This window comes from Brevibacterium renqingii (genome assembly GCF_017808095.1).
Classification (GTDB): Bacteria; Actinomycetota; Actinomycetes; order Actinomycetales; family Brevibacteriaceae; genus Brevibacterium; species Brevibacterium renqingii.
Genome location: NZ_JADBHG010000003.1, coordinates 1 through 57671 on the forward strand (window position 1 = coordinate 1; position 57671 = coordinate 57671).

Consider the following 57671-nt stretch of genomic DNA (forward strand, 5'->3'; position numbering starts at 1 on the left):
CGGTAGCTAAGCCCATTCGCGCTGATGGTACTGCAACTTGGTGGTTGTGGGAGAGTAGGTGACTGCCGCAATAATTTGTTGGAAGAGGGGGCATCCTGTTTGGGATGTCCCCTCTTTTTTTGCATTCACATTCGTGGCGTCCACATTCTGATCATTGACCCCACGTTCGTATGATCGCCGGCGTGGGTACCTGAATGGCACCAACCCCCGATTGCCGTGGATCAGCCCGCGGCGTCGCCGACCGCCTCGAGCGCGGCAGAGACGACGAGAGCGCCGAGCTCGGCGAACCTGCCATGCGGGATCCGCTCCTTAGGCCCCCAGATGCTGATGACCCCGATGGGGGAGCGCTGCCGGTCACGAATGGCCGCGGAGACGCCATGCACTCCCTGTTCGAGTTCGCCTGCGGCGATGCTGTAGCCGGATTCGCGGATCTCCTCGAGCTCGGCTTCGAGCTCATCCGTCTCCGTATGAGTGGCCTCGGTATGACCGGTCAGCGGTGCTGACAGCACCGAGCTGACCTCACTGTGCGGCAGCCACGCCAACATCGCCTTGCCCGCGGAAGTCGCATGGAGTGAGACCTTGCGTCCGATCCACCGGACGGTCATGAGACTGGGCGGGACCACCTCGTCGACGTAGGTGAGTCCGAGCTCTCGAGGAACGGCGAGACTGGCGGTCTCCCCGGTCTCCTGGCTCAAGCGCGTGAGGATCGGGTGACACCGATTGATGAGGCGATCGATGCCGGCGCTCCTCGCGAGTCGGTTGACGGCGAACCCGATTGTATAGCGGTTCGTGAAGGGATCCTTCTCCACGTAGTGACTGTGCTCAAGGGTCGCCAGCAGCCGCCATGCGGTCGCACGATTGATCCCGCAGGCATCGGCCGCCTCGGCGACGGTGGAGCCCTGTTCGGGGCCGGAGGCGATGGCCTCCATGAGCGCGATCGCCCGTTCCACGGACTGGATGCGGCCGGCAGATCCCGCGGCTTCGATGTCCGGTTGCTGAGCCATTCACACTCCCTCACGTCCAGGCGCGGCCCGCGCTCTAGCACCGTATCAGGGATGCGCTCGGACAGTGGGCATTGACAGCCCACACGGCTGCTTCGCATAATGTGTAGTCAGATTGCAGAGTGTGCGCATAGGAGAGCGAAACGTGACCGACGGTGCTGGGCGGATCAGAACCCCCTTCGAAGGAACCGGGAGCATGGAATGGCAGAGCGGACGTGAACTGCCTGCCCCGCTCGTGCTCTACCGGACAGACGTGCCCGGGTCCTGGGTCGACTACAACGACCACATGAGCGAATCGAGCTACCTTCTGGCATTCGGCCACAGCGCCGACGCGTTCTTCCGCTTCATCGGCATCGACGAGGACTACCGGGCTGCCGGCCATTCCCTCTTCACCGTCGAAACGCACATCCACAACATCGCGCAGGCCCGCCAAGGCGACCAGCTCGAACTCTCTTTGGCCGTCCTCGACCTCGACGGCAAACGCGTGCATATCCTGCACACCATGGACAACTGCGAAACCGGAGAGACCGTCGCCGCCGGAGAACAGCTGCTCGTCCACGTCGACACCGGAATCGGCCGCTCAGCCGCGATGCCCGACTGGCTGGAACGACGACTCGAGGAGCTGTCGAAAGCCCATGCTCACCTCGAGCGCCCCGCCTTCGTCGGCCGCCCCATGGGTATCCGCCGCCGCTGAACCTGCCTCCCCGACACCGACCAGGAGGACACCGGAATGGACTTCTCACTCGATATCGAACAGCAGGCGGTGGCCGACACCGTCCGACAGTTCGTCGAACGCGAACTCATGCCCTATGAAGACGAGGTCGAACGACTCGACGAACTGCCCGTAGGACTCGCCGAACAGATCCGCACCCGAGCGCTGGACGCCGGACTCTATGCCGCGAACATGCCCGAGGAGATCGGCGGCGGTGACCTCGACCCCATCAGCCTGACATTGGCCGAGCGCGAGTTCGGCAAGACGAGCTTCGCCCTGCAGATGCTCGTGGCCCGACCGAGCAATATCCTCGAAGCCTGCGAGGGCGAACAGCGCGAACGCTACCTGCTGCCGACGGTCCGCGGCGAACGCCATGACTGTCTGGCCATGACCGAACCGGGCGCGGGATCGGACGTGCGCTCGATGAGCACGCGCGCCGTCCGCGACGGCGATGACTACATCATCAACGGCACCAAGCACTTCATCAGCCACGCCGACGCCGCCGACTTCGTCATCCTCTTCGCCGCCACCGGCACCGAGGAGACCCCGCGAGGGACGCGCAACCTCATCACCGCGTTCCTCGTCGACATGGACACCCCCGGATTCGAAGTCACCCGTGGTTCGGCGAGCGTGTCCCATCGCGGGTACCACCAGTGCGAGCTCTCCTTCGTCGACTGCCGCATCCCGGCGACTCAGCGGCTCGGCGAGGAGGGGCACGGCTTCGACCTCATGGACGAATGGCTGGGAGCCAGTCGGCTCAGCGTCGCCGCCACCAGTGTCGGTCGCAGCCGGCGCGTGCTCGACATGGCCATCCGCTGGGCGGCCGAACGCGAACAGTTCGGCCAGTCGATCGGACGCTTCCAAGGTGTGGGATTCCAGCTGGCCGACATGGCCACCGACGTCGAAGCCGCAGAGCTGCTGACGCTGCAGGCCGCCAGCCGCCTCCAACACGGCCGCATGTCGAACCGCGACGCCGCCATGGCCAAGCTCTTCGCCTCCGAAGCCTTGGGCCGGATCACCGACCAGGCGGTGCAGATCTTCGGCGGCATGGGTCTGATGAGCGAACTGCCCATCGAACGCTTCTGGCGCGATGCGCGCGTCGAACGCATCTGGGACGGCACCAGTGAGATCCAGCGGCACATCATCTCCCGGTCCCTGCTGAGACCCCTGGGCGCATGATGGTCGACCGGACACGACTCGAACGCTGCCTCAAACCGCGCAGCATCGCCGTCATCGGCGGCGCAACCGCCGCCAAAGCGATCGAACAGAGCCTGCAGATCGGTTTCGACGGACCGATCTGGCCGGTCAACCCGGGCAGGCAGATCCTCAGCGGACTTCCCTGCTATCCGTCCGTGGCGGAACTGCCCGGCACCCCGGACGCCGCTCTGGTCGCCGTGCCCGCCTCGGCGGCCCCGGGAATCGTGGCCGAACTCGCCGAGGCCGGCGTCGGAGGCGCGATCTGCCACGCCTCCGGATTCGCCGAGGACGACGAGGCCGGCGCGCAGCTGCAGGCCGATCTCGTCGCCGCGGCGGGGGGCATGCCGCTGATCGGACCGAACTGCATCGGCATCATCGACTACCTCGACGGGGCCGCTCTGTGGCCGGACGAACACGGTGGACGCCGCGTCGAGACCGGGGTCGCCGTGATCACGCAGAGCGGCAACATCGCACAGAACATCAGCATGCAGCGACGGGGACTGCCGCTGGCATTCCTGGCCACCCTGGGCAACAGCGCGGCGCTGTCGGCGCCCGACCTGGCCGCAGGCCTACTCGCCGATGACCGGATCAGCGCCATCGGCCTGCACCTCGAAGCTCTGGGCGACATCCATGAACTCGAAGCACTGGCGATGCAGGCCCGTGAGCGCAATGTGCCGATCATCGCGCTCAAATCCGGCACCTCGGCCCTCGGCGAACAGGCGAACCTCAGCCACACGAACTCCTTCGGCAGCCCCGATGTGCTCGTCGATGCGCTCTTCGCCCGCCTCGGGATCGGTCGAGCCCCCGACCTGCCGAGCTTCATCGAAACCCTCATGCTCCTCCACGTCCACGGCCCCCTGAACGCACCGACGCTGACCTCGGCCAGCTGTTCAGGAGGGGAAGCGGCGCTGCTGGCCGATGCCGCCGAGGCCGCCGGAGTGAGCATGCCCGAACTGCCTGAGACCACCGCCCGGGGCCTGCGAGAGACTCTGGGACCGCGCGTGCACGTCCGCAACCCCTTGGACTACCAGACCTTCATCTGGGGCGACGAAGAAGCACAGCAGCGCTGCTTCGCCCACCTGCTCACCGCAGGCTCGGACCTGCACGCTCTGGCCGTGGACGTTCCCCGGCCCGACCGCGCCGACCCGCAGATCTGGCGCGGGACGCTGCGCGCGTTCATCGCCGCGCACGCTCAGCGCCCCGCACCCGCTGCCGTGATCACCTCGCTGCCCGAAGGTCTGCCGGACGAAGAGGCAGTCGAACTCATCGACCACCGCATCGCCCCCCTGCACGGCGTCCGGGAGGCCATGAGCGCCGTCCGCATCGCAACGGGCATCTCCGCCGCGCGTGCCAGACCCGTGCTGCCCTTGCTTCCTGCCCAACCGTCCGATGCCTCCACCGCCGAGGCGGCCCGCCAGTCGGCGCGACATGCTCAGACCGATGAGGACAGCGCGAAGCGGATGCTCGCCGAAGCCGGGGTGCCGGTTCCCGTCGGCCGAGTCGTCGACAGTGCGCGCGACGCCGCTGACGCAGCCGGCGCCCTCGGCTTCCCTGTCGCTGCGAAGGTCGTCCAGCCGGTCATGGCGCACAAATCCGACCACGGCGGCGTGCGCGTGGGCTTGATGAACGAAGACGAGGTCATCAAGGCGGTCACCGCGATGGAGGGCATCGGCACTCGGTTCCTCATCGAGCACATGGTCGCCGACGGGGTGGCCGAACTCGTCGTCGGGCTGCGCACGGACCCGATATTCGGTCCGGTGCTCACCCTCGGTGTGGGCGGCACTCTCGTCGAAGTGGTCCGCGACTTCGTCTCCCTGCTGCTGCCCGTGCGAGCAGAGGAGATCCATGCGGCCCTCCGCTCGCTGCGGCTGTGGCCCGTGCTCGACGGCGCCCGCGGCAGACCGCGAGCCGATGTCGATGCCGCCGTGCGCGCGATCACTGCCATCGTCGATTGGGCGCTGGCAGACGGCACGGTGTCCGAGCTCGAGATCAATCCGCTCATCCTCCGCGCCGCCCCGGCCGCGGACGGAGGCGACGAACGAGCCGAGGCCGTCGGCGCTGTCGCGTCCGGGACCACCGGCGACGGAGCGGTGGCCGTCGACGTGCTCCTGCGATATGCGGGAGCCGCACAGAGACCAACCGACGAACCAGTGAGGGAACTGAGATGACAGAAGCAGTGAACATGGAGACCATCGGCACGACGGCGCTCATCACGCTCGACCGGCCGAAGGCCAACGCCGTCGATGTGGCCACCAGCCGAGCGCTGTTTGCGGCCTTCTCCGAATTCGAATCCGATCCCGAGCTGCGAGTGGCAGTGCTCACCGGCGCCGGCGGCCGCTTCTTCAGCGCCGGCTGGGATCTCAAGGCCGCAGCCGAGGGCGAAGCCGTCGACGCCGACCACGGACCGGGAGGCTTCGCGGGACTCACCGAATACTTCGATCGGACGAAGCCGATCATCGCCGCGGTCAACGGTCTGGCACTCGGCGGCGGTTTCGAACTTGCCCTGGCCGCGGACCTGATCGTCGCCTCCGCGGAGGCGGAATTCGCTCTGCCCGAGGTGCAGCTGGGCATGATCGCCGACTCCGGGGGAGTCCTGCGCCTGCCCCAGCTGCTGCCGCAGGCCGTGGCCATGGAGATGCTCATGTCGGGACGCCGAATGACCGCCGCCGAGGCCGAACGCTGGGGCCTGACCAACCGGACGGTCGAGCCGGCGGAGGTCGTCAGCGCCGCTCTCGAGCTCGCCGAGCAGATCGGCCGCGGCGCGCCCCTGGCCCTGCGCGCGATCAAGGAAGTCGTATCGGCGACACAGACCCTCAGCGTCGCCGACGGCTTCGCCCTCATGCGCTCGGGCCGGCTGGACGGCTACCGGGCGATGCTGGAATCGGACGATTCGCTCGAAGGATCACGGGCCTTCGCGGAGAAGCGCGAGCCGATCTGGCAGGGGCGCTGAGGAAGCACCTCTGCTGGCCAGGCACCATGTTTCTTCGCAGAGATCGCACTAATCCGCGTTGCTCATGGGTATGGTGGGCGGAACATCACTACGGAAGGTTCCGCAAATGCTTGATCGACTGCACGATGCGCTGAGACTTCGCACGAACCCGGCCATCTTCTTCTCCTCCGCCGCCGTGATCGTCCTCTTCGTCCTCGGAACGATCTTCTTCACAGATGTGCTCGACGCCGGCGTCTCTGTGGCCTCGGACTGGCTGCTGACGAACCTCGGATGGTTCTACATCCTCGGCGTCACGGTGTTCCTCGGCTTCCTCATCTACATCGCGGCCTCCCGGTACGGCCGGGCGAAGCTCGGGCCCGACGACGAACCGCCGGAGCACTCGAACGGCGCCTGGTTCGCGATGCTCTTCGCCGCCGGCATCGGCTCGATCCTCATGTTCTGGGGCGTCGCCGAACCCGTCAGCCACTTCGGAGACCCACCGCGGGGCTCCCTCGGCATCGAGGCGGGCACCCCGGCCGCCGCGGTCGACGCCATGAACTTCACCTACTACCACTTCACCCTGCACACGTGGACGATCTTCACGCTGCCCGCCCTGTGCTTCGCCTACTTCATCCACAAGCGAAACCTGCCCCCGCGGGTGAGCTCGATCTTCCAGCCCATCCTCGGTGAGCGGATCCACGGCCCCATCGGAAAGTTCATCGACGTCGTCGCCATCATCGGCACCGTCTTCGGCATCGCCGTCTCCATCGGACTCGGCACCCTGCAGATCAACGGCGGTCTGGCCCAGGTGATCGGGATCCCGGAGAACGCGCTGTGGCAGCTGATCATCATCGGAGTCGTCTGCGGCCTGGCCACGATCTCGGTGTCGCTGGGACTGGACAAGGGCATCAAGGTGCTCTCGAACATCAACATCGTCATGGCGGTGCTGCTGCTCATCTTCATCGTCGTCTTCGGCCCCACCCTGTTCATGGCCAAGGGCGTCTTCGAATCGCTCGGCACCTACATCCAGCAGCTGCCCGAACTGGCGCTGTGGAACGACACCTTCGCCAACACGGGCTGGCAGAACACCTGGACGGTCTTCTACTGGGCCTGGACGATCACCTGGTCGCCGTTCGTCGGCATCTTCATCGCCCGCATCTCCCGCGGCAGGACCATCCGCCAGTTCGTCATCGGCGTCCTCGCGGTCCCCTCGGCGTTCTCGATCCTGTGGTTCGGCATCTTCGGATACGCCTCGTTCGACATCGAGCTCAACAAGGGCGGAGGACTGGTCGACCGCGTCGTCAAGGAAGGTGACATCCCGGGAGCGCTCTTCGCGTTCCTCGACCACTATCCTCTGGCAGGGCCGATGTCGGTGATCGCGATCGTCCTCGTCATCATCTTCTTCGTCACCTCGGTCGACTCCGCGGCACTGGTCGTCGACACGATGAACAACGGGCATGAGGACTTCAACCCGCTGCCGCAGAGGATCTTCTGGGCTCTGGCCGTCGCGGTCGTCACCGCCACGCTGCTGGTCTTCTCCGGAACCGGTGGACTCGAAGCGCTCCAGTCGACGATCATCCTCGTCGGTCTGCCGTTCTTCATCATCGCCTACTTCCAGATCTACGCGCTCATGCGAGCCCTGCGCGAAGATGCGGGCGTGCTGCCACGCGTGCGGATGCGCCGCTGGAAGAAGGTGCTCCCGCCCGAGGAGGTCGAGCGCCGCAGCGCCGACGATGACGACTTCAGCCACGAATACGACGAAGACGAGGAAGTCGTCACCCGTCCGCAGGCCGAGGAACCGGCGCCGGAGTTCCGCGACCCCTATATCGAGGTGCCCCGCCACCGGAGCAAGCGGCACGGCACGCTGGCCAGCCGCACCGGCAGCAGGAGCTACGCCGAGGACGACTCCGCCGGCTGACCGGCACAGAAACGCCGCAGGGGCTGATGCGAAACTCGCATCAGCCCCTGCGGCGTTTTCCAGGCGGCCGCCCCGAGGCGAAGCCGTCACTGACCGGACTTGATCATCTCCGCGCACTTCTCGCCCATCATCATCACGGTGATGTTCGGGTTGACGGTGGTGATCTCCGGCATCGCCGAGGCGTCGACGACGCGCAGACGGTTCACGCCCTTGACCTTGAGCTGCGGATCCAGCGGCGACATCTTGTCCTCGGGCGCACCCATGCGGGTCGTGCCCACCGGGTGGTAGACGGTGTTGTGGGTGCGCTTGACGTAGTCGGCGATCTGCTCATCGGACTGGACGTCCTTGCCGGGGAACAGCTCCTCACCGGCCCACTCGGACATCGCGTCCTGGGAGATGATCTCGCGGGCCTTCTTGATGCCGGCGACCATGACGCGGATGTCGTGGCCTTCGGGATCGGTGAAGTAGCGGGGATCGACCTTCGGCTTGTCGCGGAAGTCCTTCGAGCGCAGACGCACGGTGCCACGCGACTTCGCATGCGTGACGTTCGGGGTCAGGCAGAACGAGTTCTCGGAGGTCTTGTATCCCTGGCGCAGCGTGTGCATGTCGAAGGGCACCGAACCGTAGTGCATCATCAGGTCCGGGCGATCGAGTCCCTCCTCGGTGGGGGAGAAGATGCCGATCTCCCACCACTGGGTCGACTCCTCGACCATCGGCTTCTTGGCCTCCCAGGAGATCACGGCCTCCGGGTGGTCGCCGAGGTGCTCGCCGACTCCCGGCGAATCCACGCGAGTGTCGATGCCCACCTCGGCGAGGTGGTCGGCCGGGCCGATCCCTGAGAGCATGAGCAGCTGCGGGGTGTTGATGGCACCGGCGGAGACGATGACTTCCCGCTTCGCCTCGATGCGGGTGGTCTTGCCGAAGGCGTTGTTGACCACGTGCACGCCCGTGCAGTTGTCGTCCTCGTCGAACTCGAGCTCCTTGGCCTGAGTGTCGGTGAGGATGGTGAGGTTCTCACGGTCGAGGATCGGGTGCAGGTAGGACACCGAGGACGACGAACGGGTGCCGTCGTCCTTGCGGTTGACCTGGAAGAAGTTCGCACCGTTGATGACGGTCTCGCCCTCGTTGAACTGCACACGGGGGATGCCCGCCTGCTCACAGGCGTCGAGGAGCGCGATGCCGCAGGGGTCGACCGCGGGCACGTTCATCAGGCGCACCGGGCCGTCGTGGCCGTGGTGGTCGCCGGGCAGCTCGTTGTTCTCGAGCTTCTTGTACAGGCCGAAGGTGTCCTTCGAACCCCAGCCGGCGGCGCCGTGCTCGGTCTCCCACTCGTCGAGGTCCTCCTTCGGCGCCCAGAAGGCGATGCAGGAGTTGTGCGAGGAGCAGCCGCCGAGGACCTTGGCCCGCGCGTGGCGCATGAACGAGTTGCCCTGCTCCTGCTCCTCGATCGGGTAGTCCCAGTCGAATCCGGATTCGAGGAGCTCCATCCAGCGGTTGAGCCGGAGGATGACGTCCTCGCCAACATCGGTGGGTCCGGCTTCGAGCAGTCCGACGCTGACCTCGGGGTCCTCGCTCAGCCGTGCGGCCACTGCGGCTCCGGCGGAGCCGCCGCCCACGACGACGTAGTCAAAGCTGTGAGTGGTCTTCACTGTCATTTCTCCTTAATTCTCGATGTGCGTCTGCGGGATCCCTCTGTCACTTCGAGTGGTCGGGGAACCAGCCGGTGACGGCCGGTTCGAGGTTCTGGTAGATGTGCTTGGCCTCCTGGTACTCGGCCAGACCGGTGGGCCCGAGTTCGCGGCCGAATCCGGACTGCTTGTAGCCGCCCCATTCGGCCTGCGGCAGGTAGGGGTGGAAGTCGTTGATCCAGATGGTGCCGTGGCGCAGGCGCTGGGCGACCAGCTGCGACTTGCCCGCATCCTGGCTCCACACGGCGCCGGCGAGTCCGTAGTAGGTGTCGTTGGCGATCTCGACCGCCTCGTCGACGGTGGAGAAGGTCTCGACGGTGACGACGGGACCGAAGGCCTCGTCGGAGACCACGGACATGCCGCGCTTGACCTGGTCGAGCACGGTCGGCAGGTAGTAGAAGCCGTCGGCCAGATCGCCCTCACCGAATTTGCCGCCGCAGCGTACGCGTGCGCCTTCGGCCACGCCCTTCTCGACATAGGCGGCGACCTTCTCGCGGTGGGCCGCGGAGATGAGCGGACCGGTCTCGGCATTCTCATCGAAGGGACCGCCGAGGCGGATCTGCTCGGCGCGTTCGACGAGGCGGTCGACGAATTCCTCGGCGATCGATTCCTCGACGATGAGCCGGGCACCGGCGGAGCACACCTGTCCGGAATGGACGAAGGCGGCGTTGAGCGCGTTGTCGAGGGCGGCGTCGAAGTCGGCATCGGCGAAGACGACGTTGGGGTTCTTCCCGCCGAGCTCGAGGGCGATCTTCTTGATCGTCGCCGAGGCGTTCTTCGCCAGCAGGCGGCCGGTGACCAGACCGCCGGTGAAGGAGACCATGTCGATGTCCTCGTGCGTCGACAGGGGCGCACCCGCATCGGCACCGGCTCCGAGGATGAGGTTGCCGACTCCGGCGGGCAGACCGAGTTCCTCGAGCACCTGCATGGTCAGGATCGCGGTGTGCGGGGTGAGTTCGGCCGGTTTGAGGACGAAGGTGTTGCCTGCTGCGATGCAGGGCGCGATCTTCCACGCGGCCTGCAGCAGCGGGTAGTTCCACGGGGTGATGAGGGCGCAGACGCCGACCGGCTCGTGCACGATCTTCGAGGCGACGGTGTCGGTTCCGGCGTCGACGACTCGACCGGCGTCGTTTCCGGCGAGCTTGCCGAAGTAGTCGAAGCAGTTCGCGATGTCGTCCATGTCGATCTGCGATTCGACGAAGCGCTTGCCGGTGTCCAGGGATTCGGCCTTCGCGAATTCGTCCTTGCGCTCACGCAGGGTGGCGGCGAACTTCAGCAGCAGATCGCCGCGTTCGCTGGCGGGCACGGAGGACCAGACGCCGGAGTCGAAGGCGCGACGGGCCGCGGCGATCGCGAGTTCGGTGTCGGCAGGGCTGGCCTCGTCCACCTCGGCGACGAAGCTGCCGTCGGCCGGATTGTTGATCTTCCGGGTTCCGCCGTTGACGGCCGAGACCCACTGGCCGTCGATGAAGAGTGTGTTGGGCACGATATCTCCTATTCCTAGCTGGTGAACGTTCTGGTGATCTGAGTTCAGCGCTGTCTGGCCATCGGGCCGACGCGGCGATCACTGCAGCTTTCGCGCTGTCGGCGGTCGCAGGTGGGCGGAATCGGCGTGGAGAGCCGTGCCCACGAGCGCGAGCGAGCGGATCGGCGAGGCTGAAGCAGACCGTCGTGGCCTCCACAATATGCGAACGGCAGGCTCGAATGCTCAATCCGATGAGACTGGTCACAATCCCAGGTGAGGACAGTCTGCGCGGTGCAGGTGAGGGCAACGGGTGCGGAGGCGGGGTCCGCGGCCCTGGGGCCGGGAGCGGATGCGAGGGTGAGGGAAGCTGCAGATGCGGCTGTCGCAGCGGGCGTGGGGATCGGGAGGCGACTCGGCGCTGCACACGATGCTTCCACGTCAGTTCCCATTGATCCTCTGCTGCCTGAGGCGAAGCGACCCGATCGCTGTCGCCGAGCTGATGCAATATCCTGCTGGCCGTCTGTCCCGATTCGCCCTGATTCTAACAGAGCAGGCAGATCCTGGTCCGGGACGCCAGCGGAAGAATCATGGACAGTCGTGGTCTCGGCCACAGGGCATCGTCGATGTCAGTGCACTAGAATGGTGCGGAATCATTGAAAAGACTTCATAGGGAGAATCGTGGCCCAAGGGGATTCGCGAGGCAGCCAGGACAACCGCCGCGCAGAAGGCGGTCGCCGCTCAGATCGCGACAATAATCGCAACCGTCGACCGGAGGACCGGGACGGCCGCGGGCCACGTCATTCCGACCGCCGTGATGACCGCCGAGGCTACGGCCAGAACCGCCGCAGCAACGACGATCGCCGAGGTGGCTATCAGGGCAACCGCCGTGATGACGATCGCCGTGGCAGCTATCAAGGCAACCGCCGCAGCGACGATGACCGTCGTGGTGGTTACGGTCAGAATCGCCGCAGCGACGATGACCGTCGTGGTGGTTACGGTCAGAATCGCCGCAACGATGATGACCGCCGTGGGGGTTACCAGGGCAAGCGCCGTGATGATGACCGCCAAGGTGGTTACGGTCAGAACCGTCGCAGCGATGATGACCGCCGTGGGGGTTACCAGGGCAGGCGCCGTGATGACGACCGCCGTGGCGGACGTGGTCGTGGCGGAGCCGGTCGCAACGATAACGATCGCCGCGCCTCGCGGAAGACCGACACCGGCGAATACGCACGCGAGCAGCGCGCACGTCGTCCCCGCATTCAGGAACCCGAGATCCCCGAAGGCGTCACGGGCCGCGAACTCGACAAGGAGATCGTCGGCCAGCTGCGCTCCCTCGACAAGGAGAACGCGGCGATGGTCGCGAAGCACCTCGTCGCCGCCGGCGGTCTGCTCGACCTCGACCCCGAGCGTGCGCATGAGCATGCGAAGGCAGCGATGGCCCGCGCCGGCCGTGTCGGCGTCGTCCGTGAGGCACTCGGCATCGCCGCCTACTACGTGGAGAAGTACGACGAAGCCGTGCGCGAGCTGCGCACCCACCGTCGGATCTCCGGATCGAACGACAACATCGCTCTCATCGCCGACGCCGAACGTGGTCGCGGCAAGCCGGATAAGGCGCTCGAGCTGCTGAGGAGCTCCGAGGAACTCGACCTCGACAACGAGATCCGCACCGAGCTCGTCATCGTCGCAGCCGGAGCGAAGTCCGACCTCGACGACCTCGATGGTGCGCGCAAGCTCATCGAGGCCGAGGACTTCACCCAGAAGCCCAGCGGCGCTCTGGTCCGCCTCATGGCCGCCTACGCCGAGGTGCTGCGGCTCCACGGTGAGACCGAGCTCGCCGACAAGTACGAAGAGCTCTCGCGCCGGACCGCCAAGGCCACCGGAACCCTCTTCGGCGACGAAGAGCCGGACCCTAATGCCGGTGTCGAGATCGAGACCGTCGAAGAGGTCGAGGACGAACCCGCCGAGCCGACCGCAGAGGCGGACGAGGCTGCCGAGTTCTCCGAGCCCATCGAACCCTCGACCGAGTCCGCGCCGACGACCTCGTCGGCGACGCACGTCTCGGCGAAGGAGCTGAAGTCGGTCAAGGTCAGCGACGAGGAGATCGAGTCCGAACTCGACGAGATCCTCGCCGATGCGGAAGCCGATGCCGAGGCCGACGGGGACCAGTGACTCGTTCGGCCGAGCAGGGACACACGAGAATCGGCTCCACGCCTGAGACCTCCGGCGTGCCGATCGACTGCGTCCTGTTCGACCTCGACGGCGTCGTCTACCACGGCGACCGAGCGATCGACGGAGCCGTCGACGGCATCACCTGGCTGCATGAGCATTCCATCCCCGTCAGCTATGTGACGAACAACGCCACCCGCACCGCCGAGGCGACCGCTGAGAACATCACGAGGCTGGGAATCGAGGCGACCGCGGACGAGGTGACCACCTCGGCGCAGGTCCTGGCCGAACGCCTGGCGGAGAGATTCGGTCCCGGCGCCCGTGTCCACCTGCTCGGCACGACCGGACTGCGGACCGCGCTCGAGACCGCGGGGCTGCACATGGCTGACCCCGCGGACGAGGATGCCGTGGCCCTCGCCCAGGGCCTCGACCCGGAGATCGACTACCGGAAGATCGTGCGTGCCTGCGAGATCATCCGCTCCGGAGCCGAATGGTGGGCGAGCAACCCCGACTACTCGCTCATCACCGACACGGGCAGAGTCCCGGGCAACGGAGCGTTCGTCGAGCTCATCTCCCGGCTGACCGACACCGAACCGGTCATCGTCGGCAAACCCGCCCCGAACATGATGGAATTCGCCGCCGACCGCCTCGGCGCGCACCACCCGCTCATGGTCGGCGACCGGCTCAACACGGACATCGAAGGCGGGCGTGCGGCCGGCTTCGACACCGCGCTCGTCCTCACCGGGATCCACGACATCCACGACGCCCTGCGCGCCGCCCCCGAACGCCGACCGACGTTCATCCTGCCCAGCCTGCGCGGCCTCGAACCCCTCATGACCGGCGGGGACCGCGGCGACTGCCCCCGGATCGAAGCCGAGCTGCGCCGTGCCTGGGACGCCATCGACTCCGGCACCACCGACGCCGAGGCGATCCTGGCCGAGGGGAACCTGCCCCGCACGATCACCGAGGCGCGCACGGCACCATCACCGACCGAGGAGGAGAAGTGAGCGAGACACCGGCCCCGACACCGGCCTCGGTGAGCGGCGAAGTGCCCGTCGAGAACTGGCGGACCCAGCTCGCAGAGGCGAAGGACGCCCCGGCTGCCGAACGGCACGATCACCTCGGCTCCCTGCTCGACGCCCTCGACGCGCAGGTGGGCTCCTTGTGAGCAGACTCGACCGGGCACTCGTCGAACGCGGCCTCCTGGGCTCCCGCTCCCGCGCGGCCCGCGAAATCGCCGCCGGCCGCGTCGGCGTCAACGGCCGGACCGTCATCAAAGCCTCCCACGAGGTGGCCGAGACCGACGAACTCACCGTCACCGAACCCGACCCCTGGGTGGCCCGCAGCGCGCACAAACTCCTCGGCGCCCTCGACGCCTTCGACCTCAACCGCTCCACGATCACCGGCCTGACCGCCCTCGACGCGGGAGCCTCCACCGGCGGCTTCACCCAGGTGCTCCTCCACGCCGGCGCGGCCGAAGTCTGGGCCGTCGACGTCGGCCACGACCAGCTGGCTCCGAGCCTGCGCGAGGACCCGCGCGTGCACGTGCGCGAGGGACTGAACCTCCGCGAACTCTCCGCCTCCGACGTGCCGATCGTCGACCTCGTCGTCGCCGATGTCTCCTTCATCTCCCTGCGCCTGCTCATCGGCGAGCTTCTCCAGGCCACCTCCGCTGACGGAGAACTCCTGCTCATGGTCAAGCCCCAGTTCGAACTCGCACGCTCGGCGCTGGACAAACACGGCGTCGTCACCTCCGCGGCCGGTCGCCGTCGGGCGCTCGACTCCGTATGTGAGGCCATCGCCGAACACGCCGCACGCATCGTCGACATCGCACCCTCGCCTCTGCCCGGACCCAGCGGAAACAGGGAGTATTTCCTGCGTGTTCGACCGGGGCGAACCCCATTGAAGTCCGATAGGCTCAACGAGGCAGCCATCCCCGCCCACCTGGACGAGCTCATGAGAGGAGAGGCATGACCAGACACATCATGGTGCTGCTCCACCCGCAGCGCGAAGAGTCGGCCGTGGCCGCCGTCAGCGTGTTCAAGGCTCTCCTCGACGACGGCGTCACCCCCGTCGTCCTCGACGACGAGATCATCGGCATCCGCGCCCGCGAGACCGAGATGACGGAAGAGGCGAGCATCCTCCGCCACTGCACCATCATCGATCCGTCCGAACTGGGGGAGTGGAAGAACGCCTGCGAACTCGTCATCGTCCTCGGCGGCGACGGCACCATCCTCCGTGCGGCCGAACGCTTCCACGGCTCCGGCGTCCCCCTCATGGGCGTCAACCTCGGCCACGTCGGCTTCCTCGCCGAGAGCGAGAGGGAAGACCTCGCCGAGGCGGTCCACCGCGCCTCCCAGCGCGACTACCTCGTCGAGGAGCGCCTCGCCCTCGACGTGTCCGTCTGGCACGAGGGCGAGAACATCTTCAACGCGTGGGCGCTCAACGAGGCGACCATCGAGAAGACCTCGAAATCGCGGATGATCGACGTCGTCCTCGGCGTCGACGCCCGCCCCGTGTCCTCCTTCGGCTGCGACGGCGTCATCCTCGCCACCCCCACCGGCTCGACCGCCTACTCCTTCTCCGCCGGCGGTCCCATCGTCTGGCCGGAGGTCGAAGCGCTCATCCTCGTCCCGATCTCCGCCCACGCCCTGTTCGCCGAACCGCTCGTGGTCAACCCGAACTCCCGCCTCGGCGTGGAGATCTCACCGGGCAACCCGGACTTCGCCGCCGTGCTGTGGTGCGACGGTCGGCGCGCCCTCGAACTGCCTGCCGGGGCCCGCATCGAGGCGACCCGCTCGAAATCGCCGATCCGGCTCGCCCGCCTGCACACCGGTCCCTTCACCGACCGACTCGTCGCGAAATTCCGTCTGCCCGTCTCCGGCTGGCGGGGACCGATCAAGGAGGCCTGAATGATCTCCGAACTGCGGATCTCCCACCTCGGTGTCATCGCCGAGGCCGAAGTCGAACTCGACACGGGCTTCACCGTCGTCACCGGTGAGACCGGTGCCGGAAAGACGATGTTCGTCTCCGCCCTGTCGCTGCTCATGGGCCGCAAGGTCGGCTCCTCGGTCGTCCGCAGGGGAGCGGAGAAGGCCGAGGTCGAAGGCATCTTCACCGGCGTCGCCGAGCCTGTGCGCGAACGCATCGAGGAAGCCGGCGGCAGCGCCGACGACGAGGCCATCATCTCCCGCACCGTCGCGCAGAAGGGACGTGCCCGAGCCACCGCCGGCGGCCGCACCGTGCCGATCTCCGTGCTCACCGACATCTCCGCCGACCTCATCACTCTGCACGGCCAGTCCGAACAGCTGCGGCTCAAGGGCACCGCCCAGCAGCGCGAACTCCTCGACGCGGCCGGGGGAGCGGAGCTCGCCGAGGTGGCCGAGCGCTACCGTGTCGCCTTCGAGGCCTGGCGCGAGACCGAGGCCCGGGTCGCCCGCATCAAGGACTCCACCGCTGCCCGCCGCGAACGCATCCTGTGGCTGCGCGGCTGCCTCGAGGCCATCGATGCCGTCCGCCCCGAACCGGGCGAGGACGAAAGCCTGGCCGCGCAGTCGGCGAAACTCGGCGCCGCGGCCGACATCACCCGCGCCGTCGGCACCGCCCACGACCTGCTGCTGGGCGGAGAGGCCGATGACGCCGGGGCCGCCGTCGACCTCGTCCACCAGGCCATCAGCGCCGTGACCGATGTCGAAGGCTCCGACAAAGATCTCGTCACCATCCGCGAAGCCCTGGGCGACGCAGTGCTGCGTCTGTCGGACTCCGCTGCCGAACTGTCCTCCTACCTCTCGGGCTTCGACGAACTCGGCGAGACCTCGCTCGAGGAGACCGAGGCCCGCCGCGCCGAGCTCGGAACCCTCGCCCCCTACGGGCAGGACGTGGCCGAGGTGCTCGAATTCGAGACCCGGTCGGCAGCAGAACTCGCCGAACTCGAGGCCGAGGACCGCGACCTCGACGGCCTCGACGCCGAACTGGCCGAGGCTCGGGAGGCGATGGAATCCGCGGCCGCCGCGCTCACCGCGATCCGCACGCGCACGGCCGAGGAGTTCTCGGCCGCCGTGAGCGAGGAGCTGGCCGCCCTGTCGATGCCCAAGGCGAGCGTGGCGTTCGAGATCACCGAGCGCGAACCCGCCGCCCACGGCGCCGACGAGGTGCGGCTGACCTTCGCCGCCCACGAATCCTCGACCCCCGACGACATCGGCAGGGTCGCCAGCGGCGGTGAGCTCTCCCGCGTCATGCTCGCCATCGAGGTCGTGCGCGCGGCCAGCGAATCCATCCCCACCTATGTCTTCGACGAGGTCGACGCCGGCGTCGGAGGCAAGGCCGCCGTGGAGATCGGCCGCCGGCTGGCCAAGCTCGCCCGCAATGCGCAGGTCATCGTCGTCACCCACCTGCCGCAGGTCGCGGCCTGGGCCGATACGCATGTGACCATCGTCAAGGACGACGATGCGGAGACGGTGCGCTCAGGCGTCCGGGAACTGTCGGAGGACGAACGGGTCGTCGAACTCTCCCGCATGCTCGCGGGCATGGACGAGTCCGCCTCGGCGAAGGCCCACGCCGCGGAGCTGCTTGACTCGGCACGGCAGGGCAAGGACGCCGACGCCATGAGCACATGAGATGATGGGCGAACCATGAACGTGCGCAGACACCGCGAGAACCCCGCCGCACCCACCCGGTCCGGTCCGGCTCCTGCCCGGCTGGACCGACGCACGAAAGACCTCACCAAACGCCTCCAAGCAGGCGATATCGCGGTCATCAAGCACTCCGACATCGACCGCATCTCCGCCGAAGCCCTCGTCGCCTGCCGCCCGGCCGCGGTGATCAACGCTGACAAATCGATCTCCGGCCGCTACCCGAACCTCGGACCGGGCATCATCGTCGACGCCGGCATCCCCCTCATCGACGCCGTCGGAACCGAGATCTTCGACGCCGTGGACGAACACGACGAGATCAGCACCGACGGCGACGCCGTCCTCCTCGACGACACCGAGATCGCCGCGGGTGTGCTGCAGACGCAGGAGACCATCGCCGATGACATGCACGCGGCCGAGGCCGGAATGAACTCCGTGCTCGTGGACTTCATCGACAACACGATCGAATACATCCGCAAGGACTCCGACCTGCTCTCGGCCGAACTCGTCGTGCCCGAGGTGAATACGAGCTTCACCGACCGGCACGTCCTCATCGTCGTCCGCGGCTACCACTACAAGGAGGACCTGGCGATGCTGTCCTCCTACATCCGCGAATACCGGCCGCTGCTCATCGGCGTCGACGGAGGCGCCGATGCCATCATCGAGGCCGGCTACCGTCCCGATATGATCGTCGGCGACATGGACTCCGTGTCCGACACCGCCCTGACCTCCGGAGCCGAGATCGTCGTCCATGCCTACCGCGACGGCAACGCCCCGGGCACCGAGCGCGTGAAGTCCCTCGGCGTCGACTGCGTCGCCTTCGCCGCCTCCGGCACCAGCGAGGACATCGCCATGCTGCTCGCCGACGACAAGGGAGCCGAACTCATCGTGGCCGTCGGCACCCACGACACCGTCATGGAGTTCCTCGACAAGGGACGCAAGGGCATGGCCTCGACGTTCATCACCCGGCTGCGCGTGGGGTCGAAGCTCATCGACGCCAAGGGCGTGTCCCTGCTCTACCGGCAGCGCATCTCCAGCCTGCAGCTGGCCGTGCTCATCGTCGCCGGTCTCGTCGCCCTCGGCGTCGCCCTGGCCGCGACCTCGGCCGGACAGACCTTCCTCGGCCTCATCGGCGCCCAACTCGACGGGTTCTTCGGCTGGGTCGGCTCCCTCTTCGGACCCGATCCCGCGACCACGCCGCAATCCGTCGGCTTCATCCAAGGACTGACCAGTGATTGATTTCCGCTACCACCTCGTCTCCCTCGTCTCGGTCTTCCTCGCCCTCGCGGTGGGCATCGTCCTCGGTGCGGGACCGCTCAAGGAGCCGATCGGCGAGTCCCTGCAGAGCCAGGTCGACGCGCTGCGCTCCGACCGCGACAATCTGCGCTCGAACCTCGACGCGGCCAAGGGCAACATCGACAAGCAGAACGAATTCGTCACCGCCGCGGCCCCCGAACTCATCAAAGGTGCGCTCAAGGACCAGGCGGTGAGCATCATCGCCGGCCCCGAGGCCGACCCCGAACAGGTCGAAGAGGTCAGCAACCGCGTCAAGGAAGCCGACGGAACCATCGCCGGCGACGTGTCCTTCGTGCCGAACACGCTGAGTCTCGAGAACTCCGCCGACTTCCTCGAACAGCTGCGCACCATCGTGCCGGCCCTGCCGCAGGACGATTCGACCGCGATCCGCGCGGCGCTCGTCATCGCCTTGACCGGCAATGCCTCGATGCTCGAGGACGCCGACGACAGCAAGGCCGCGGAGAAGAAGTCGCCGAAGCTCTACGACGCCTTCGTCGAAGCCGACCGCCTGCGCACCGACACCGACCACAAGACGACCTCGCTGTTCATCGTCATCGACGACGAGAACTCGACCCTGGCCGAGGAGACGGAGCCCAGCCCCGAGGCGAGCGATGACAAGGCCACCCGCACCCTGGTCACCGACTTCGTCACCGCGCTGACCGCCGAAGCCGCCTCGGTGGTCGTCGCCGGCGACGCCGGATCGGCCCAGAACGGACTCGTCAACGTGCTGCGGACCGAGAAGTCCCGGGCCAGCACCGTCGACGGGCTCGGCCTCGGAGCCGGTCCCGTCATCGCGGTGCGGGCGTTGGCCGCCGGTGAGGAGGGCAAGCACGGACACTTCGGATTCGCCGAGGATGCCGAGGGAATACTGCCCGCCAAGACCTCCGAGACGAAGAAGGGCGACGCGCAATGATCCGATCCATCGTCAGCTCCGCCGTGGCCGGGCTCGCCGGCTTCGCCGCGACGAAGGCCGTGCTGCGATCCCGGCTGCGCACCCACGACAGCGTCGTGCGCACCAACCATGCCGGCCGCGAGGTCTCATTGATCGAAGGCCCGGCCGTGACCGCGGGCCTGCTGGCCGGCGGCCTGCTCATCGAAGACCCCCGCCAGCGCGCGGCCACCCTGCTGGCCACCGGCGCGGCCGGCAGCCTCGGCGCCGTCGACGACTTCTGCGAATCGGGAACCTCGAAGGGCCTGCGCGGACACCTCAGCGCTTTGGCCCGCGGCGAGATCACGACGGGGGCGATCAAGGTCGCCGGGATCCCGCTGGCCTCGATCGCCGCCGCCGCGATCCTGCGCACCGGCTCGCGGAGAACCGGGCTCTTCGGCTGCGCCCGACCAGACGAGGGGATCTCCTGGGCGGCGAAGGCCTGCGACATCGTCGTCACCGGGGGAGTCATCGCCGGATCGGCGAACCTGTTCAACCTCCTCGACCTCCGTCCCGGCCGGACGCTCAAGGCCGGGCTGCTCACCGTGGCCTTCGCCGACCACGTCCACGGTGTGTCCTGGGCTCCCGCCACCGCGATCGCCGGCGCCTCGGCAGCCGCCTGGCCCGACGACCTGGCCGGGGAGGTCATGCTCGGCGATACGGGGGCGAACGCACTCGGAGCGGCCATCGGCACGATCCTGGCCGAGACCGCCGACCCTGTCGGGCGCCGCATCATCCTCGCCGTCCTCGCCGGACTCACCCTGGCCAGCGAGAAGGTGTCCTTCACCTCCGTCATCGAAGCGACCCCGGGCCTGCGCGAGATCGACTCCTTCGGCCGCGAGGACGTGTGAGCAAGCTCGTTCGAGTCTTCGCCTCCACGGCGCTGCTCGTCTCGATCATCACCCTCTTCACCCGACTGGTCGGATTCCTCCGCTGGTTGGTGTTCTCACCGACCGTCGGCGCCGGCACCGTCGGCACCGCCTACCAGAGCGCGAACCAGGTGCCGAACATCCTCTTCGAGGTCGTCGCCGGCGGTGCCCTGGCCGGAGCCGTCATCCCGCTGCTCGCGATCCCGCTGGCGCGCTCGGACCGGGAGACGGCCGGCCGCATCGCCTCGGCGCTGCTGACGTGGGCCGTCTCGGTCACCCTGCCGCTGTCGATCATCCTCGCCGTCTTCGCCCCTGAGATCGCGAACCTGCTGGTCGACGCGAAGACCCCTGAATCCGCCGAGGTCCAGGCGACCGCGCAGTTCCTGCTGATGTTCGCCCCGCAGCTCGTCCTCTACGGCATCGGCGCCGTGCTCACGGGTGTGCTCCAGGCGCACCGGAAGTTTCTCTGGCCGGCCTTCACCCCGCTGCTGTCGAGCCTCGTCGTCATCGGCAGCTATATCGCCTACAGCCTCGTCGGCGGCACCGACGACAGCTGGCAGACCCACCTCGGGTGGCTCGGCTGGGGCACCACGCTCGGCGTGGCGGCACTGGCCCTGCCCTTGGCGCTGCCGATGCGCTCGACCGGTCTGCGGCTGCGCCCCACCTTCGCCTTCCCACCCGGAGTCGCCCACCGCGTGCTGCGCCTGGCAGGAGCGGGAATGGCGGCGCTGCTGGCTCAGCAGGCGGCCGTGCTCGCAACCCTGACGCTGTCGAACCACTCGGGCGGCAAAGGCACCTTCGTCCTCTTCAGCTACATCAACGCCGTCTACCTCCTGCCCTATGCGGTGCTCGCCGTGCCGGTGGCGACCGTGATGTTCCCGTCCCTGTCGACCTGGGCGGGCCGGAGCAGAACCCCCGAGGCGAGTGAGGCCGAACGTGCCGAGGCAGCGGTGCGCCTGCGCGCCCTGACCTCGACGACGACCGCGCTCATCCTCACCATCGGCGGGCTCGGTGCCGTCATCCTGCTGTCGGCGGCAGGACCCCTGCAGACCTTCTTCACCGCCATCGACGCCGCCAAAGACGTCGCCGACGTGCCCTTCGACTCGATGGGGCGGGCGATCATGGTCATGGCCCTGGCCGTGCCCGGCTGGTCGTTCGTCGCCTGGGGCACCCGCGTGTTCTACGCTCTCGAACGCTCCCGCCATTCGGCCGCGGCGACGACGACGGGGTGGGTCCTCGTCATCGTCGGCATGATCGTCGCCATCCTGGTGACGAATGCCGACGGGGATCCCGGGCTGACCCTGGTCGCGATCTGCGTCGGCTACGCGCTGGGCATGAGCGTGGCCGGCGGATTCCTGCTCGTGTCCATCCGCCGCGTGCTCGGGCCCACTGGGCTCGCCTTCGTCGGTCGCCGCGGACTGCTGGCTGTGGGAGCCGCCGTCGTCGCCGGTACCGCCGGCATCGTGACCTCCCAATGGATCGGGGGAGTGCTCGACAACACTGCGAGCTCGGGCGTGATCGCCGGCATCGCCGCGGCCCTGCTGGGCTGCGTCGTCTTCGCCGTCATCGTCCTCGTCGCCGACCGCGGCTTCCTCGGCGAGATCCGCCGACTGCTCGCCGACCGCACCGAACGCACTTCGTCCGAAACCACACGAGCTGACAGTGAGGATGAGTCATGAGAATCGTCTACGCACTCGGCACCTCGACCGGGGGAGTCGGCACCCATGTGCGCGCGCTGGCCCGCGATATGGCCGCCGCCGGTCACGAGGTCGGCGTCATCGGCCCCGCCGCCACCGATGAGCACTTCGGCTTCTCTCGGCTGCCCGGTGTCCGCTTCGCCGCCCTCGAGCTGGGCACCGGCCTCGGCGTCGGCGATGCGGCGCTGGTCAGGCGCCAACGCACCCTGTTGCGCAGCTTCGATGCCGAGATCGTCCACGCCCACGGATTCCGCGCCGGACTCATCACCCTGCTCACCCTGCGCACCCTGCGGGCCCGGCCGCGGTTCGTCCTCAGCCTCCACAACCGGGCCAGCGGGCACGGGCTGCGGGCGAAAGTCGAGACCCAGGTGGAGACGATGCTCGCCCGCGGGGCCGACCTCGTGCTCGGTGCCAGCACCGACCTCGTCGAACGGGCCCGAGAACTCGGTGCGAGCGATGCGCGTTTCCTGCCCGCCGCGGCCCCGCAGGTCGAGCAGATCAGCGCCGAGGCGGCCGGCACCGCACGTGCCCGCCTGGCCGCCGAATACTCCTTCTCCGAAGGAGCGGTCATCGTGCTCGCCGTCGGCCGCGTGGCGCGGCAGAAGAACTATCCGATGCTCGTGCGCGCCCTCGGCCGCCTCGGCGAGGAACCGGAAGCCGGACACGGCCCCGCTGAGGACTCGGACCGGGACGCAGCCGACCCTGCGCTCGTCGTCCTCATCGCCGGCGCCGCCGACGAAGCGGTGCTCGCCGATGTCCGCGCGCAGTACGATCAGCTCGCGGCCGCCCAGACGATTCCCCCGTTGCACTTCCTCGGCGCCCGCGACGACGTCGCCGAACTCGCCGCCGCCGCTGATGTCTACGTCCTCACCAGCGTGTGGGAGGCCCGGGCACTCGTGCTCCAGGAGGCGCTGATGGCCGGCAAGGCGATCGTCGCCACCGCCACCGGCGGCAGCGCCGAACTCGTTGCCGACGCGGGCATCCTCGTGGCCGATGACGATGATCGGGCGCTGGCCGAGGCGGTCGCCGAGCTCGCCGTCGATCCCGCTCGCAGGGCCGAATTGGGCGCCCGCGCTCGGGCCCGGGGAGCCGAGCTTCCCGATGAGAGGGAAGTGGCCGACAAACTCGTGAGCCTTTACACGGAACTCCTATGAGCCCAGGTAGGCTAGAAGCAGCGTCGATCGAAAGAAGAGGATGAGGAAATGAGCGAATCCGGCGAGGTCAACCCACTGAGCGCAGACACGAGGATTCTGCACGTGCTCGCCGAAACCACAGGTCCGGTCGTCGAAGTGGCGAAGCTCGCCGTGCTCGGTCACCTCCGCGCGGGCTTCAAGGTCGCCGTCGCCGCACACCGGTCGCTGCTGGGCACGTTCGGTGTTCCCGAGGAGCTGGCCGGCGAATTCCGCGAGATCGAACTCGCCGCTCGCAGACGCTTCAGCATGGCCGATCCGAACACCGCCTTCACCCTTCACAAGTACTACCAGCACGTCGACATCGTCCACGCGCACGGACTCCACGCGGCGACGCTCGCCGGACTCGCCTTCACCGGTCTGCCCGCCCGCCTGCATCCGAAGGTCGTGGCCACGGTCGAGTCCTTCGACTCCGCGAACGTCATCGAGAAGACCGGTGCCGACATCGTCGGACGCACGGCCACCGCCGTGCTGGGAACCACCGAACCCGTCGTCGACTACTTCAGCGGCAAGGTCCCGGTCGTCGAACGCGCCGAACTCGTCCACCCGGACATCGACGTCGACCTCACCGTGCGCACCCCGCGGGCGGAGGTCCGACGCGAACTCGGCATCTCGGAAGGCACCTGGCTGGTCGCCAGCCCCATCGCCCTGCGCGACCACACGGCGCTGGCGACCGTGCTCGACGCCGCCGACCAGATCAACCGCAAGCGTCCCGGCCGACGGGTCGTCACCGTGCTCACCGGCACCGGCAAGGACCGTTCGACTGTCGCTCGCGAATTCGCCGACCGCGGCGTCATCGTCGCTCCGGCCGGTGACCTCGTCGACGTCGCCGCGGCAGCGGACGTCGTCATCGCCAGCGAGACGATGACCGGACTGAGCCACGAGGACCTCATGCAGCTGTCGAAGCCGGCCGTGTTCATCGGCAGCGGACGCCGCGCAGGCATCTGGGGCGAGGCCGCGCAGAGCGTCGAGGCAGACGACACCGACGGGCTGCTGCGTGAGATCAATCATCTTCTCGACGATCCGACGGGACGCGGAACCTCCGCTGTGGCGGCGAAGAAGCGGGTCATCGACGTCAGCAACGGTGCCGCGATCTCCGAAACGCTGCTCGATCTGTACGCCGAGGTCGACGCGGCCTCGGATTCGTGAGCCGGACTTTGATAGAATCAAATCCCGTGGTGAATCGAACTGGCCCTGGTGGCACACATACGGCAAAGCACATCTTCGTCACGGGAGGCGTCGCCTCTTCGTTGGGCAAGGGACTGACGGCCTCGAGCCTCGGCCACCTGCTCACTCAGCGCGGACTCACGGTGGCCATGCAGAAGCTGGATCCCTACCTCAATGTGGATCCCGGCACGATGAATCCCTTCCAACACGGTGAGGTCTTCGTCACCGAGGACGGTGCCGAGACCGACCTCGACATCGGCCACTACGAACGCTTCCTCGACAACGACCTCGACGGCGCCGCGAATGTCACGACCGGTCAGATCTACTCCTCGGTCATCGCGAAGGAGCGCCGCGGAGCCTATCTCGGCGACACCGTGCAGGTCATCCCGCACATCACCGACGAGATCAAGGCGCGGATGCGTGCGCAGGCCGAACGCCCCGAGGCCGAGCGTCCCGATGTCATCATCACCGAGATCGGCGGCACCGTCGGCGACATCGAATCCCAGCCCTTCCTCGAAGCGGCCCGTCAGGTCCGCCACGACATCGGTCGGGACAATGTGTTCTTCATCCACGTCTCCCTCGTGCCCTACCTCGGGCCCTCCGGAGAGCTGAAGACGAAGCCGACCCAGCACTCGGTGGCGACGCTGCGCTCGATCGGCATCCAGCCCGATGCGATCGTGCTGCGCTCCGACCGCGAACTGCCGGACTCGATCCGGTCGAAGATCGCCGGTGCCTGCGATGTCGAGACCGACGCCGTCGTCTCCTGCGTCGACGCCCCGAGCATCTACGACATCCCGAAGGTCCTCCACGACGGCGGCCTCGACGTGTTCGTCATCCGCAGCCTCAACCTGCCCTTCCGCGACGTCGACTGGACGAAATGGGACTGGGTGCTCGAACGAGTGCACAATCCCGCCCGCGAGGTCGCGATCGGCATCGTCGGCAAGTACATCGACCTGCCCGACGCCTACCTGTCGGTGACCGAGGCCCTGCGCCACGGCGGCTTCGCCAACGACGCGAAGGTGAAGATCCACTGGATCGCCTCCGACGACTGCCGCACCCCCGAGGGCGCGGAGAAGGCCCTGTCCGGACTCGACGCGGTCTGCGTGCCCGGCGGCTTCGGCATCCGCGGCATCGAGGGCAAGCTCGGCGCGCTCGAGTACACGCGCACCCACCAGATCCCGACTCTGGGCCTGTGCCTGGGCCTGCAGTGCATGGTCATCGAATACGCGCGCAACGTCGCCGGCATCGAGGCGGCCTCGTCCTCCGAGTTCGACCCGGAGACCGCGGTCCCGGTCATCGCGACGATGGCCGAGCAGCTGTCCATCGTCGAAGGCGAGGGCGACCTGGGCGGCACCATGCGCTTGGGCACCTACGAGGCGAAGCTGGCCGAAGGCAGCGTCGTCGCCGGCGTCTACGGAGCGAGCACGATCAATGAACGCCACCGCCACCGCTACGAGGTCAACAACACCTACCGCGAACAGCTCGCCGAGGCGGGGCTCGAATTCTCGGGCACCTCGCCCAACGGCGAGCTCGTCGAATTCGTCGAGCTGCCGGCGGCCACGCACCCGTTCTACGTCTCGACGCAGGCTCACCCCGAACTCAAATCGCGCCCGACTCGTCCGCACCCGCTGTTCGCGGGGCTGGTGGCCGCGGCACTGGAACGCCAGTGAGCGACCGGGCGCATCAGTGAGAGACTGAGAGACAACACCATGGCACGGGAGACTCGGCAGCAGCTCGAAGACCCGGACCACTCTGGCGATGCCGTCGGCGAGAGCGCCGGCGGCATCGCCTTTCCCACCACCGTCGAGGCACCGGGAGGCAGCCGATGAGCACACTGCAGGACGAGACCCACACCCCGAACATCACCGCGTCCGAACTCGTCTACCGCGGTGCGGTCTGGGACGTCCGCCGGGAGACCTTCGACCTGCCGGAGGCCCCCGGGCTCGTCCGCGACATGATGGCGCACACCGGCGCCGTGGGTGTGGCCGTGGTCGATGAGCAGCAGCGGATCCTTCTCATCCAGCAGTACCGGCACCCGGTCCGGGCCCGCCTGTGGGAGGTGCCGGCGGGGCTGCTCGATGTGGCCGGTGAGGATCCGTTCGACGCGGCCAAGCGGGAGCTCGTCGAGGAGGCCGATCTGACCGCGAAGAGGTGGGAGGTCCTCAGCGACTCCTGCCTGACCCCCGGCGGCAGCAGCGAGACGATGCGCCTCTTCCTCGCCCGAGACATCAGCCTCGTCCCCGAGGCCGAGCGGCACGAGCGCAGCGAGGAGGAAGCCGGGCTCCGCTTCCGCTGGGTCGACATCGACGAGGCGCTCGACGCCGTCGTGATGGGGCGGATCACGAACGCGATCGCCCAGCTGGCGATCCTCCAGGTCTCTCGCGTGCTCCGCGCCGAGGCCGAGGGCAGTCCCGTGAGCCTGCGATCGGTCGAAGCGCCGCGTCGCCTCGTCGACGGCCGCGCCGATTTCGGCCGCGGGGCCGAAGTCATCACCGACGAGGACTGAGGGCCATGGCTCGGCACGGGGCCGAACTCCTGCCCGAGGAGCTGCCCGAGGGGCTGCGGCGCGGCTTCGAGTCCTATCTCAACTCCCTGCGCTTCGAACGCGGCCTGTCACGGAACTCAATCGATGCGTACGCCCGTGACCTCGCCCGCTACGGGACCTGGCTGCACGATGAGGGGATCGGCCGCCTCGGCGAGGTGGATCGGGGACGGGTCGAGGACTACGGACTGCATCTGCTCGACACCGGCCTCGCTCCGCGGACCCGGGCCCGCGCGCTCGTGGCGGTGCGTCGTTTCCACACCTTCGCCTTCGCCGAGAACCTCGCCCCCACCGACCCGGCCTCCGAGGTCAGCCCGCCGCAGGAAGGACTGCGGCTGCCCAAGGCGCTCTCACTCGAGGAGATCGAGGCGATGCTGGCGACCGCGGCCGGTGAGGAACCCGCGCAGATCCGAGCCGCGGCCCTCCTCGAACTCCTCTACGCCACGGGCGCACGCATCTCCGAGGCCGTCGGGGTCGATCTCGACGACCTCGACCTCGACTCCGGACTCGTCCGTGTCTACGGCAAGGGAGGGAAGGAGAGGATCGTGCCCTTCGGCTCCCATGCGGCACGCGCCCTGGGCAGCTGGGTGTCGCGAGTGAGGCCGACGATGGCGGCGAAGGCGAAGACGAGTTCGCCGGCGGGAGCGCTGTTCCTCAACGCCCGGGGGACTCGCCTGTCGCGGCAGAGCGCCTGGCAGATCGTCAAGACCGCGGGCGAACACGCCGGACTCGAGGTCGAAGTGTCGCCGCACACCTTCCGCCACTCCTTCGCCACGCATCTGCTCGAGGGCGGGGCGGACATCCGCGTCGTCCAGGAGCTGCTCGGGCATGCCTCGGTGACGACGACCCAGATCTACACGAAGGTCACCGAGGAGACACTGCGGGAAGTGTACGCGACCTCGCACCCCCGGGCGCGGTAGGGTTGGACGAAGAGCAACGAAAGGTGGCCATCCGAGTGATGAATACGCAAGAGGCGTTGGATATTCCCCAGCAGAGGTCCGCAGCATCCGAGCCCCAGGATTTCCCGGAGCCGGCCCCCTTGAGTTCGCACGGGCCCGCCCGCATCATCGCCATGGTCAACCAGAAGGGCGGGGTCGGGAAGACGACCTCGTCGATCAACCTCGGCGCCGCTCTGGCCGCTTACGGGCGCAAGATGCTGCTCGTCGACTTCGATCCGCAGGGCGCCCTGTCCGTAGGGCTCGGCCTCAACCCCTATGACCTCGACATCAGCGTCTACAACCTGCTCATGAACCCGCGGCTGGACCCGCACGAGGTGATCGTCGGCACGGACTTCGAGGACATCGACATCCTGCCCGCGAACATCGACCTCTCCGCCGCCGAGGTCCAGCTCGTCGGGGAGGTCGCCCGCGAGCAGGTGCTGGCCCGAGCACTGGCGAAGGTCGCCGACGAATACGATGTCATCCTCATCGACTGCCAGCCCTCGCTCGGCCTGCTCACGGTCAATGCGCTCACCGCGGCCCACGGGGTCGTCATCCCGCTCGAAACCGAGTTCTTCGCCCTCCGCGGTGTCGCCCTGCTCGTCGAGACCATCGAGAAGGTCCAGGATCGGCTCAACCCCTCGCTCGAGATCGACGGGATCCTCGCGACGATGTTCGACTCGCGGACCCTGCACTCGAAGGAAGTCATGTCGCGTGTCACCGAGGCCTTCGGCGACAAGGTCTTCGAGACCGTCATCAATCGCACCGTGAAGTTCCCCGACGCCTCCGTGGCCGCCGAGCCGATCACGAGCTTCGCGCCCAAGCACGCGGGTTCGGAGGCCTACCGGCGTCTGGCCCGGGAGCTCATCGCCCGCGGAGGCGCACCCTGAACGACGCCGCAGTGCAGGAGGCCGCGCAGGGATTCCAGGTGGAGCTGGAGAACTTCTCCGGCCCCTTCGACCTGCTGCTCGGGCTGATCTCGAAACGCCGGCTCGACGTCACCGAGATCGCGCTGGCCGAGGTGACCGACGAGTTCATCGCCTACACCGCCGAGCTCAAGGACAAGGCGAGCCTCGCCGAGATCTCGCAGTTCCTCCTCGTCGCGGCCACGCTGCTCGACCTCAAGACCGCGCGTCTGCTCCCGCACGAAGAGGGCGAGGAGGTGCTCGACCTCGAACTGCTCGAGGCCAGGGACCTCCTCTTCGCCCGACTTCTCCAGTACAAGGCGTACAAGTCCGTGTCCGGCTACCTCGCCGAGGCGATGGCCGCCGGATCGATCCGGGCACCCCGCGACGTCGGCCTCGAGGCCGAGTTCCAGGACGTGCTGCCTCCGCTGCAGCTGAACATCGGTCCCGGGGAGTTGGCCGGCATCTTCGCCACCGTGCTCCAACGCGACCACACCCCGCCGAGCGTGGCCGTCGACCACATCCATCTGCCGCTGGTCAGCGTGTCCGAGCAGCGCGGACACATCCTGTCGCTGCTGCGCAGCGGCGAGGTCGACTTCGCCGATCTCATGGACACGGCCGAGAACACTCTGGTCGTCGTCGCCCGCTTCCTCGCCCTGCTGGAGCTGTTCAAGGTCGGGCTGTGCGACTTCGATCAGCCCGAACCGCTCGGACGCCTCCTCATCCACCGCACCGAGATGAGCGAGGACGGCGTCGACCTGCGCACCGAAGGCGCCTGGAGCGCCGACGAGGACGAGGCCGGCGCCGGCACGGAATCAGCGCACGAGGGCTCCGCAGGGGACACGGGAGCCGATGAGGACGAGGACTCCGCAAACGATTTGGAAGAGGACGAATGATCGACGACGAGATCCTCGCCGGCATCGAGGCCGTGCTCATGATCACCGATGCGGCCGTCGGCGCCGGGGAGCTCGCCGCCTCGCTCGGCCTCGACGAGGACACAGTGCTCGAAGCCATCGCCGTGCTCAAGGCCGACTATGACGGCGACGAGGACCGTCGGCAGCGCGGGTTCGAGATCCGCCACGTCGCCGGCGGCTTCCGCATCTTCTCCCGCGGCGACTACCACGACGTCGTCAAGGACTTCCTCACCGCAGATCAGAGCACGAAGCTGTCCCAGGCGGCGCTCGAGACGCTGGCCGTCATCGCCTACCGGCAGCCGATCTCACGACCGCGCATCGCCGCGATCCGCGGCGTCAGCGTCGACGGGGTGATCCGGACCCTGCTGCTGCGCGGACTCATCGTCGAAGCGGGGAAGGAGGCGTCGACCTCGGCGCTGCTCTATGCGACGACGCGTGAGTTCCTCGACACCATGGGGATGAATTCGATCGACGATCTGCCGGACATCGCCCCCTACCTGCCCGAGGACGCCGACGTCGCCGAACTCGGCTCGGAAGACACCGAGGTGCTCGCCGAGATCGGCTCGGACGATATCGCCGATGAGAGCGTCGAGATGTCACGAGCAGCCGATTGATTTGAGAGAATGGAAGTATGAGTCCCTACCGTGATCCCCGTGCGCCCGGCGGGCGCCAGAACCGACCGAGTCGAAAACAGCGCGCAGCAACGAATTCCAAGGCCTCCCGGAAGCCTGCTTCGGGGACCGGCCAGACATCGGATGCCCATATCAGCGGTGGTGTGCGGCTGCAGAAGGTGCTCGCCGAGGCGGGCCTGGGCTCACGTCGGGCGTGCGAGCAGCTCATCGTCGACGGGCGCGTCGAGGTCGACGGCTCCGTCGTGACCGAGCTGGGCACCCGGATCGACCCCGAGACGCAGTCCGTGCATGTCGATACGGTGAGAATTTCGACACAGACCAAGAAGGTCTACCTCGTGCTCAACAAGCCGGCCGGTGTCGTGTCGACGATGAGCGACCCCGAGGGGCGCCCCTGCCTGGCCGACTACGTGCGCAACAACAACGAGCGCCTCTTCCACGTCGGTCGTCTCGACACCGAGACCGAGGGGCTCATCCTGCTGACCAACGACGGAGAGCTGAGCAACCGCCTGGCCCATCCGCGCTACGAGATCCCGAAGACCTACCTCGCGAAGGTCAAGGGGCAGCTGGCCAAGGACGCCGGCGCGATCCTCAAGGCCGGCATCGACCTCGAGGACGGCTTCGTCAAGGTCGACGACTTCAGGCTCGTCGACTCGACGCCGGGCAAGTCCGTCGTCGAACTCACCCTGCACTCGGGCCGCAACCGGATCGTGCGCCGACTCCTCGCCGAGATCGGCCATCCGGTGGAGCGGCTCGTGCGCTTGAGGTTCGGACCGATCGTGCTCGACGAGCAGAAGCAGGGTAAGATCCGCCCGCTGCGCTCCGATGAGGTCGGTGCCCTCTTCGAGGCCGTCGGGTTGTGAGAGTCCACATCATCGGCACCGGCCTGCTCGGTGCCAGCTTGGGGCTGGCGCTGAGCGAGAAGGGCCATCAGGTGACCCTCGAGGACGCCTCGCCGACCGCTCAGCAGCTCGCCGCCGACCTCGGCGCCGGACGGGTGCTCGCCCAGGCCGACGCTGACGCATCTGCGTCCGCCGGCTCCGCCGCCGACCCGGACATCGTCGTCGTCGCGACCCCGCCCGATGTCGCGGCACGCGTCATCGCCTCGGCGCTCGAGACCTACCCGGACGCGACGGTCACGGACGTCGCCAGCGTCAAGACCCGTCTCCTCGAGTCGGTGACGGCGCTCGTCACGCATGCCCAGCTCGATCGCTACATCGGCTGCCATCCGATGGCCGGCCGGGAGAAGTCCGGCGCCATCGCCGCGCAGTCCGATCTCTTCACGGCCCGGCCGTGGGTGATCTGCTCGGATGCGGACACACCGTCCGACCGCCTCGGCGAGGTCATCGCCATGGCCGAGGACACGGGTGCCTCGGTGCTGCACCTCGATCCGCGCATCCATGATGCCGCGGTCGCGAAGGTCTCACACGTGCCGCAAGTCGTCGCCTCTCTGGTGGCCTCCCAGCTGCGGCACGCACCGTTGGAGGAGATCGCCCTGGCCGGACAGGGGCTGCGCGATGTCACGCGCATCGCCGCCAGCGACCCGGGCCTGTGGACGCAGATACTGTCCGGGAACGCCGAAGAGGTCCGGTCCGTGCTCGTGGATCTGCGGAGCGAACTCGACGAGGTCATCGGCGCGCTCGAACTCGGTCCCGGTTCGACCGGGCTGCTCGCGAAGGCGATCGCTCTGGGCAATGAGGGACACGACCGGATTCCCGGCAAGCACGGGCAGCCGCCCACCACCTATGCTGTTGTCACGATCCTGGTTCCGGACACGCCCGGGACCCTGGCCCGGCTGTTCAAGGACATCGGCGACCTCGGCGTCAATGTCGAGGACTTCCGCATGGATCACGCCTCCGGTCGGAAGCTCGGCATGGTCGACGTGTCCGTGGTTCCGGCCATCCAGCAGGAGCTGGAGATCGGATTGCTGTCGAAGGGATGGCAGATCCCCGAATCCGCCATCGAGAAAGAAGGAACTGCATGAGCGTCGTAGCCATTGACGGACCATCCGGAGTGGGGAAGTCGAGCACCGCCAAGGAGGTGGCGCGTCGGATGGGATACCAGTACCTCGACACCGGTGCGATGTATCGCGCAATGGCGTGGCTGTGCCTCAACCGCGGGGTCACCGATCCCGTCGACGTCCTCGAGCAGGTGCGCGGGGCCGATCTCGAGATCTCGCTGAGCCCCGACGAGTTCTTCGTCTCCGTCGACGACATCGACGTCACCGAGGAGATCCGTGGCACGGACGTGTCGGCGAATGTGCAGACGGTCTCCGGCGTCGTCGACGCCCGCGAGGAGCTCATCGAGATGCAGCGCGAATACATCGCCGCCGCACCCGAGGGCATCGTCGTCGAGGGCCGGGACATCACGACCGTGGTGGCACCCGACGCCGAGGTGCGCATCCTCATGACCGCCCGTGACGAGGTGCGGGTGGCCCGCCGTGCGAAGGAAGTGCACGGAAACACCGAGGCCGAGGCGATCGCCGCCACCGAAGACCTGGTCACCGGCCGTGACGCGAAGGACTCCGCCACGACGAGCTTCACAGAGGCCGCCGACGGAGTGTACACACTCGATACCAGCGACATCGACTTCGACCAGGTGGTCGAGACGGTGCTGCAGCTGGTGAAGGACTCACAATGAGCGAATCCGAATTCCACGAAACACCCGATGAGGACCTGGTCGACCGGGTCGAGAGCATCAGCGACGAGGAGGCCGAACAGCGGGCGACCGCACTCGAGGCCGGGCTCGAGAGCTACGAGCTCGAGGACGAGGACCGTGCCCTGCTGAGGGTTCACGGCTTCGAGGTCGAGGAAGAGGACGTGCTCGGGGCCGCCCCCGTGCTCGCCGTCGTCGGACGCCCGAACGTCGGCAAGTCGACGCTGGTCAACCGGATCCTCGGCCGTCGCGAGGCCGTCGTCGAGGATGTTCCCGGCGTCACCCGTGACCGGGTGAGCTACCGGGCGGAGTGGAACACGAAGGCATTCACCCTCGTCGACACCGGCGGCTGGGATTCGGATTCGAAGGGCATGGCCTCGCGGATCGCGATCCAGTCGGAGATCGCTGTGGACATGGCCGATGCCGTCGTGCTCGTCGTCGATGCGACCACCGGGCCGACTTCGACCGATGAGATGATCGTGCAGATGCTGCGGAGGAAGAAGAAGCCCGTCATCCTCGCGGCGAACAAGGTCGATGACGAACGCGGCGAGCTCATGGCCGCCGAACTCTGGGGCCTGGGCATGGGGCAGCCGTGGACGGTCTCGGCCCTGCACGGGCGCGGAGTGGCCGACCTGCTCGACGAGGTCCTCACCGTCCTGCCGGAGGTCTCCGCCGTCGACACCCGCATCGAAGAGGGCGGGCCGCGCCGTGTGGCTCTCGTGGGGCGGCCGAACGTCGGCAAGTCCTCCCTGCTCAACCAGCTCCTGGGCACCGACCGTGTGCTTGTGGACAATGTCGCCGGCACCACTCGTGACCCCGTCGACGAACTCATCGAGCTCGGCGGCAAGCAGTGGCGCTTCGTCGACACCGCAGGAATCCGGCGGCGTGCACATCAGGCCAGCGGCGCGGACTTCTACGCCGCGCTGCGCACCCAGACCGCGCTCGAGCGCGCCGAGGTGGCCGTCGTCCTCCTCGAGGTCCAGGAACCCCTGAGCGAACAGGATGTGCGCATCGTGACCACGGCCGCCGAGGCCGGTCGAGCCGTGGTGCTCGCGTTCAACAAGTGGGACCTCCTCGACGACGAACGCCGCTACTACCTCGAGAGAGAGATCGAGAGGGACCTCTCGCATGTGGCCTGGGCGCCGCGGGTGAACATCTCCGCGAAGACCGGTCGGCACGCCGAGAAGCTCGTGCCCGCGATGGAGACGGCACTCGAGGGCTGGGACACCCGCATTCCCACGGGTCGGCTCAACGCGTTCCTCGGCGAGCTGGTCGCGGCCAATCCGCATCCCGTGCGCGGCGGCAAGCAGCCTCGCATCCTCTTCGGCACCCAGGCGCAGTCGCGTCCGCCGAAGTTCGTGCTGTTCACGACCGGCTTCCTCGATCCCGGCTACCGTCGGTTCATCACTCGACGTCTGCGTGAGACCTTCGGTTTCAAGGGCACGCCGATCGAGGTGTCGATGCGCATTCGAGAGAAGCGGCGGAGGCGCTGAATGAACGAGGACGAGCAGCCAGAGGGCACGGGCGTCGACGACGCCGTCGGCACGTCCGGCGAGCATGCCCGCCCTGCCGCGCCTGCTCCGTCCTCGAGTTCGGACCCGCGGCCGGATTCGGCCTCGGCGACAGTCGGGTCCGCGCATTCGACGGGGGCTGAACCGACCTCCGTGCACTCGGCACCAGCGGGGGACGGGGCCAGTGGGACCGCCTCGGCGTGGGACGGGTCCGGCGGGCCCGCCTCGGCGGGGGACTCTGTCACCTCTGTCTCAGCCGGAGCGGAAGCCGAGGCGCGGCCCTGGTTCTCGCGCTCACCCGCGCGTGCTCTCATGATCGCCTTGACGATCGCGGGACTTGCCTATGCGCTGTCGTTCTTCCGCGGGCTCCAGGACATCGTGGCCCCTGTGTTCCTGGCGCTGAACTTCTACATCGTCGTCTATCCCGTGCAGAGGATTCTCACCAGACTGAAGATCCCGCGCGCGATCGGCGCCTGCATCTCGGTCGTCCTCGTGCTGTGCATGATCTTCGCGTTCTTCGGGCTCACAGCCTGGTCCGTGGCCGAGCTCGTCATCCTCATCCCCAGCTACAGCAACCAGCTCGCGGCCACCTATCAGAGCACGCTGGCGATGCTCTCGGACATCGGGGTGACGTCCTCGGTGATCCAGGAACAGCTCAAGGCCTTCGACGTCCGCTCGGTCCTCGACGCCATCTATCCTCTGCTGTCGAACGCGTCATCGGTCGCCGGTCTGCTGACCACCGTCATCATGGCTGTGTTCTTCGTAGCGATGGATTCGATGGGCATCGACAAGCGGATGCGGATGCTCCTCGACGTCAAGCCGTCCCTGTCGGCCTCCCTCGGCGATTTCGCCGGCGGTGTGCGACGCTACTGGGTGGTGGCGACGATCTTCGGCCTCATCGTCGCGTTCCTCGACGTCATCGCCCTGGCCATCATCGATGTGCCGCTCATCTGGGTGTGGGGCGTGCTCGCTTTCCTGACGAACTACATTCCGAACATCGGATTCGTCATCGGCCTCGTCCCGCCCGCGCTGCTCGCCCTCGTTGACAGCGGATGGCAGGCCGCGCTCTGGGTGGTCATCGCCTACAGCGTTCTCAACTTCGTCATCCAGGCGATCATCCAGCCGAAGTTCACCGGCGAATCGGTCGGAGTGACACCGCTGATCTCCTTCCTCTCGCTGCTGTTCTGGGTGTGGGTGCTCGGCTGGCTCGGGGCCCTGCTGGCCCTGCCTGCGACCCTGCTGCTCAAGGCGCTGCTCGTCGACGCGGACCCGCGGTCACGGTGGGTGAATATCCTCCTGGCCTCGGACCCCGACACCGGGAGAGTCGCTGCGAGACCCTCGCCCTCAGCGGTCTGAGTGGTTAGCATGAAGTATGGCGACACTACTGAATATCCATCCGGAGAACCCACAGAACCGACTGATCGAGAAGGCCGCTGAGTCCTTGAGAAGCGGAGGGCTGATCGCCTATCCCACGGACTCCTGCTACGCGCTCGGCTGCGCCTTGGACAACAAGGAGGGCATCGAGCGGATCACCCGCATCCGCCACCTCGGCTCGAAGCACCACTTCACACTGATGTGCCACGACTTCGCCCAGCTGGGACAGTTCGTCATCGTCGGCAATGCGGACTTCCGAGCCATCAAATCGATGACGCCCGGTCCGTACACGTTCATCATGAAGGCGACGAAGGAGGTCCCGCGCCGGATGATGCATCCGAAGAAGCATTCGGTCGGAGCTCGAATCCCGCAGAACGTCACCGCCCTGTCCCTCGTCGAGGCGATGGGCGAGCCGATCCTGTCATCGACCCTGCTGCTGCCCGGCGATGAGGACCCGCTCACCCACGCCGAGGATGTGATGGACCAGCTCGGCAACGATCTCGATGTCGTCATCGAATCCGGAGTTCCCGGTGTCGTGCCGACCTCGGTCATCGACTTCACCGGCAAATTCCCTGAAGTGGCCCGCGTCGGTGCTGGTGACGTCTCGCGTTTCCTCGACGAATGAGAGGTCTGCCGCAGAGCCCCAGATCGGGGAGTCGGGGGACCACCTCGGCGAGGCCGATCGGAATTCACAGCCCGAGATAGGCGGCCTGGACGTCGGGATTGTCCAGCAGCCGAGAAGCGTCATCGGCGAGGACGACCCGTCCTTCAGCGAGGACATAGCCGCGGTGAGCGATCGCGAGCGATGCCTTCGCGTTCTGCTCACTGAGGAGGACTCCGATGCCTCGGTCGTTGATCTGCGCCACAGAGGCGAGCACTTGTTCGACGATGATCGGTGCCAGGCCCATCGAAGGCTCGTCGAGGATGAGCAGACTCGGATCCGACATCAGCGCTCTTCCGATGGCGACCATCTGCTGCTGACCGCCCGAGAGCGAACCGGCGGGCTGCTTCGCCTTCTCGCCCAGAATCGGGAACAGTTCGAGCACCTGAGCGTAGATCTCCTCTGTGCGGGAACTGTTCCGATGAGGGTAGGACCCCAAGCGCAGATTCTTCTCCACCGACATCTTCCCGAACAGGTGGCGTCCTTCGGGACAGTGAGCGATCCCCGCTTTGACGATCGCATTCGGTCGAGCACGGTGGAGCTTGCGCCCCTCGTAGTCGACAGAGCCGGAACGGACCGGCATGAGACCGCTGATCGTCTTGAACAGGGTCGTCTTCCCTGATCCGTTGGCACCGAGGATGACTGTGAGCTCGCCGGGGCGGGCAGTGATGCTCACGCCGTGGAGAACATCGGTGGCGTCGTATCCCGTGCTGACGTTGTCGAGGGTGAGCATCAGTTCTCCTCATCTGTCGAAGATCCGAGATAGGCGCGGATCACGTCCGGGTTCGACTGAATCTCCGCCGGCGTTCCGAGCGCGAGCTTCTGCCCGTGATCGAGAACGAGGATCGTGTCCGCGAGGCCCATGATCATGGTCATCTTGTGTTCGACGAGAAGGACGGAGACCCCTTGTCCCGGCAGAGAGCGGATGAGGTCGCCGAAGTCCGCTGTCTCCTCCTCGGGTATGCCTCCGGCCGGCTCATCGAGCAGGAGCAGCTCGGGCTCCGTGGCCAGAGCCATCGCGACTGCCGTCCGCTTCTGCACTTCCTGGGGAACATTGGAGGCCAGGTCGTGGCGATGTTCGGCGATCCCGCAGTATTCGAGGGCCTCCATCGCCTTGTCCTCGTTGACCCGCGACTCACGACGATGACGCGGCGTGTGAAAGACCGCATCGAAGATGGTGGATTTCGACCGTACGATCCGGCCGGCCAGGACGTTCTCCAATACGGTGCTGTCTTCGAACAGGTTCGTCGTCTGAAAGGTGCGAGCGATTCCTCCGGCCACCGTCCGGTGCGGGGAGGAATGCGTTATGTCATCGCCCCTGAACGTGACCGTTCCGGCCGTGGGGCGATAGAAGCCGTGGATGAGGTTGAACAGAGTCGATTTGCCCGCTCCGTTGGGGCCGATCACCGCAGTGATCCTGCCTTCATCCACATCGAGGTCGACGCTTTTGACCGCGTCGAGCCCGCCGAAGCGTTTGCCGAGTCCGCGTACTTCGAGCAGTGTCATTTCGTCTCCTCGGACGTCGTTCCGGCGCCGGACTCTGTCTTGGTCTCCGCGGTCGGTACCGCAGATGGGCCCTCGGGTGCGGACGTTTCCGACGATCGTCGCATGCCTGCGAGCCGTCTGCGCCGATTGCGTCTGTCGATGAACTCGCCGAGGTAGCCGATGATCCCACGGGGCGCGAAGATGACGAGAGCTACGATGATCGGTCCCAGCACGATGAAGCGATAGGCCTGGAAATCCTGGAAGAGTTCGAACAGGAACGTCACGATCATGCTCCCCAAGAGGGGGCCCGCGACCGTTCCCATTCCGCCGACGAGGATGAACATGAGGAACTCGAAGGTCTTGTCGATCGAGGCGGCATCGGGACCGATGAAGCCGACGACCGTGGCGTAGAGCCCGCCGCCGATGCCTCCGAAGACCGCCGAGGCTGCGAACGCGAGCTGCTTGCTGAAGCCGACCCGCACGCCGATCGCATCGGCGAGATCCTCGCTGGTCCTGATCGTCAACAGGGTCCTGCCCACACCCGAGCGGCGGATCGCATGGGTGATGTAGATGCAGATGAGCAGGACGAGGAAGACGAGATAGAACATCGCGATCGGCGAGCTGAAATCGACGATCCCCGCACCCTCGGGGAATTTGACGTTGTTGACCCCCGAATGCGCATGAGTGACGGCTTCCCAACGGCTGATGACCAGGAAGATGATGAAGCCGATGGCCATCGTGAATATGGCGAAGTACTCGTCCTTCGTGCGCAGCGCGATGAGACCGCACAGGTAGCCGATGACGGCTGTGCCGATGACCGAAACGAAGAACGCTGACCAGAACGACCAGTCGTAGTCGGTGGTGAGCAGCCCGACCCCGTACGCGCCGATGCCGAAGAATCCGCCTTGCGCCAATGACAGCTGTCCGGTGAAGCCGAGGATGATGTTGAGACCGTAGACAGCGATCGCGGCGCACATTCCGACGGTGATGACTCGCATGGCGTAGTTCTCTTCGGCGAAGACCGCCGGCGCTGCGCCGATGAGGACGACGACGGCGAAAGTGCCGAGGAGACGAGGGTTCTTCAACGCGTTCATCGTTGGACCGCCTTCGTGAACAGGCCCGTGGGTTTGATGGCCAGGACTGCGACCAACACGATGAATGCGACTGCCTCTCCGACGGCCGAGGAAATATAGGTCGCTGTCATCGTCTCGGCGAGGGCAAGGGCGAAGCCTCCGACGATGGCGCCGGGCAGGGAGCCGAGCCCACCGAGGATGATGATCGCGAAGACCTTGAGGTTGAGGGCATCGCCCATGGTCGGCGAGAGCAGGTTGATCGGGGCGACCAGGCCGGCCGCGACGGTCGCCAGGAGGGCGGAGAGCCCCAAGGTCAGCATCGAGACCATCGAAGGGCTGATTCCGACGAGGGACGCACCGATCCGGTCCTGTTCGATCGCCTCGATCGTCTGGCCGTGAATGGAACGCTTGATGAACCAGGCCAGAAGCGCCAGCACGATCACAGCGGTCACGATGATCACGATCCGCTGAGCGGAGATCTCCGCGCCGAGGATGTCCAATCCACCTGTGATCGGTGTCTTCATCCGACGGAAGTCAGCTCCCCAGATCGCTTGGGCCAGAGCTTGGAAGAAGAACATCGCGCCGACCGCGGCGATCATGTGGTGAGTGTGCGGAGAGTTGCGCAGTGGATGGAAGACGAGACGCTCGAGCCCGACGCCGACGACGAAGAGCAGCAGCGCCGCGATGCCGATGGCGGCGATGTAGGGAACACCGAGCGTCGTCAGGAAGAAGTAAGTGATGTAGGCACCGAGCATATACAGTGCTCCGTGAGCCAGGTTGGGAATGCGCAGCACTCCGAATACCAGTGTCAGGCCGATCGCGGCGAGACAGTAGACGCCGCCCAGCGCGAGGCCGTTGAAGAGCTGTTGGATGAAGAGAGTCATGAAGATCTGGGTCCTCTGCAAGCATGAGGGCAGCGAAGGCGGGGCACAGCCGGTATGCCCCGCCCTCAGGCGTGCCGCAGGTGAAGGTCACTTATTGTCGGAGACCTGTTCGATGGGCACCTTCGTGTACTTGCCCTCATCATCGAGGTAGGTGGCTTCCAGGTTGGGGTTGAGCAGATGTCCCTGTTCGGTGATCTCCTCCGGGAAGCCGTTGACCTTGTACTTGTCGTCGACCTCGGGCAGCGCATCGGAGATGGCTGCGCGGATCTTCTCCGGATCGTCGACCGAGCCTGAGACCTCCATGGCTTTGGCGATGATCGCGATGCCTTGGTAGTTCAGAGCGGTTTCGCTGGTCGGGACCTTCTTGTCTCCGGCCTTATCGGCGTACTTCTTGAGGAAGTCCGCGGTACCTGGGTCCTCGTACTCCGAGACCGGCAGCACCCCCACCGAGTTCTTGAGGTTGTCGAGCTTCGTCACAGTTGCCATCTCATCGAGTTTGGCCTGATCCATGACGAGGAAACTGCCCTCGAAACCCTGCTTGCGAGCTTCTTCCATGATCAGCGCGGTCGGCTGCGAAGGCCCTCCGACGAAGATCGCATCTGGCTTCTCGGCCAGGGCCTTGGACACCGGCCCGGCGAAGTCGGACACGGTGGCGTAGTCGACGCTGTTGTCCCCGCCGATCTTCCCTCCCGCGTCCTTCCACGCATCAGTGATCGACTCGGTCCACTGCTGGCCGTACTCGCTTTGGGTCCCGAGCAGAGCGAGCTTCTTCCCTCCGTGCTTCATCGCTGTCTCGGTGAACTCGGCTGCGTAGGATTCGAAGTTCGGAGGAATCATCATCGTCAGGGGGTTGTCCGACTGCACGATGGCCGGATCGGATGTGTAGGCAGAGATCAGGAAGTTCGACCGTCCGCTGTTGATCTGCTGGATCGCTTTGATCGCTCCGGCATTGGGAGAGACGACGACAGGAGCTTTGTCCTGATCGGCCAGGCGCTGGGCATTGCTTGCAGCTGTCGACGGAGCGTACTTGTCGTCAAGGGACTTCAGTTCGAGAGTGATGGGTTCGCCATCGACTTCGACTCCGTCTGCGTTGAGATCGTCGATGGCCATCTCGAGGCCGATCTGCACGTTCTCGCCATAGGCGGCGCCGCCGCCGCTGAGTGGGCCGGTGTAGCCGATGACAACGGTGTCTCCCTCGCCACTTCCTCCACCACCGCAGGCGGCCATCGACAATGCGAGTGTGCCTATTGCTGCGGATGCCAGAAGCCTATGGCGGCGGCTTCGCGGGACAGAGTTCATCTTTTCTCCTTTGAAAAGCTCCTGGAGCGAGACCGCTCCGCACAGTGCCCGAGACGTCATCGGTGACGGTTCCCGGAGTCGTGGTCGACACGAAATTGACTGCGACTGATTTGAACCATCCCAAATCCATTTTGCTAAGTCAATGGTTTTGCACGAGATTTCTGAACGTTCGATAATCTGCGCGATTGAGCTGGCCGGGCGGACAAAAGCCGAGGTCTGGCGCTTGGAGAACGTTCGCGTGCTGAGGCGCGATGAATCTTCGACGCTGGGGGCGAACCGAACTGCCCATACTCTGAGCAATCAATCGTTCAGCGAGTTCTGTGGTCTAGAGTGGGAGCAGTTGCGCAAGAGATCTCGGTCACACCTGCAGCGGAGCAATCGTGGACAGCGGCCGATGGCGCGATGTGAAACGGACACTTGAGACCACCCTCGTGAGGAGCACGAATATGACTCGGACAGCAATCGTCACCGGCGGCGGACGCGGCATCGGCGCCGCAATCGCCAAGCGCCTCGGCGCTGACGGACTCAAGGTCGCCGTTCTCGACATGGGGCCGACCGACGACACCGTCGCGGCGATCAAGGCCGACGGGGGAGAGGCGCTCGGTCTCGAGGCCGACGTCTCCGACGAGGAATCGGTCAATGCTGCGGTCAAGCAGGTCGCAGACACCCTGGGCGCTCCGACGGTGCTGGTCAACAACGCCGGCGTCCTGCGCGACAATCTCCTCTTCAAGATGACGCACGAGGAGTTCAACAAGGTCCTCTCCGTCCACCTCGGCGGGGCTTTCCTCATGGCCAAGGCGGTGCAGTCGTACATGGTCGAGGAGAAGTTCGGGCGCATCATCTCGATGTCCTCGACGTCGGCGCTCGGCAATCGGGGGCAGACGAACTATTCCGCTGCCAAGGCCGGCATTCAGGGAATCACGAAGACCTGGGCGATCGAGCTCGGCAAGTTCGGCGTCACAGCGAACGCCATCGCTCCAGGCTTCATCGAGACCGATATGACCAAGGCGACCGCTGAGCGCGTGGGGATGAGCTTCGACGATTTCGTCGCCGCCGCTGCCAAGGAGATTCCCGTTGCACGGTCGGGCAAGCCCGAGGACATCGCCCATACGGCCTCTTTCCTCGCATCCGAGGGTGCCGGTTTCGTCTCCGGCCAGGTCATCTACGTCGCCGGCGGCCCGAAGGACTGACTCGGGCGAATGAGCCGTTTCCTCCTGCGTGGAGGACGCACCACCCACGAACTTCGGACACGGAGTCCGAGAACATTGAAAGGTTTGACCCATGAGAGAAGCAGTCATCGTCTCGACGGCCCGCACGCCGATCGGCAAGGCCTACCGCGGTGCGTTCAACGACACTCAGGCGCAGGAGTTGGCAGGGCACGCAGTCAAGCATGCCGTCGAACGTGCCGGTCTGGAGGGCGGGGAGGTCGAGGATGTCATCCTCGGTGCCGCCCTTCAGCAGGGCAGCCAGGGCACGAATATCGCCAGGCAGGCCGCACTGCGCGCCGGACTGCCGGTCACTGTACCCGGCATGTCGATCGATCGACAGTGCTCCTCGGGGCTGATGGCGATCGCCACCGCCGCGAAGCAGATCCTCTTCGACGGGCAGGAGATCGCCGTCGGCGGAGGCGTCGAGTCGGTATCGCTGGTGCAGAACGACAAGATGAACACGTTCAGGGCGAAGGATCCCTGGCTCGAGGAGCACGTTCCAGGCATCTACTATCCGATGCTGGCCACCGCCGAGGTGGTCGCTGAACGCTATGGCGTCAGTCGTGAGGCGCAGGACGAGTATTCGCTGACCTCCCAGCGGCGCACCGCGGCCGCGCAGGAGGCCGGTCGCTTCGATGAGGAGATCGTGCCGCTGCCGACCACGAAGGTCGTGGTCGACAAGGAGACGAAGGAGACCTCGAGGCAGGACGTCACGCTCGAGGCCGATGAGGGCAATCGCCCGTCCACGACGCTGGAGAGCCTGGCCGGCCTCAACCCGGTGCTCGAGCCCGGTGTGGCGTCGAAGGTTCCGAGCATCACCGCCGGCAACGCTTCGCAGCTCTCCGACGGTGCTTCGGCCTCGGTGCTCATGTCGAGCGAGGAAGCCAGCAGGCGTGGTCTCGAGCCGATGGGCATCTACCGCGGGATGGCAGTGGCCGGATGCGAACCGGATGAGATGGGCATCGGCCCTGTCTTCGCCATCCCGAAGCTGCTGAAGACACATGGGCTGTCCATCGATGACATCGATCTGTGGGAGCTCAACGAGGCATTCGCGGTGCAGACCCTGTACTGCCGTGACCGACTCGGAATCGATCCGGAGAAGTACAACGTCGACGGCGGAGGCATCTCGGTCGGGCACCCCTACGGGATGACCGGAGCTCGTCTCGTCGGGCACGCTCTCATCGAGGGCCGTCGCCGTGGAGCGAAATACGTCGTGGTCACGATGTGCATCGGCGGCGGGCAGGGCGCGGCAGGACTGTTCGAAGTCTGCTGACCTCAGGATGATGTCGGCGAGGCGGTTCACGCCGACTGCCGGTGCCTGAGTTCCTGCCGGGGAGATGCAGGTCAAAGCCGGTGGCATTCGGCTCTGTTCAGAGTCGAATGCCACCGGCTTGTGTCGTACGTGTGGCCATATGCCACCGGCTTGTGTCGTACGTGTGGCCATATGCCACCGGCTTGTGTCGTACCGTCTGGCCATTGCCGCATGGTCATTGCCTCAGAACGGTGGGGGCTCGCCGGAGTCCCAGAACCAGTCACGGAGTTCGGCTGAGTCATCGCAGGCCGGGGCAGTGTCGCCGAATCCGTTGGCGAAGCCGGGCACGGCCTCCTTCCATCCCGGCTGGCCGGGCGCTGCAGCCGGTTCGGGGCATTCACGGGCTTTCCTTCGCGCTCCTGGCGAAGGCGGTTCCGCTTTCGCAGCGGGGTCAGGAGAAGGCGCGGGTGCACGATTCGGCCGAGGCAGCGCACTGCCGAAGCGTTCGAGGAACAGCCGGGCGTGTTCGACGTTGAGAGGATTGTCAGGTGCTTCCACTTCGACGGCGACACCGCGGCGGAACACATATTCCAGGTGGCCGGGCGCGGTCATCTTGACGTCGAACTTCCCGTCGGTCTTCGCCTGGTGGTGCTGCTTGCAGAGACAGTGCAGGTTACCGAAGCGTGTGAGGCCTCCCCGGCTGGGTTCGTCGTGGTCGAAGGGGTCTATATGGTCGACCTCGGCGGTCTCGGCGGGCAGAGTGCACCCTGGGAACGTGCAGGACACATACTGCGCGATGAGGGTCTTTCGAATGCTTTCGGGGATCGTGTAGCTCAATGCCTTCGCATCGACTGGAGTGCCGGTTGCCGGGTCGGTGAGCAAGCGAGTCCAGGTGCTGGCGTAGCCCGCGACCCTGCGCGCCATGTCGGCAGGGATCGGTGAACCGTCCGGCAGCGTGCCGGCAAGATCGCACACTTCCTGAGAGGTCAGATTCTTCGTGGTCGGTGGCGGGGGTACGGTGCGTCTACGCGGTGGGCCATCGCTCTCACGGGCTGGAGGATCAGGTTCGTGTGGAGGATCAGGTTCGTATGGAGGATCAGGTTCGTATGGAGGATCGCCTGCCCTCCCGCAGATGCACCTGCCGCAATCGCAAGCTGTGCGGCGGCCGTCGGTGCCGAGTCGTCCCGCTGACAACTGGGCTTCCTCGCCATCGGCTTCCGAGAGGTACTGACTCAGCAGTGTGAGCATCGGGACGGTGATGAACGTACGTGCTTGATTCGACAGCCAGTACTCATTCGTCGGCATGTCGAGGAGGAGCTCGTAGCTGATTCGTCCTCCGCCTTCGCTGCGGATGGGGGTTCCGAAGGCGTCCGTGGCTCCGACCACCGTTTCGTCGGCTCCTGCCGTGCGGGGCCGTTCTCCCGCAGCGCGAGTTCCGACCAGCGAAGAGAATGCGTTATGCATATCGCTGCCTGCCACGCTGCCCGTCGAGGTGCGGCTGCTGAGAAGGGCCTCGAGGATCTGTGACTCGAAGTTGCGGTCCCCTGCGGTTCCTGACATCGATTCCGCGGTTTCCGGTTCGGCCTGCGTGGGGTCCATCTCCGGCCTTGGGGACTCGAGCGTCGAGTCTAGGGCGTATCGGCTCCTGTCCATCTCGTCGAAGACGCGTTCGATGTAGTCGAGCAGTGATTCCCCGTGGTGCATCGGAACGCCGTCCGGACCTGCGAAGAGTCCATCGAGCGGGAATTCGGTGCTCGTCGATTCGCCGTCGGTGCCGCCGGTGCTGATGATACGCAGCTTCAGCTGCGGCCTCGTGCGGGTGAGTATGTCGAACATCAGCGCCGAGATCGTGCGATCGTCGTCGAAGCAGTCTCCCGCTTTCAACTGATCGGAGAATGCGCCGGTATTGCTCTTGCAGACGGAGCGTGCGAACGCCTCGATCCGTTTGTAGCACGCCTGGAGCTCGGGTGCGGGACCGGTCAGGGTGAGGTAGGCGGTGCCGTCATCGCCGGTGCTGATGTCGACCCGACGGCGGAGGGCGACGTTCTCCAGACTGTCCTCGGGCGGCTGCGTCGCGGCGATCTTGAGTGCGACCGAACGTTTGAACGTCTCGATCGTGATATCAGCACGCCTGTTGTCCAAGAAGTCGTCGATGACGGGAAGGTGCTCGAAGCGGAGGTCACGACAACGGCGTGTCACATAGTCGACGTGTTCGATGGTGAAGTCCCCGTCGAGGCAACGACGCAGAAATTTCGGAAGACCGTGAGCGAGCGTGACCGAGGCGGTCAGGTGTTTGAGCGAGTTGCTCGTCGTGGCTCCGAGCAGACTCGAGTACACCCCGACCTCGGTCGTTTCGATATTGCCGCGGAGCCAGGTGAAGAAGGTCAGCTTCGGGTCGTAACCGGGGAAGTCGGGCAGGGGAGGCGGGTTGTCGAGAAGCTCCTGGACCTGCTTCCGCGCGCGGCGAACGCGTCGGCCTGCTGCCCGGTCCTTCTTCCGTCCTCTGCCGCGGCGCCGGGATCTGGTTCGGGTTTCGGCCTCTGTCTGAGCCAGAGCGTCCTCCCAGGCGCGAGCCTCCGCATCGGGGCTGAGTACAGGTGAATCGGGGGAGCCGGTACTGGCGTCGGATGTGACAGGCTCGGGATTTCGATATCGAGCGACGGTCTCTGTGAAAGAGGCGAACGCATAGTTGCGGTCTGGGGCGCCCTTCTTGAGACCACGGACATAGGCGACGTCTTGAACGATGATCTCGCTGGACGCGATGAGGGACTTGATCTGAGCGAGGCTGCTGTCCGCATACACGCGGAGCAGGTCGACGAGCTCGTTCTCTTCCGCGATCTCCAGCCGCCGGCCGTGCGCTCTGCGGTACTGGGACGGAGAAGAAGCACTCGCGGCATCCCGCGAAGCACTGTGCAGGTTCGATGTCGCATCGTCCGCATTGCCGATGTTCTTCATCGGTGCTTCTCCTCTCCACGTCTCTGTGGAAGCTGGCCCTCGAGAAAAATCCTTGACTCAATTATACAATCAAACGACTGACATGAATGTCACAATACGATTACAAATAGAACGAAACACTCTGGCGAACATGATTAGTAGGTTCCATGACCGTCTCCAAGCCCTCGGTGCGTTTGATCATCAACGGTACTCTGCGCCACTGACACGAGACCGCTCCTGCCACTGACACGAGACCGCCTCGGCCACTCACCAAAGAAAGGGATTCGCACCGGAACCGGGGGATCTCGCGCTCCACAGTCTCGCGACCGCCGGGCGCCCGTCTCGGGTTTGTCGAGGTCCTCGCCGGTTTCGTTAGACTCGACCTGTGGCTGCGATCGACAAGGACATTCTCCGTTTGGCCCTTCCCGCACTCGGAGCACTGATCGCCGAACCCATTTTCCTGCTTTCGGACACGGCCATGGTCGGCCACCTCGGCGCGGGTGCGCTGGGATCGCTGGCGATCGCATCGACGATCCTGCAGACGGTCCTCGGCCTGATGATCTTCCTCGCCTATGCCACGACTCCTCGGGTCGCGAAGCGGATGGGATCCGGTGACCGAGCAGGAGCGATCACGGCGGGCTTCGACGGGATCTGGCTGGCGCTGTGCACCTCGGTGCTGCTCATCATCATCGGCCTCCCACTGCTGGACACGGCGATCGCGGCCTTCGACCCAGGACCGGGAATCACCGACGGCGCCCACTCCTATCTGGCGATCTCGTGGTGGGGCCTGCCTTTCATGCTCATAGTCATCGCGGCCACCGGACTCCTGCGCGGACTGCAGGACACGAAGACTCCGCTGATCGTCGCTGCGGCGGGATGTGTGGCGAACATCGGCCTCAACGCCCTCTTCATCTACGGGCTCGATATGGGTGTGGCGGGCTCGGCGATGGGCACGGTCATCGCGCAGGCCGGTATGTGCACGGTCTATCTCGTGATCTCCGTCCGCGCGGCCAGGAGGCTGCATGCCAGTGTGCGACCGGACTGGTCCGGGGTGTTCACCTCGGCGAAGACCTCCGGTTGGCTGCTCGTGCGCAATGCCTCTCTGCGCGCGGCACTGATCATCCTCGTGTTCATCGCGACCTCCTTAGGCACCACCGACCTCGCCGCGATCCAGGTCGCACAGAGCCTGTTCTTCGCCCTCGCGCTCGCCCTGGATTCGCTGGCGATCGCGGGACAGGCGATGATCGGCCTCGAACTGGGGGCGAAGAACATCGACGCGGTGGCAGCGATCAACCGTCGCCTGTGCCTATGGGGGATCGTCTTCGGAATCGTCGTCGGCATCGTCCTCTTCGCCGGATCGGGCATCATCCCGCGCGCCTTCGCCTCCGACCCCCAGGTCGTGGATGAGCTCGGCGCGCTCCTGCCGGTCCTCGCGCTGAGCATGCCGATCGCCGGATACGTCTTCGTCCTCGACGGTGTCCTCATGGGAGCCGAGGACGCGCGGTACCTCGCTCTGGCACAATTGGTCGCTGTGGTCGGATACGCCGTCCTGCTCGTTCCGGTCGTTGCCATCTGGCCTGGGGCACCGGGGCTCTGGGCCGCATTCTGCATCGGATTCGTCGGTTTCCGGGCTCTCACCCTGGGGTGGCGCGTCCGCAATCGGGCGTGGATCGATCGCGCCGTCGAGAAAGGAATCTCATGAACGCTGGGCCGAACGACGCTCATGGATCGGAGCCCAAACCCGCCGAGGCGGGTGCCGCCACGCTGCGCGGACGGATCCGTCCTCTGCCTGCCGAGACCGACGAAGAGACCTTCCTGCCGTTCCTCGACCTGTGCTTCAACTGGTCCATGGACAGGCCCCGCATCGAAATCGCGGAGATCCGTCAGCGCACCGATGCGGCCTTCTACTATCGCGGGTGGGGCAGGCACGGGGACATCGCCGTGGGAGCGCACGCCGAAGCCGATCCCGGATCGCCGATCATCGGACTGGCCTGGGTGCGTCTGGCCGATATCACCGACGTCGTCGGAAAGGCCGATGACGGTGTGGGCGGTGACTTCGCCGCAGCGCTGGGCAAGACCGGCGCCGAGGTGGTCCGCAGCGAGACCGTGCCCGCCGATGCATCCGGTGACGTTGCCGCTGATTCCGCCTCGAACTCGGATGACGCCGCTGCTGCCGACAGTGCTCCCGACCTCAGCGATGCCGACGAGACCCCGTTCACCGGCTACGGCTGGGTCGCCGCCGACATTCCCGAACTGTCCGTCGCGGTGCTGCCCGAGCATCAGGGGCAGGGGATCGGCGGTGTGCTCGTCGACACCGTCTGCACACTCGCACGGATGAGCGGATTCCCCGCCGTGAGCCTCTCCGTCGAAGACGGGAACGGAGCGGCGAAGCTCTACGCCGATCACGGGTTCGTCTCCGTGGGCCGCAGCGGAGACTCCGACGTTCTGGTGCGCAGCCTCATCCAGGACTGACACACGAGCAGTCGGCTGGTCGGGTCGAGCACGGCATCTGCTCGCTCGTTCTCCGCTGGCGGCTTCAGGTGCGCAGCCGTGAGCGTCCGTGATAGATGTGGAAGACCGAATGCATCACCTCGGTCTGCGGGCCGCCGATGACGGACAGCCGCGAGGCGTCCGGGACCCGAGGCGCGCGCGGTCACCCCTTTGGCTTTCAACGATGAGGAGCACGCCCATGGTCACAGTCCTTTCCCACGCCACGGTCTTCGACGGCACCCGTTTCCTGCCCGGCACCCGCGACGTCGTCATCGACGGCGGGCAGGTCGCCGCAGTGAAGGAAGGCGGTCAGGGTTCGCACAACGCCGAAGACGAGTTCATCGACTGCGCGGGGAAGACGATCATCCCGGGGGTCATCGACTGCCACGTCCATCTGACGAGTTCCGGAGCGGCGGCGACCTCGAACTTCCATGACCCCTTCTCCCTCCAGTTCTACAATTCCGTGGCCCATATGGCGGCCACCCTCAAAGGCGGAGTGACTACCGTGCGGGATGCCGGCGGCACCGACCTCGGCGCGAAGGTCGCCGTGGAGACCGGGATCGTACGCGGACCGCGTCTGTCCATCGCGGTGAACATCATGTCCCAGACCGGCGGGCACGGAGACTTCCGCCTCGTCTCCGGCGCCGAATCGCCGTTCCTGTCTCCGCACCCGGGGCGGCCCTCCGGTGTGGCAGACGGCCTGGAAGGCGTCCAGCGCAAGGTCCGCGAACTGCTGCGCGCCGGCGCCGACCACATCAAGATCTGCTCCACCGGCGGAGTGCTCTCACCGCGGGACGATCCGCGGCATTCCCAGTTCACGGAGGCGGAGATCGCCGTCATCGTCGCCGAGGCGGCCTCCCAGGGAGCACATGTGATGTCCCACGCGCAGGGAGCGCCGGGGATCAAGAACGCCGTCCGCGCCGGCGTCCGTTCGATCGAACACGGGATCTATCTCGATGACGAAGCCATCGATCTCATGCTCAAGCACGGCACGTTCCTCGTCCCGACCCTGCAGGCCCCACAAGCCGTGATCAAGGCCGCCGAGGCTGGGGCGAGCCTGCCGGTCTCGGTCGTGGACAAAGCCCACAGCGTGGTCGAGGCGCACCGGAACTCGATCGCGCGTGCGCACGAGGCAGGAGTGCCGATCGCCATGGGCACCGATGCCGGCGTCGGCCCGCATGGTGAGAACCTCGAAGAGATCAGCCTGCTCGCCGAGGTGGGGCTCTCGACCGAGGAGGCGCTCGCCGCAGGAACCTCGGTGGCCGCACGCGTGCTCGACGATGACCGCATCGGTCACCTCGGTGCAGGCGGGATGGCCGATCTGGTCGTCGTCGACGCCGATCTGCGGACGGCCGGCGTGCGGGGGATCGAAGACCGGGTGGACGCGGTCTACCTCGCCGGCGAACTCGTCTGACCCGGCGGGGCCCGCTCAGGCGGCCGCCGGGTGGCTGAGCGGGACTCGCTCAGCCAGCTGAACGGGTGGCGCGGATCATGCGCGTGCGAGCCATGGAGTGAGGCAAGACTAACCTCATATGGCGTAGGATTGGCAGAGGAGGACGACTCCGCGCGACTCCACTCCCGAGTTCTCCGAGACGGTTCGAATCAGACGAAAGGCGGCCGCGATGAATCCACTGAATTGGTCATTCCCGGTCGCCGTCACGTGGCTCATCCTGTTCGGAATCATCCTCGCCCGTGCCGGCGGAACGTTCCTTTTGGGGCGGCTGGCGCGGTCCGGGATGCGGAAGATCGAACGAGTCGATCGGATCATGTCGGGGCCGAAGTACCGGAGGGCCGAAGCGATGATCGAACGCTACGGTGCGCCGGTGATTGCGGTGAGCTTCCTCATGATCGGAGTCCAGACGGTGCTCAACCTCGCCGCCGGGACGACCGGAATGAGCTATCGCCGGTATCTGCCTGCGCTCGCCGTCGGCGGCGCGATGTGGGCGACGATCTACTCGACGGTCGGCCTCATCGGTTTCAAGGCTCTCGCAGCCGGCTACCAGGCGGCACCGGGACTGACCGTGGGGCTGGCGGTGTGCTTCGCGCTGGCCGTCGCGGGACTGGTGATCGGCCTGAAGAAGCCGCACGATTCCTCCGAGGTGGACGTCGGAGCCGAGGCGGCGACCGATTCGAACGCGAAGTCCACTCGGTTCTGAGCCGTTCGGAACCCATAGGCCCTCATATCTGTCCGTAGTATCCGACTCGAGTCGTGCCGACAGCCGACCCGCGTGATTCCGCGGCTGCTTCATTTCCCGCATCTCCGGTGATCAGAATCGGTGTCGGAATTCAGTAGAGTGGGAAGCTGTCAGCGTCGACAAGGCGAGGGCACTCGTCGACAGCGTGAGAAGGAGAGTTCGGATGGTCGTGGCCTGGTGGAGCATCATCCCGTTCGTGCTGCTGCTCGGGTGCATCGCGGTGCTCCCGCTGATCCCGGCCACAGAGAAGATCTGGGACCGCAACCTCGTCAAACTCATCGTCGCCCTCGTCCTCGGCGTGCCGATTGCGGTGTGGTTCCTCCTCGGCGGTGAGAGCGACACCGTCGTCCACGCGCTGCTCGAGTACTTCCAATTCATCGTCCTCATCGGCAGCCTGTTCGTGGCTTCGGGCGGCATCTTCCTCGTCGGCGACATCAAAGCGACACCGAAGAACAACACGATCTTCCTCGCCGTCGGCGGCGTCCTGGCCTCATTCATCGGCACCACGGGCGCGGCGATGCTGCTCATCCGGCCGATCCTCAATACGAACCAGGATCGCAGGCACCGAACCCACACGGTCATCTACACGATCTTCATCGTCGCGAACTGCGGCGGGCTGCTCACACCTCTGGGCGATCCGCCGCTGTTCCTGGGAATGCTGCGCGGTGTGCCCTTCGAATGGACCTTCGGGCTGTGGCCGTACTGGCTGTTCGTCAATGTGCTGCTGCTCATCAGCTTCTTCGCTCTGGACACGAAGATGTACGCCCGGGAGCCGGAGGAGGCTCTGGCCAAGGACGCCGAGTATGTGACCAGGCTCGGTCTGCGCGGAGCCAGCGGGCTGGTCTTCCTGGCGATCATCATCCTCGCCGTCGCCTTCATCCCCTCGGTCGACACGCATGCGGTCGAAGCCGGGCACGCGACATTCGCCGACTATGTGCCCTGGCGCGAGCTCGTCATGCTCGGCTCGGCCCTCACATCGTTCCTCGTCGGTGACCGGGGCGCGAGATTCAACCTCAACAAGTTCACCTGGACGCCGATCCTCGAGGTCGGCGCGCTCTTCATCGGCATCTTCCTGACGATGATGCCGGCGTTGCAGTATCTCAGCCAGGTCGCGCACAGGATCCCGCTGAGCGAGATCTCGCTGTTCGTCTTCACCGGCGGGCTGTCCTCGGTGCTCGACAATGCGCCGACCTATGTCACCTTCTTCGAGATGGCCGCTCAGGTCCCCGGCGAGCCGCGGGTAGCCGGCGTCGCCGAGCCGCTGCTCATCGCGGTGTCCCTCGGCGCCGTCATGGGCGGGGCGATCACCTACATCGGCAACGGACCGAACTTCATGGTCAAGTCCGTCGCGGACTCCGCGAACGTGGCCATGCCGAGCTTCGGCGGCTATGTGTGGTGGTCCCTCCGTCGTCTCGCGCCCATCCTCGCCTCGATGGTGCTCATCTTCATGACCGAGAGCCTTTGGCTGAGCCTGTTGGGCGTGCTCGTCGGGCTGCTCATCCTCGGCCAGGCCGGCCGTGATCTGCGCGCCGCCGCAGTTTCGAAGGCCGCCTGAATGACGATGCACACCCACGGCCGCACCCCTGTTCAGCTGCAGAGGCGGCGCTGATCGGCGCACGCGGCTCCGGTCCCCGATCCGTCGCCGGAGTCGGCCTGTGGTTCGCCGGGAACGGCACGGTGCTCGCGGGCATTCTGCCGTGGTACCCGCTGCTGGTGGACCGGCTCGGCCTCAGTCCTTGGCACTTCGGTCTCGTCGTCGCCTGCTTCGCGGCAGGATCGCTGCTGTCCTCTGCGCTTCCGGCCGCGCTCATCGCCCGCTTCGGAGCGCATCGGGTCGTCATCGGCGGGACGGCGCTGCTCGGCTTGGCCGCAGCCGCGACCGCCTGGTCAGTCAACGGACTCATGATGGCGATCTGCCTGCTCCTGCTGGGCTGCTGTGATGCGATCGTCGACGTCGCCCAGAACGTCGTCGGAATCGCCGTCCAGGAGCGTCTGAAGCGCACGATCCTCTCCTCGATGCACGCGCTGTGGAGCCTGGGCGGTCTGCTGAGCGGAGCGGCCGCCACACTGGCCGCGACCTCCGGCGTGGATATGCGCCTGTGGCTCGCAGTGGTCGCGGTGATCGCCGTGGCCGTGACGGTGCTCGGGCGGCGGCTCATCGGCGACGCCGCCTCGGCGAGGCGAGTGGCCGATTCGGATCCGGTCGTCCGCGATCGCGATGGTGCATCGGTCACGGGGCGTTCGAAGAGAGCGGTTCTCTCGGCTGCCCTGCCGCTGGCGATCGTCGCCACCTGCGGTGCCGCTGTCGAGGACATCGCGAACAACTGGGCGGGCCTGGCGGCCGCGCAGCTCGCCGACGTTCCGGCCGCCTCGGCGGGGATCGCCTTCAGCATCGTCATCGGCAGTCAGTGCCTGGGCCGGTTCAGCGGGGACCTGCTGGTGACGCGATTCGGGGCCGGCCGCATCGGACGCATCGGCGGCGCGCTCATCGCCCTCGGCGGGATCGGAGCGGCCTTCGCTCAGGAGCCGGTGGTGCTGCTCCTCGGCATGGGCGCTCTCGGATTCGGTTCGGCGACTCTGGTGCCCGGGGCCCTGGGAGCGGCCGCGCAGCTGCCCGGGATCGGCCGAGCTGGGGGAGTGACGCTCGTGAATTGGCTGATGCGGGTGGGCTACCTCGGCACCAGCCCGTTGGTCGGGATCATCGCCGCCGAGGCGGGCCTGCGCTGGGGCATCGGCCTCCTCGTGCTCGTCGGCGTGCTGGCGACGGTGTTCGCCCATCGGCTCGACCCGGTTCGCACCGCCGAGAGCTGAAGACGGCGCTCCGGATGCACCGTCCGAAGGGCGGTGAGCGACAAACAGACCTGAACCGGCGAGCTAAAGCCTGACAAGCGGGCCTGTGTGCGTGAGAGAAAGGCTGAATCCGTGAAAGCGTGAGTGTGCCGGAAAATGAAGAATGTCCCACACCATCGAGTGAACGATGACGTGGGACATCACAAAGTCGGGCTAGCGGGATTTGAACCCACGACCTCTTCACCCCCAGTGAAGCGCGCTACCAAGCTGCGCCATAGCCCGTTACCGTACTCCCTCGTGGGCAACGAGAACCAGCTTATACCGATCGGGGGCCAAGTGCCAAAACCGCATACCGTGACCTCCGAAAAGCGGGTATCATCCCAGGTGGATACCGAAGAATCGAGGCTGTCTCAGGCCTGCCTCGGTGAGTCGGTAACATTTCCGTTTCGTGATTGTTATGAAAGTGGTCCAGGCGGCTATGCTTGGTACACCGACAAACTAAGAGGAGTCGACATGGCAGATCTGGATTATCCAGTGTCTTTGCGGTACTCGCGCGACCATGAGTGGATTGCGACCACGGAGGACGACGCCGTTGTCCGTGTGGGTATCACTGATTTCGCCCAGGAGCAGCTGGGTGACGTCGTCTATGTCGACCTTCCTGCCGTGGGCGATTCGATCACCGCTGGGGAGTCCTGCGGTGAAGTCGAGAGCACGAAGAGCGTCTCCGACCTCATCGCACCCGTCTCCGGGACCATCACCGAGGTCAACGACTCGCTCGACGACGCGCCCGAGACCGTGAATTCATCCCCGTTCGAAGACGGGTGGATGTATCTTGTCGAACTGGGCGAACCCGGGCAGGTCGAATCGCTGATGGACAGCGAGCAGTACAAAGAGCTCATTCAGAGCGAGGAGGCATAATGTCGCAGAATAACGATCAGAATCGACCAGCCCCCTCGCAGTCCTGGTACGACAACGGTCAGGTTCCCCAGTCGAAGAAGTTCCCTTTCGGGGCCGGCAACGGCAGTGATGAGTCGGCGACGCGGATGAGCCCGCAGGTCGATCAGAATCCGCAGGGCAGCACTCCTCCCTACGGTCAGCAGCCTGCCGACGGTGCGCCGCAGGCGCCGCAGTTCGGCAACGGCCAGAACTATGGTGCGTCACAGCCTGGCAACCAGCCCTATGCCGGCAACGGGCCGGGCAGCCAGGGCCAACAGCAACAGCCGCAGGGCTATGGTCAGCCCCAGGGTAGCCAGCCGCAGTACGGTTCGAACGGTGCGGGCCATTACGGCCAGCCTCAGGGCAGCCAGCCGCAGCCGGGCGGCTATCCGCAGCAGAGCGGTCAGCCGCAGTCAGGTGGCTATGGTCAGCCGCAGGGCAGTCAGCCCCAGTCCGGTCAGCCGCAAGGCGGCCCGGGCGGTGGAAGCCGGGATCAGATGAGCGATTCGGGCCGTCAGCAGTTCCAGGGGATCCTGGATCCGCACACCGGTGAGATCCATCCGGTTCCCGACCTCGACGGTCTGCAGGAAGCCGATGCGCTCCTCGTCGTGGTCTCCGGGCCCGACTCGGGCTCGCAGATCCTGCTCGACACCGATGTGGTGACCGTGGGCCGCAGCCCGAACGCGGACATCTTCCTCGACGACGTCACCGTATCCCGCAAGCATGCCGAGTTCATCCGGACGCCCAGCGGGTTCACGCTGCGGGACACGGGGTCGCTGAACGGAACCTATGTGGGCCGTCAGCTCATCGATTCCATCGAACTCCAGAACGGAGCCGATGTGCAGATCGGCAAGTTCCGAATGATCTTCCAGCAGCGTCCGCGCTCCTGACCGGGGGATAATGTCAAAAGTCGAAGTCGAGGTTGTCGGCGTCCGCATCGAAATGCCTGCCAACCAACCTATTCTCCTGCTCAAGGCCAGTGAACCCGCCTACTATCTGCCGATCTGGGTCGGCGCGATCGAGGCCAATGCGCTGTCGATCGCGCAGCGGGGGCTGACCCCGCCGCGTCCGATGGCGCACGCCCTTCTGCTCGATGTCCTCTCCAAGTACGACGCCGAGCTCGAAGACGTGACGATCACGGGCAAGGACGGTCAGATCTTCCTGGCCGAGCTCCACACGAATGACGGCAAATCGATCTCCGCGCGCCCCTCGGACGCGGTGACGCTGGCACTGACTGCAGAGTGCCCAGTCTACGTCGAATCCCAACTGCTCGAAGAGTCCGGAATCGAAGCTCCCGAAGCCGACGAAGAGGAAGTCGCCCAGTTCAGGGATTTCCTCGACAATGTGTCTGCCGAGGACTTCGAGACCGGAACAGAGAACCCATGAAAGTGAAACAGTGAGCCTCCACACCGATCCAGTGCTAGCCAACAGGGAAATCGCCGCTGCCGGCCATGACAATCTCCGCGGTCTCGACGACTGGCGTGAGATGGATCCGAAGCAGCAGCCGACCTATCTCGACAGCGCTGCGCTCGAAGAGGTGCTCGGTGATCTGCGGACCTCACCCCCGCTGGTGTTCGCCGGTGAGGCCGATGTGCTCAAGAAGCGCATTGCCGCCGCCTCCCGCGGAGAGGCCTTCGTCCTCGCGGGCGGCGACTGCGCCGAGTCCTTCGAGGGAGCGCAGGCGGACAAGATCCGGGCCCGGGTACAGACGGTGCTGCAGATGGCGGCCGTGCTCACCTACGGAGGCTCGATGCCGGTGGTGAAGATCGGCCGCATGGCCGGTCAGTTCGCCAAGCCCCGTTCAGCCGACATGGAGACTCGCGAGGGAGTCACCCTGCCTTCGTTCCGCGGGGACATCGTCAACGGCTACGAATTCACCGAGGAATCCCGTCGGCACGACCCTGAGCGCCTGCTCAAGGCCTACCACGTGTCCGCGTCGACGCTCAATCTCATCCGCGCCTTCACCCAGGGCGGATTCGCCGACCTGCGCTTCGTGCACGACTGGAACCGCGGCTTCCTCGCCTCGAACCCCGGCTACCAGCGCTACGAGCGCACGGCTGCCGAGATCGACCGCGCCATCCGCTTCATGGATGCCTGCGGAGCCGATTTCGAGGCGCTCAAGACGACCGAGTTCTATGCCGC

The 57671-nt window shown here is 66.4% G+C and carries 51 protein-coding genes and 1 tRNA gene (1 of these 52 running past the window's edge); 41 read left to right on the plus strand and 11 right to left on the minus strand.

Going from position 1 to position 57671, the window contains the following annotated elements:
• Positions 1–221: 221 nt before the first annotated feature.
• Positions 222–1004 (minus strand): IclR family transcriptional regulator, encoded by a 783-nt coding sequence (locus IIE29_RS07465; RefSeq protein WP_209324627.1) that lies wholly within the window; start codon positions 1002–1004, stop codon positions 222–224.
• A 193-nt stretch (positions 1005–1197) separates the two neighbouring features.
• Between IIE29_RS07465 and IIE29_RS07470 the strand changes: the two genes are divergently transcribed.
• From IIE29_RS07470 to IIE29_RS07490, 5 genes are all read left to right on the plus strand, one after another.
• On the plus strand, positions 1198–1695 hold the full coding sequence (locus IIE29_RS07470) for a thioesterase family protein (RefSeq protein ID WP_209324628.1): 498 nt from the start codon (positions 1198–1200) through the stop codon (positions 1693–1695).
• A 36-nt stretch (positions 1696–1731) separates the two neighbouring features.
• Positions 1732–2892, plus strand: a complete 1161-nt coding sequence (locus tag IIE29_RS07475) for an acyl-CoA dehydrogenase family protein (protein ID WP_209324629.1) — start codon at positions 1732–1734, stop codon at positions 2890–2892.
• Complete coding sequence (locus IIE29_RS07480) at positions 2889–5078, plus strand: acetate--CoA ligase family protein (protein ID WP_209324630.1); 2190 nt, start codon at positions 2889–2891, stop codon at positions 5076–5078. The genes IIE29_RS07475 and IIE29_RS07480 overlap by 4 nt, the downstream gene beginning before the upstream one ends.
• The gene (locus IIE29_RS07485; protein WP_209324631.1) at positions 5075–5860 is read left to right on the plus strand and encodes an enoyl-CoA hydratase-related protein; all 786 of its coding nucleotides are present in this window, start codon (positions 5075–5077) and stop codon (positions 5858–5860) included. Before IIE29_RS07480 ends, IIE29_RS07485 begins: the two co-directional genes overlap by 4 nt.
• A 106-nt stretch (positions 5861–5966) precedes the next feature.
• Positions 5967–7757 carry a BCCT family transporter gene (locus tag IIE29_RS07490; RefSeq protein WP_209324632.1) on the plus strand — a complete coding sequence of 597 codons (1791 nt, stop codon included), beginning with the start codon at positions 5967–5969 and terminating at the stop codon, positions 7755–7757.
• An 86-nt stretch (positions 7758–7843) separates the two neighbouring features.
• Here the strand turns inward: IIE29_RS07490 and IIE29_RS07495 are convergent, their stop codons facing one another.
• The 3 genes from IIE29_RS07495 to IIE29_RS07505 all read right to left on the minus strand — a co-directional run bounded on the left by IIE29_RS07495 (position 7844) and on the right by IIE29_RS07505 (position 12278).
• Positions 7844–9412 carry a GMC family oxidoreductase gene (locus IIE29_RS07495; RefSeq protein WP_209324633.1) on the minus strand — a complete coding sequence of 523 codons (1569 nt, stop codon included), beginning with the start codon at positions 9410–9412 and terminating at the stop codon, positions 7844–7846.
• Positions 9413–9452: 40 nt separating this feature from the next.
• Positions 9453–10931, minus strand: coding sequence for an aldehyde dehydrogenase family protein (locus tag IIE29_RS07500; RefSeq protein ID WP_209324634.1), 1479 nt, complete (start codon positions 10929–10931; stop codon positions 9453–9455).
• A 717-nt stretch (positions 10932–11648) separates the two neighbouring features.
• On the minus strand, positions 11649–12278 hold the full coding sequence (locus IIE29_RS07505) for a hypothetical protein (protein WP_209324635.1): 630 nt from the start codon (positions 12276–12278) through the stop codon (positions 11649–11651).
• Between IIE29_RS07505 and IIE29_RS07510 the strand changes: the two genes are divergently transcribed.
• The 24 genes from IIE29_RS07510 to IIE29_RS07625 all read left to right on the plus strand — a co-directional run bounded on the left by IIE29_RS07510 (position 12264) and on the right by IIE29_RS07625 (position 36947).
• Positions 12264–13079, plus strand: coding sequence for a hypothetical protein (locus IIE29_RS07510; protein WP_246475816.1), 816 nt, complete (start codon positions 12264–12266; stop codon positions 13077–13079). The two genes, IIE29_RS07505 and IIE29_RS07510, sit on opposite strands and share 15 nt — an antisense overlap.
• Positions 13080–13135: 56 nt before the next feature.
• Positions 13136–14083: an HAD-IIA family hydrolase gene (locus tag IIE29_RS07515; protein ID WP_343071837.1), complete on the plus strand. Its 948-nt coding sequence runs from the start codon at positions 13136–13138 to the stop codon at positions 14081–14083.
• Positions 14080–14244 carry a hypothetical protein gene (locus IIE29_RS17125; protein ID WP_209324636.1) on the plus strand — a complete coding sequence of 55 codons (165 nt, stop codon included), beginning with the start codon at positions 14080–14082 and terminating at the stop codon, positions 14242–14244. Before IIE29_RS07515 ends, IIE29_RS17125 begins: the two co-directional genes overlap by 4 nt.
• Complete coding sequence (locus IIE29_RS07525) at positions 14241–15050, plus strand: TlyA family RNA methyltransferase (RefSeq protein ID WP_209324637.1); 810 nt, start codon at positions 14241–14243, stop codon at positions 15048–15050. Before IIE29_RS17125 ends, IIE29_RS07525 begins: the two co-directional genes overlap by 4 nt.
• Positions 15047–15988, plus strand: a complete 942-nt coding sequence (locus tag IIE29_RS07530; protein ID WP_209324638.1) for an NAD kinase — start codon at positions 15047–15049, stop codon at positions 15986–15988. Before IIE29_RS07525 ends, IIE29_RS07530 begins: the two co-directional genes overlap by 4 nt.
• Entirely contained in the window at positions 15989–17692 is a 1704-nt protein-coding gene (recN, locus tag IIE29_RS07535; protein ID WP_209324639.1) for a DNA repair protein RecN, read from the plus strand.
• A gap of 15 nt (positions 17693–17707) precedes the next feature.
• Entirely contained in the window at positions 17708–18946 is a 1239-nt protein-coding gene (steA, locus tag IIE29_RS07540; protein ID WP_209324640.1) for a putative cytokinetic ring protein SteA, read from the plus strand.
• Entirely contained in the window at positions 18939–19916 is a 978-nt protein-coding gene (locus IIE29_RS07545) for a copper transporter (protein ID WP_209324641.1), read from the plus strand. The genes steA and IIE29_RS07545 overlap by 8 nt, the downstream gene beginning before the upstream one ends.
• Positions 19913–20782 carry a hypothetical protein gene (locus IIE29_RS07550; RefSeq protein ID WP_209324642.1) on the plus strand — a complete coding sequence of 290 codons (870 nt, stop codon included), beginning with the start codon at positions 19913–19915 and terminating at the stop codon, positions 20780–20782. The genes IIE29_RS07545 and IIE29_RS07550 overlap by 4 nt, the downstream gene beginning before the upstream one ends.
• Positions 20779–22479, plus strand: a complete 1701-nt coding sequence (murJ, locus tag IIE29_RS07555) for a murein biosynthesis integral membrane protein MurJ (RefSeq protein ID WP_209324643.1) — start codon at positions 20779–20781, stop codon at positions 22477–22479. Before IIE29_RS07550 ends, murJ begins: the two co-directional genes overlap by 4 nt.
• Positions 22476–23651: a glycosyltransferase family 4 protein gene (locus tag IIE29_RS07560; RefSeq protein WP_209324644.1), complete on the plus strand. Its 1176-nt coding sequence runs from the start codon at positions 22476–22478 to the stop codon at positions 23649–23651. Before murJ ends, IIE29_RS07560 begins: the two co-directional genes overlap by 4 nt.
• Positions 23652–23699: 48 nt before the next feature.
• Positions 23700–24836: a glycosyltransferase family protein gene (locus IIE29_RS07565; protein ID WP_209324645.1), complete on the plus strand. Its 1137-nt coding sequence runs from the start codon at positions 23700–23702 to the stop codon at positions 24834–24836.
• A gap of 8 nt (positions 24837–24844) precedes the next feature.
• A complete protein-coding gene (pyrG, locus tag IIE29_RS07570; protein WP_216629644.1) occupies positions 24845–26524 on the plus strand; it encodes a CTP synthase in 1680 nt (559 codons plus the stop codon).
• Between the two features lie 155 nt (positions 26525–26679).
• Positions 26680–27360, plus strand: a complete 681-nt coding sequence (locus tag IIE29_RS07575; RefSeq protein ID WP_209324647.1) for an NUDIX domain-containing protein — start codon at positions 26680–26682, stop codon at positions 27358–27360.
• A gap of 5 nt (positions 27361–27365) precedes the next feature.
• Positions 27366–28316, plus strand: coding sequence for a site-specific tyrosine recombinase XerD (gene xerD / locus IIE29_RS07580; RefSeq protein ID WP_209324648.1), 951 nt, complete (start codon positions 27366–27368; stop codon positions 28314–28316).
• Between the two features lie 38 nt (positions 28317–28354).
• Positions 28355–29224: a ParA family protein gene (locus IIE29_RS07585; protein WP_209324910.1), complete on the plus strand. Its 870-nt coding sequence runs from the start codon at positions 28355–28357 to the stop codon at positions 29222–29224.
• A 38-nt stretch (positions 29225–29262) separates the two neighbouring features.
• Positions 29263–30135 carry a segregation and condensation protein A gene (locus IIE29_RS07590; protein WP_343071838.1) on the plus strand — a complete coding sequence of 291 codons (873 nt, stop codon included), beginning with the start codon at positions 29263–29265 and terminating at the stop codon, positions 30133–30135.
• Positions 30132–30767, plus strand: coding sequence for an SMC-Scp complex subunit ScpB (scpB, locus tag IIE29_RS07595; protein ID WP_209324649.1), 636 nt, complete (start codon positions 30132–30134; stop codon positions 30765–30767). The genes IIE29_RS07590 and scpB overlap by 4 nt, the downstream gene beginning before the upstream one ends.
• Before the next feature lie 17 nt (positions 30768–30784).
• Positions 30785–31645: a pseudouridine synthase gene (locus tag IIE29_RS07600; protein WP_209324650.1), complete on the plus strand. Its 861-nt coding sequence runs from the start codon at positions 30785–30787 to the stop codon at positions 31643–31645.
• Positions 31642–32766: a prephenate dehydrogenase gene (locus IIE29_RS07605; protein ID WP_209324651.1), complete on the plus strand. Its 1125-nt coding sequence runs from the start codon at positions 31642–31644 to the stop codon at positions 32764–32766. Before IIE29_RS07600 ends, IIE29_RS07605 begins: the two co-directional genes overlap by 4 nt.
• The gene (cmk, locus tag IIE29_RS07610; protein WP_209324652.1) at positions 32763–33422 is read left to right on the plus strand and encodes a (d)CMP kinase; all 660 of its coding nucleotides are present in this window, start codon (positions 32763–32765) and stop codon (positions 33420–33422) included. The genes IIE29_RS07605 and cmk overlap by 4 nt, the downstream gene beginning before the upstream one ends.
• Entirely contained in the window at positions 33419–34930 is a 1512-nt protein-coding gene (gene der / locus IIE29_RS07615) for a ribosome biogenesis GTPase Der (RefSeq protein ID WP_209324653.1), read from the plus strand. Before cmk ends, der begins: the two co-directional genes overlap by 4 nt.
• Positions 34931–36304 (plus strand): AI-2E family transporter, encoded by a 1374-nt coding sequence (locus IIE29_RS07620; RefSeq protein ID WP_246475817.1) that lies wholly within the window; start codon positions 34931–34933, stop codon positions 36302–36304.
• A 16-nt stretch (positions 36305–36320) separates the two neighbouring features.
• On the plus strand, positions 36321–36947 hold the full coding sequence (locus IIE29_RS07625; protein ID WP_209324654.1) for an L-threonylcarbamoyladenylate synthase: 627 nt from the start codon (positions 36321–36323) through the stop codon (positions 36945–36947).
• A gap of 64 nt (positions 36948–37011) precedes the next feature.
• Here the strand turns inward: IIE29_RS07625 and IIE29_RS07630 are convergent, their stop codons facing one another.
• The 5 genes from IIE29_RS07630 to IIE29_RS07650 form a co-directional block, all read right to left on the minus strand.
• Positions 37012–37716 (minus strand): ABC transporter ATP-binding protein, encoded by a 705-nt coding sequence (locus IIE29_RS07630; protein WP_209324655.1) that lies wholly within the window; start codon positions 37714–37716, stop codon positions 37012–37014.
• A complete protein-coding gene (locus IIE29_RS07635) occupies positions 37716–38489 on the minus strand; it encodes an ABC transporter ATP-binding protein (RefSeq protein ID WP_209324656.1) in 774 nt (257 codons plus the stop codon). Before IIE29_RS07635 ends, IIE29_RS07630 begins: the two co-directional genes overlap by 1 nt.
• Positions 38486–39562, minus strand: coding sequence for a branched-chain amino acid ABC transporter permease (locus tag IIE29_RS07640; RefSeq protein ID WP_209324657.1), 1077 nt, complete (start codon positions 39560–39562; stop codon positions 38486–38488). Before IIE29_RS07640 ends, IIE29_RS07635 begins: the two co-directional genes overlap by 4 nt.
• Complete coding sequence (locus IIE29_RS07645) at positions 39559–40425, minus strand: branched-chain amino acid ABC transporter permease (protein WP_209324658.1); 867 nt, start codon at positions 40423–40425, stop codon at positions 39559–39561. Before IIE29_RS07645 ends, IIE29_RS07640 begins: the two co-directional genes overlap by 4 nt.
• An 87-nt stretch (positions 40426–40512) precedes the next feature.
• Positions 40513–41724, minus strand: coding sequence for an ABC transporter substrate-binding protein (locus IIE29_RS07650; RefSeq protein WP_209324659.1), 1212 nt, complete (start codon positions 41722–41724; stop codon positions 40513–40515).
• A gap of 446 nt (positions 41725–42170) precedes the next feature.
• On the opposite strand from IIE29_RS07650, the gene IIE29_RS07655 reads away from it, so the two are divergent.
• Together IIE29_RS07655 and IIE29_RS07660 are read left to right on the plus strand one after the other, a co-directional pair.
• The gene (locus IIE29_RS07655) at positions 42171–42914 is read left to right on the plus strand and encodes an SDR family oxidoreductase (RefSeq protein WP_209324660.1); all 744 of its coding nucleotides are present in this window, start codon (positions 42171–42173) and stop codon (positions 42912–42914) included.
• 91 nt (positions 42915–43005) lie between these two features.
• A complete protein-coding gene (locus IIE29_RS07660; RefSeq protein ID WP_209324661.1) occupies positions 43006–44205 on the plus strand; it encodes an acetyl-CoA C-acyltransferase in 1200 nt (399 codons plus the stop codon).
• A 222-nt stretch (positions 44206–44427) separates the two neighbouring features.
• Here IIE29_RS07660 and IIE29_RS16835 read toward each other — a convergent pair whose 3' ends face one another.
• On the minus strand, positions 44428–47139 hold the full coding sequence (locus IIE29_RS16835; RefSeq protein ID WP_246475818.1) for an HNH endonuclease signature motif containing protein: 2712 nt from the start codon (positions 47137–47139) through the stop codon (positions 44428–44430).
• 364 nt (positions 47140–47503) lie between these two features.
• Between IIE29_RS16835 and IIE29_RS07670 the strand changes: the two genes are divergently transcribed.
• From IIE29_RS07670 to IIE29_RS07695, 6 genes are all read left to right on the plus strand, one after another.
• Positions 47504–48820 (plus strand): MATE family efflux transporter, encoded by a 1317-nt coding sequence (locus IIE29_RS07670; protein ID WP_209324662.1) that lies wholly within the window; start codon positions 47504–47506, stop codon positions 48818–48820.
• Positions 48817–49590, plus strand: coding sequence for a GNAT family N-acetyltransferase (locus IIE29_RS07675; RefSeq protein WP_209324663.1), 774 nt, complete (start codon positions 48817–48819; stop codon positions 49588–49590). The genes IIE29_RS07670 and IIE29_RS07675 overlap by 4 nt, the downstream gene beginning before the upstream one ends.
• 217 nt (positions 49591–49807) lie before the next feature.
• The gene (locus IIE29_RS07680; protein WP_209324664.1) at positions 49808–51022 is read left to right on the plus strand and encodes a metal-dependent hydrolase family protein; all 1215 of its coding nucleotides are present in this window, start codon (positions 49808–49810) and stop codon (positions 51020–51022) included.
• Positions 51023–51230: 208 nt separating this feature from the next.
• Complete coding sequence (locus IIE29_RS07685; RefSeq protein WP_209324665.1) at positions 51231–51764, plus strand: DedA family protein; 534 nt, start codon at positions 51231–51233, stop codon at positions 51762–51764.
• Positions 51765–51966: 202 nt separating this feature from the next.
• The gene (locus tag IIE29_RS07690; protein ID WP_209324666.1) at positions 51967–53358 is read left to right on the plus strand and encodes a sodium:proton antiporter; all 1392 of its coding nucleotides are present in this window, start codon (positions 51967–51969) and stop codon (positions 53356–53358) included.
• A gap of 122 nt (positions 53359–53480) precedes the next feature.
• Positions 53481–54614, plus strand: coding sequence for an MFS transporter (locus tag IIE29_RS07695; RefSeq protein ID WP_343071839.1), 1134 nt, complete (start codon positions 53481–53483; stop codon positions 54612–54614).
• Between the two features lie 187 nt (positions 54615–54801).
• Here the strand turns inward: IIE29_RS07695 and IIE29_RS07700 are convergent.
• Positions 54802–54875, minus strand: a tRNA-Pro gene (locus tag IIE29_RS07700).
• Positions 54876–55106: 231 nt separating this feature from the next.
• Between IIE29_RS07700 and gcvH the strand changes: the two genes are divergently transcribed.
• The 4 genes in view from gcvH to IIE29_RS07720 are tightly spaced (at most 10 nt apart) and all read left to right on the plus strand, a layout consistent with a single transcriptional unit that may run on beyond the window.
• A complete protein-coding gene (gene gcvH, locus IIE29_RS07705; RefSeq protein ID WP_209324667.1) occupies positions 55107–55511 on the plus strand; it encodes a glycine cleavage system protein GcvH in 405 nt (134 codons plus the stop codon).
• On the plus strand, positions 55511–56419 hold the full coding sequence (locus IIE29_RS17130) for an FHA domain-containing protein (RefSeq protein WP_209324668.1): 909 nt from the start codon (positions 55511–55513) through the stop codon (positions 56417–56419). Before gcvH ends, IIE29_RS17130 begins: the two co-directional genes overlap by 1 nt.
• Positions 56420–56429: 10 nt before the next feature.
• The gene (locus IIE29_RS07715; RefSeq protein WP_209324669.1) at positions 56430–56915 is read left to right on the plus strand and encodes a bifunctional nuclease family protein; all 486 of its coding nucleotides are present in this window, start codon (positions 56430–56432) and stop codon (positions 56913–56915) included.
• Positions 56916–56925: 10 nt separating this feature from the next.
• On the plus strand, positions 56926–57671 hold the 5' portion of the coding sequence (locus IIE29_RS07720) for a class II 3-deoxy-7-phosphoheptulonate synthase (protein ID WP_343071840.1). It continues 649 nt past the right edge of the window; only the first 746 of its 1395 coding nucleotides appear in the window; it begins with the start codon at positions 56926–56928; its stop codon lies off the right edge, out of view.

What these genes read in the sequence shown, in the direction of transcription:
- IIE29_RS07510 (WP_246475816.1), top strand. Translation starts at nt 12,264, where the DNA reads ATGGTCGCGAAGCACCTCGTCGCCGCCGGCGGTCTGCTCGACCTCGAC.
- der (WP_209324653.1), top strand. Translation starts at nt 33,419, where the DNA reads ATGAGCGAATCCGAATTCCACGAAACACCCGATGAGGACCTGGTCGAC.
- IIE29_RS07635 (WP_209324656.1), bottom strand. Translation starts at nt 38,489, where the DNA reads ATGACACTGCTCGAAGTACGCGGACTCGGCAAACGCTTCGGCGGGCTC.
- IIE29_RS17130 (WP_209324668.1), top strand. Translation starts at nt 55,511, where the DNA reads ATGTCGCAGAATAACGATCAGAATCGACCAGCCCCCTCGCAGTCCTGG.
- IIE29_RS07655 (WP_209324660.1), top strand. Translation starts at nt 42,171, where the DNA reads ATGACTCGGACAGCAATCGTCACCGGCGGCGGACGCGGCATCGGCGCC.
- IIE29_RS07470 (WP_209324628.1), top strand. Translation starts at nt 1,198, where the DNA reads ATGGAATGGCAGAGCGGACGTGAACTGCCTGCCCCGCTCGTGCTCTAC.
- IIE29_RS07550 (WP_209324642.1), top strand. Translation starts at nt 19,913, where the DNA reads ATGATCCGATCCATCGTCAGCTCCGCCGTGGCCGGGCTCGCCGGCTTC.
- IIE29_RS07530 (WP_209324638.1), top strand. Translation starts at nt 15,047, where the DNA reads ATGACCAGACACATCATGGTGCTGCTCCACCCGCAGCGCGAAGAGTCG.
- IIE29_RS07485 (WP_209324631.1), top strand. Translation starts at nt 5,075, where the DNA reads ATGACAGAAGCAGTGAACATGGAGACCATCGGCACGACGGCGCTCATC.
- IIE29_RS16835 (WP_246475818.1), bottom strand. Translation starts at nt 47,139, where the DNA reads ATGAAGAACATCGGCAATGCGGACGATGCGACATCGAACCTGCACAGT.
- IIE29_RS07585 (WP_209324910.1), top strand. Translation starts at nt 28,355, where the DNA reads ATGAATACGCAAGAGGCGTTGGATATTCCCCAGCAGAGGTCCGCAGCA.
- IIE29_RS07680 (WP_209324664.1), top strand. Translation starts at nt 49,808, where the DNA reads ATGGTCACAGTCCTTTCCCACGCCACGGTCTTCGACGGCACCCGTTTC.
- IIE29_RS07560 (WP_209324644.1), top strand. Translation starts at nt 22,476, where the DNA reads ATGAGAATCGTCTACGCACTCGGCACCTCGACCGGGGGAGTCGGCACC.
- IIE29_RS07490 (WP_209324632.1), top strand. Translation starts at nt 5,967, where the DNA reads ATGCTTGATCGACTGCACGATGCGCTGAGACTTCGCACGAACCCGGCC.
- IIE29_RS07690 (WP_209324666.1), top strand. Translation starts at nt 51,967, where the DNA reads ATGGTCGTGGCCTGGTGGAGCATCATCCCGTTCGTGCTGCTGCTCGGG.
- recN (WP_209324639.1), top strand. Translation starts at nt 15,989, where the DNA reads ATGATCTCCGAACTGCGGATCTCCCACCTCGGTGTCATCGCCGAGGCC.
- IIE29_RS07575 (WP_209324647.1), top strand. Translation starts at nt 26,680, where the DNA reads ATGAGCACACTGCAGGACGAGACCCACACCCCGAACATCACCGCGTCC.
- IIE29_RS07620 (WP_246475817.1), top strand. Translation starts at nt 34,931, where the DNA reads ATGAACGAGGACGAGCAGCCAGAGGGCACGGGCGTCGACGACGCCGTC.
- IIE29_RS07660 (WP_209324661.1), top strand. Translation starts at nt 43,006, where the DNA reads ATGAGAGAAGCAGTCATCGTCTCGACGGCCCGCACGCCGATCGGCAAG.
- IIE29_RS07480 (WP_209324630.1), top strand. Translation starts at nt 2,889, where the DNA reads ATGATGGTCGACCGGACACGACTCGAACGCTGCCTCAAACCGCGCAGC.
- IIE29_RS07625 (WP_209324654.1), top strand. Translation starts at nt 36,321, where the DNA reads ATGGCGACACTACTGAATATCCATCCGGAGAACCCACAGAACCGACTG.
- IIE29_RS07465 (WP_209324627.1), bottom strand. Translation starts at nt 1,004, where the DNA reads ATGGCTCAGCAACCGGACATCGAAGCCGCGGGATCTGCCGGCCGCATC.
- cmk (WP_209324652.1), top strand. Translation starts at nt 32,763, where the DNA reads ATGAGCGTCGTAGCCATTGACGGACCATCCGGAGTGGGGAAGTCGAGC.
- IIE29_RS07715 (WP_209324669.1), top strand. Translation starts at nt 56,430, where the DNA reads ATGTCAAAAGTCGAAGTCGAGGTTGTCGGCGTCCGCATCGAAATGCCT.
- IIE29_RS07600 (WP_209324650.1), top strand. Translation starts at nt 30,785, where the DNA reads ATGAGTCCCTACCGTGATCCCCGTGCGCCCGGCGGGCGCCAGAACCGA.
- gcvH (WP_209324667.1), top strand. Translation starts at nt 55,107, where the DNA reads ATGGCAGATCTGGATTATCCAGTGTCTTTGCGGTACTCGCGCGACCAT.
- IIE29_RS07685 (WP_209324665.1), top strand. Translation starts at nt 51,231, where the DNA reads ATGAATCCACTGAATTGGTCATTCCCGGTCGCCGTCACGTGGCTCATC.
- IIE29_RS07645 (WP_209324658.1), bottom strand. Translation starts at nt 40,425, where the DNA reads ATGACTCTCTTCATCCAACAGCTCTTCAACGGCCTCGCGCTGGGCGGC.
- IIE29_RS07650 (WP_209324659.1), bottom strand. Translation starts at nt 41,724, where the DNA reads ATGAACTCTGTCCCGCGAAGCCGCCGCCATAGGCTTCTGGCATCCGCA.
- xerD (WP_209324648.1), top strand. Translation starts at nt 27,366, where the DNA reads ATGGCTCGGCACGGGGCCGAACTCCTGCCCGAGGAGCTGCCCGAGGGG.
- IIE29_RS07475 (WP_209324629.1), top strand. Translation starts at nt 1,732, where the DNA reads ATGGACTTCTCACTCGATATCGAACAGCAGGCGGTGGCCGACACCGTC.
- steA (WP_209324640.1), top strand. Translation starts at nt 17,708, where the DNA reads ATGAACGTGCGCAGACACCGCGAGAACCCCGCCGCACCCACCCGGTCC.
- scpB (WP_209324649.1), top strand. Translation starts at nt 30,132, where the DNA reads ATGATCGACGACGAGATCCTCGCCGGCATCGAGGCCGTGCTCATGATC.
- IIE29_RS07640 (WP_209324657.1), bottom strand. Translation starts at nt 39,562, where the DNA reads ATGAACGCGTTGAAGAACCCTCGTCTCCTCGGCACTTTCGCCGTCGTC.
- IIE29_RS07495 (WP_209324633.1), bottom strand. Translation starts at nt 9,412, where the DNA reads ATGACAGTGAAGACCACTCACAGCTTTGACTACGTCGTCGTGGGCGGC.
- IIE29_RS07565 (WP_209324645.1), top strand. Translation starts at nt 23,700, where the DNA reads ATGAGCGAATCCGGCGAGGTCAACCCACTGAGCGCAGACACGAGGATT.
- IIE29_RS07630 (WP_209324655.1), bottom strand. Translation starts at nt 37,716, where the DNA reads ATGCTCACCCTCGACAACGTCAGCACGGGATACGACGCCACCGATGTT.
- IIE29_RS07675 (WP_209324663.1), top strand. Translation starts at nt 48,817, where the DNA reads ATGAACGCTGGGCCGAACGACGCTCATGGATCGGAGCCCAAACCCGCC.